The organism is Pseudomonas sp. P4_C1 (genome assembly GCF_056402155.1).
Genome location: NZ_JBFUHY010000004.1, coordinates 283,325 through 336,976, shown reverse-complemented (window position 1 = coordinate 336,976; position 53,652 = coordinate 283,325). Strand labels below are relative to the sequence as shown.

The window sequence follows — 53,652 nt, the reverse complement described above, 5'->3', positions numbered from 1 at the left end:
CTCCGGCAGCAGGCTGAGGATCGGCAGTCGGTCAAAATAGGGGCTCTTGCGAAAGATCTTCCGCGCTTCGGTCCAGGTCGCATCCAACAGAATGAACAGCGGGCGCTTCGTGCCATCGACGTCCACAGTGTTTGTCACGCGTTCAGGTTCGACGTACTCCCCCGGAAACACCAGATAAGGCTGCCATTGCGGGTCGGACAATAGCGCCAGCAACTTCGGATCGATCTCGGTACGGGACCAGATGAAGGCATGGTTGTCAGGTACCACGTCGGCGATCAGCCAACCGGTGTTGCTTGGTTTGAACACTTCCTTGTTGGTCATGATCAGACACACGCCGGAGCGGGTAGCGACCTGCGGACGCCATGCGCACAGGCAGTGACTCTCGATCACCCGGCAGTCACGGCAGCGCGTCGCGCGCCAGCCGCGGGCCTGAATCGGCTTGATGCCCTCCTCCTCGCGCTGATCGCGCAAACGGGCGACGGCATTCAACGCAAAGCGCGCGGGGGTATGGCTCATAGCGGGCAACGCCCACAGAGAAGGGAAATCGACACGAAAAACACTCGACAGGGTAAAAAGTGCCAGCAGTTTACCAGACCGCCCGGCGCAAGCCTGTACCGTCCAGCCCACCTCCCCTATAATCCGCCGCCACTGAACGCACAGTCACGTGACGGGTCAAAGCCCCATCACTGAACCAGGAGAGTTTCATGCTGCGCCTTATCGTTCCTACCGCGGCCATTTTGCTGGCGTCGTCCTTCAACGCCCAGGCTGCGTCCTTGAAAGACACGGAACTGAACAAAATGCTGCAAAACGTCGCCACCCAGAGCAGCGTCGGCACTCCGCGAGCGATCAACGAAGACATTCTCGATCAAGGCTACACCGTTGAAGGCAAACAGCTGATCAACCACCTGAGCGTGCAGAGCAGCCACGCCGACAAGATGCGTGCAGACCCGAAAGCCGTGTACTTCCAGTTGGGGGCTTCTGTCTGCCGAAACGAAGGGTTTCGCAAGCTGATGGCCAGGGGCGCAATCATGCGTTACGACTTCACCGAGGTGAAGACCAACCGCCCGGTCGGCTCCGCAAGCTTCCAGGAATCGGATTGCCTGCAACCGGCCAGGAAGAAAAAGTAATCACCTGGAATTGGCGCGCCGCTGTTCATCTTCGGCGCGCAGTTCTGCCAGCAGCGCCTGCAAGTAATGTGAACGGCGTTCGCCACCGCGCAAACGTCGGCAGCACTCCTCTTCGAGACTCAAATGATGGGTCTCGGCTGATGACTTCAGCAACCGATACAGCTGCGTATCGATCTCCAGAACGACTCTGGCCATGGTTTCCCGCCTCCCTGCACTTCACTCATGTTTGAGTGATAAATCCTTGAATCGCTTGTACCGTGCGCCCTGCCGTTGACGCAAAGTTGTCGTGTGACGCTTGTAACTTAGTAAATCAGAGCGCCGCACATGCGACGAACGTTCAGACGAGCGGTGAATACACCTTGCAAATCGTCAATAAGCGGTTGCCAGGAAAGACGTTGTAGCGCAATGATCAAGGCAGCGCAAATCACTGTGAAGGTCTAGATTTCAGGGTATCCACGTTCACTTTTTCAGGGCTGGAAAGGGGCTGGCCGTCGCTTGTCGTGCAGTGCGAACGTTTCTTTCATCCAAGGGAAAAACAGGGCCTGTTTGGATGATCCGATGTTTTCGGATCAAGTAGATCGCCCAGGCATGGGCCTGGGCAGACAGCGACACATGGAGTGTCGTGGCTCCGACGTACGTTGTCGGGCCGAAGGTTCTGTGCAGAAGGAGAAGTTGAATGCCTTACCAACCGAATGACCTCCTGAGCCGTCATTTTGAAGAAAGCGGCCACGACCTCATCAGCAAGGTCGAAGAACAACTCAAGCTGATTTCACCCAACAGCCCGAACATCCCGATCTACCGCGACATGATCCTGACCGTGCTGCGCATGGCTCAGGAAGACCACAATCGCTGGAATGCCAAAATCACCCTGCAAGCCCTGCGCGAGCTGGAACAGGCTTTCCGCGTGCTCGAACAGTTCAAGGGGCGACGCAAAGTCACTGTTTTCGGCTCGGCCCGTACCCCCATGGAACATCCGCTCTATAGCATGGCCCGGGAACTCGGCACCGCGCTGGCGCGCTCGGACCTGATGGTGATCACTGGCGCCGGTGGCGGCATCATGGCCGCCGCCCATGAAGGCGCCGGTCTGACACACAGCCTGGGGTTCAACATCACGCTGCCCTTCGAGCAACATGCCAACCCTACTGTCGACGGCACGACCAACCTGCTGCCCTTCCACTTCTTCTTCACTCGCAAGCTGTTCTTCGTCAAGGAAGCCGATGCCCTGGTGCTGTGCCCGGGCGGCTTCGGTACGCTGGATGAAGCGCTGGAAGTGCTGACGCTGATCCAGACCGGCAAGAGCCCATTGGTGCCAGTGGTGCTACTGGACATGCCGGGCGGCAAATTCTGGCAAGGCGCACTGGACTTCATTCACCAGCAACTGGAGGAAAACCACTACATCCTGCCCACTGACATGAAGCTGGTGAAACTGGTCTACAGCGTCGAAGAGGCGGTGGAGCAGATCAACCAGTTCTACAGCAACTTCCACTCCAGTCGCTGGCTCAAGCATCAGTTCCTGATTCGCATGAATCACACACTCAATGACCGGGCACTCGAGCATATGCAGGAAGCTTTCGCCGACCTGTGTCTGAGCGATCATTTCCATCAGCACGCTTACAACGGTGAAGTACACGACGAAGCCGAGTTCAGCCATCTGGCACGGCTGGTCTTCAACTTCAACGCCCGCAATCATGGCCGTCTGCGCGAGCTTGTGGACTACATCAACCTGCCGGAAAACTGGGCACAATCAACCCCCCAAGTGCAGCAACGCACGCGGGAGCCGTCAAAGGTTACGTGAGGCATAAAAAACGGCCCGTTATCGAAATAGCAGGCCGTTTCAGTTCAATCGTCCATCCCTCGACCGCTGAACAGGCGGTTGATCATCTCCATGGAATATCCCCGATACGCCAGGAACCGGCCTTGTTTGGCTCGCTCCCGGGCGTCTGCCGGCAATTGCCCGGAGAACTTGCGCCGCCAGGTATCGGCCAGCTGCTCCTGCCAGTCGATACCGCTCTCACGCAGGGCGAGCTCAATATCGGTGCGCTGCAGGCCGCGCTGGCTCAACTCTTCACGAATGCGTAAAGGGCCATAACCGGAACGGGCGCGGTAGGAAACGAAACTTTCGAGGTAACGGGTTTCGGACAACAACCCCTCTTCCGTCAACCGGTCGAGTGCTGTTTCGATCATTTCAGGGAGGGCGCCGCGCTGACGCAGTTTACGCGTCAGCTCGACACGACCGTGCTCGCGTCGTGCGAGCAGGTCCATTGCGGTTCGCCGCACCGCGACGAGTGTATCGAGTACGGCGATCATCGCTTCGATCAGATATCAGCGTCAGCCAGGTCGTCTTCGGTCTCTTTGACCGCAGAAGCTTTGGCGTCCGCAACCGATGCAGGCGACAGCAGCTTGTCACGCAGTTGCTTCTCCAGCTTTGCCGCGACTTCCGGGTTGTCTGCCAGGAACTTGGCCGAGTTGGCCTTGCCCTGACCGATCTTGGTGCCTTCATAGGCATACCAGGCACCGGACTTCTCGACGAAACCGTGCAGAACGCCCAGGTCGATCATCTCACCGTTGAGGTAGATGCCCTTGCCGTAAAGAATCTGGAACTCGGCCTGACGGAACGGCGAAGCCACCTTGTTCTTCACAACCTTGACGCGGGTTTCGCTACCAACGACTTCATCACCTTCTTTCACCGCGCCAGTACGACGGATGTCCAGACGAACCGATGCGTAGAACTTCAGTGCGTTACCACCGGTGGTGGTTTCCGGACTACCGAACATCACACCGATTTTCATACGGATCTGGTTGATGAAGATCACCAGGCAGTTGGCGTTCTTGATGTTGCCGGTGATTTTACGCAGCGCCTGGGACATCAGACGGGCTTGCAGGCCCACGTGCATGTCACCCATTTCGCCTTCGATTTCAGCCTTTGGCACCAGGGCGGCCACGGAGTCGACGATGATCACGTCAACCGCGTTGGAACGCACCAGCATGTCGGTGATTTCCAGAGCCTGCTCGCCGGTGTCCGGCTGGGAAACCAGCAGGTCGTCGACGTTGACGCCCAGCTTGCCGGCGTACTCAGGGTCGAGGGCGTGTTCGGCGTCGACGAATGCGCAGGTCGCACCGGCTTTTTGAGCCTGGGCGATCACGGACAAGGTCAGCGTGGTTTTACCGGAAGATTCAGGACCGTAGATTTCAACAATACGGCCTTTTGGCAGACCGCCGATGCCAAGAGCGATGTCCAGACCCAGAGAGCCAGTGGAGATGGCCGGGATTGCCTGACGGTCCTGATCGCCCATACGCATTACGGCACCCTTGCCGAATTGACGTTCGATCTGACCCAGGGCCGCAGCCAAGGCTTTCTTCTTGTTGTCGTCCATTAAAGTCCTCACGTAATCAATAAGGCCTGACGGCCAACACCTGTATAAGTAGCCAGTATTATTCCACAGCGATTCCGGATCGCCTACCCCTGATTTGAGATTTCTGCCGCGGCATACCGCAGCAGCCCCTCTAGCGCGGCCTTCACCGTTTGTCGGCGGACGTCGTCGCGATTACCCGGGAAGTGCTGCCGCTCACAGAACACCTGGTCTCCAACGCCCCAGGCCAGCCACACCGTGCCAACCGGCTTGCTCGCCGTTCCACCATCCGGCCCGGCGATGCCACTGACCGCCACGGAGAAATACGCGCTATTTTTCTTCTGCGCCCCCCGGACCATGGCCTCGACCACCTCGCGGCTGACCGCGCCCACGGTGGTGAACAACTCCACCGGGACATCCAGCTGCAGGGTTTTCTGCCGGTTGGAGTAGGTGACATAACCGGCCTCGAACCAGGCCGAACTCCCGGGGATACGGGTAATAGCCTCGGCGATGCCTCCGCCGGTGCAGGACTCCGCCGTGGTGACGTGGGCATTGAGAACCTGCAGGCGTCTGCCGAGTTCGGCGGCGAGCTGGGTGATTTCGTTCACGGTCATCTCCTGATCGGGCGGGATGAGGTTAACCGTACACGAGCAGACCGCACTTGCAAGCGACGGGACCGATCAAAATGTAAAGAACCAGAGGCTCTGGAAAAGGCCTGTCGGGGAATCAATCTTCGACGTCACCGGACGGAACATGTCCGCCCCCCATACGCTTGGCCACCCAACGCTCATACAACCCTAGAACTACGTCTGTCCCGGCCATCGCCGCTAAACAACCACCCGCACAAGCGGCCCAAATGGAAACATTGGCGGCGTGCAGCAGCATGATGACCGAGGCGCCGCAGATCATGCTGGAGCCAGACCGCAGGCTCAGGCGCCGGACAAGGAGCCAGCCACGAACGCCCTCTTTATCCGCACGCCACATTTCACCGGTAACGCCACCGAGTATTGGCAGACTGATGACCAGCCACAGAGGCATGTCCAGCAACGCATATTGCTCAGCGGTCATTTCATGCCTCCTTGAGTGAACGGTCACACCGCGTTCTTGAATAGACAGGCAAGCAGATTATGCATTGATGCATAATCAGTCAATGCATTAACGCATTGAAAGATGATTCAATGTTTTCAGCACGCGAAAAAAACCCGCTCGGGAAGCGGGTTTTATCTGAACGCCAGGAGTGTTAGCGGGCGTACATACCCCACCAGAAGACATGGCCGAGGATAACAATCGGCTCCTCCTGGATTTCCTGAAAGCTGTAGTCCTCGTCCGGATGCTCGTCGCGATTGAAGCTGCGCAAGCGAATCCCGGACGGCAGGCGATACAGCTGCTTCACCCGCAATTGGCCGTTGTGATTGATTGCATAAAGGTCGCCGTCAACGATATCGCCAATACCGCACTTGCCGGCATTGACCCCGACCGTGGCGCCGTCACGCAGTACCGGCAACATGCTGTTGCCCCGCACTGTCACACATTTTGCCTGGTCGAACTGCACGCCGTTATGGCGCAGGCTACGCTTTCCAAAGCGCAAACTAGAGCGCTCGCTTTCTTCGATGACGAATCTTCCTGATCCTGCAGCCAATTCAACCTCGCGAAGAAAGGGGACCGACACCTCATCGTCATCGACAGGAGTATCGTCGTCCCACAGACTTATATCCTTGAGTTCCGAATGCACGGGAGCGCGCCCGGCACTAGCGGAAGGCGCGACGTCCGCGCGGCCACGCAACTGGTCGGTGCTCACGGAAAAATAGTCGGCAATTTTCGAAATGTGCCTATCCGAAGGATCGACGATTTTCCCGCTGAGAATGCGCGAGAGCGTGGACTGAGGCACGCCGGTTCGACGGTGAAGCTCCGTGGGGGAGATTCCGTGCTGATCGAGCAATGCTCTTAATACGGTAGATACGTTGCGTTTTTGCATAACGCGCATAGTGCTTGCTCTTCTCGAAGAAGACAATGCCGATTTGCATAAGTCATGCATATCCAGACTTTAAATGGCAAAGGAGTCACCCGACCGTGATGCCTGCGTCGGGTAGACCGCCCATGGTAACCTTGCGCCCATCGCGGAAAAGCCCGGCCGTTGCCCCGCTTTTGCCCCATCTCTTTCAACGAGCTTCCTGACAATCCGATGAATAAAGCCGTCTCCGACCTGTCCTCCCACACCCCGATTGTGTTGGAGTACTAGCGCAAAAAAGCCCTACACCCCCAAAAACAAAGGGCTGTAGGGCTTTTTTGACAAATCGTATGCGCTGTTCGTTTGGCATTAAATGGCATTAGTTGGCGTCCGATTTGCCCCATTTTTGCCCCATAAAATTTTAGAGAACAGCACCTCGCCACCTTCCACTCGCTCGATGATCAAAGCCTAACAAGCATTGAGTACTACGCAATTGTCTAACTCTTTCCAGATCGTTCTGCCGATCTGCAAGCCCACGCTTCCTCTCAATTTCAGCTGCTACGCTGAAATCACCATGGAGGATTCCCGATGCCCAACTCTGACCTACTCCCTTCCCTGCTGTTCAAGATCAACGAAAATCAACTCGCTCTAGAAGCTGCCATCTTGGAACTCACGAACTGGGTCGAGCAGCGGGGAGCCACAGATGTCGCCGAAAACGTACGCAGCGCCCTGGATGCGATCGACCGCAACGAGGAATTCATCAAGATGACACTCGCGGTGATGATGACACCGGAGTAACTGCTGGCGGCCAAAAAGCGGTCGCTAGCCCCCACACGTTACGCCGATGATGGATTGGACTGAACGATGCCAAAAACCTTACTCTACAAAACCCTCGGAGCACTGTAGAAAGTTACGGACCAACTCCGTACAACTCAAGTTTTGCGGCGCGTTAGAATTTCCGCTCAAATAGGCAAAGCCTTTCAACTTTGACCGTCAGGTGACGCTAGAGATTGTCGCTTAGTAGCCGGCTTCCGAAGAGCCGGCTGATTTCGGTCACATTGCCGTCACTCGGCTCAGCCTATGGAAACCTTGGTAATTCAAGACTTGCGCAAAGCTGAGTACGCGGTTGGCTTGAACTCCCACCGATCAGGATCCCAGGGGGCGTCGACGGATAGATGTCCGCCGCTTGCGTAAGGCTTATCTCCATCCCGATGGAGATCGATGTCATAGACGATCACCAACACGGTTCGACCTTTGTGGTCTTGATGAAGGGACAGTTCATTGGCCGTGAGCAGGAACGAATCGGCATGAGCACTGGTCGTGCCTTTCACCTCGACAAACCAATCCATCCCATCCTTCTTCGCAGCAAAGTCATACGACTCCTTGGCGGACATGTCCTCAATTTCAGTGAAGCCACCTTTGGAAAGAGCCTCACGAGCTGTCGCCATGGCATGCAATTCGACGGCGATTTTCTCTGCCTGACTCAGGAATCGTCCTTGCCCCCGACCTGACTTGCGCTTTGGACGCACCATCTGTGAAAGTTGCGACTGGTATTCACGGACCTCTGGCGCTTCGGATAAGGGGGTCTTGCCGAGCCGCTCTGACTCGTAGATGGTTATCAACATGCCGCTCAACGCAGCGAGATCGTCCCAGAATCCCACCTCGTCAAAACCGTCCAGCCGGTAACGCTTCGCGAACGCGATCGCCCTCTCGAACTGTATGGAAAGGCGATTGCCGTGTAGCGCGATGGAGTCGGAGAAACGCGCCGAACGTTGCGGTTGATTTTCGAAGCAGTGTTGAGCCCACTGAATTTTGCCAGCAAGTTCCTTCGGATCGACGTCGGTGAGGCTACCGTCTTTGAAGATCGTCGCGCCACAGCCCAGCGTCAAATAGAAATAATCACCCTTGCTAGAAAAATGAATCACGATGTACCAGCCCTGCGTCGCCGATGGCGACATTTCAGGGTCATGGATACGTGTCCATGCCGACATTACCTTGCGGCCGATACCGTCGCTTCCCTCTATCGCACATTCATATCCACTTGCAGAGAACAACGGTTCGTATCGCTCCACATGCGAATAAAGTACATCCCTAAGCCCGATTCGTACTAGGAAGCCCCGCCGTTTCATGTCTTCGGTGTTTTCCGAGGTGTATTTGGTTTGCAACGAGAGGATTTCAGTGACTGTATCCTTGAGCGAAGCGATATGGCTTATGCTGCCCGCCTCGGCTTTAGGAACAATGGTGAAACCGCAGCGACGCAAAGCACGGAATGCGCTGGACTCCCCCCCGCCCTTGAAGTCGCCTGGACCGAACGCCCGCTGATAGGCATTCTCCAGGGCGAGCCCCGTCACTTCCTTGGGAGCGTAGCGCTTTCCTTTATAAACGACATCGAACTTAATGGACTCTGCGAAACGGGTCTTCGCACCTGCATCAAGCTGTTCAAGGGCCATGAGCACATGCTCACGCTCCAAAGTAGCAAGTAGTTCGGTGACAGATGGCATATCGGCGTAGTTGCTCTGGCTTGTGGCGAAGGAAATAACGGGGCGGCACATCATAACAGTGAGTCAACCGCTACTTCAGTAGATAAACGCCTCAGTCTACTTCGGCTGATCCTTTGCCGGGGAACAGGTACCCTCAGATCGGTGGTTCTGGGCCGACAGTGGGCAATGATGCAACGCGCCCTTTTTTAGCAACCAGCGCTCAAACGCATGATGGATTGGATCTAGCAATCCTCCAACGCCCCAGCCAGACTGGCTAATCTGCTACGACTTCTTCGCTTTGTAGCAAATTCTAAGCAAGTTGCAATTACTGTCCGACATGGGTTTCGCTACAGGACGTGCTGGAAAGGATCTGCGAAAACCAATTGGCTCTGGAGGTGGCCATCATGGAACTGAGCCTGTTGATTGAGGAGCAAGGGGCACAGGAGGTGGGTGGAAATATCCGCGGAGCACTGTGGACCATGAGTGAAAACGCGGGTCATATCAGACAAGGCCTGGCTCGTCTGGGGAAATTGAACATCGGTTAACGGCTTAAACATCAAAGGCCATCAACAGCCATAGTGAGGTGAGTTCGATGGATTGCGACTGGCAACAACCAGCCCAATGCGGAGATTGCTAAGCATGCAGGTATGAATACGCAGCGTGTATATTTGCTTTTAGGAGATTAACAGCATGCAGTTTCTGTTAACGCTCAGCCTCTATACACAATCGCATCATTCAACGCCTTCTCTACTGAAACTATGCTTTGCTTCTCATAGCCTTTTAATACCGACTGCTCACCGGACGAAGTTGTTAATATCAGACTGTATTCAAATTTATTCTTGATACGAGTACTTAAATACGCACAAGCAAAAACAATGACCACTAAGAATAAATAATAAAATGGGTTTGTACACCCGAATGCAATCAACCCAAAAAGCGTCATACTCGCCCCTGCGATAGATGCCGCCAAAAAAGAATTTAAAGAGGGCACATAAACAGTATTGACTTTTACTGAGTTCACTTTCGACAAGGCATAGGTTTGATTATTTATCACAAATCTAGCGTTGGTGATTTTTATGTTATTTCTCTCATAGAAAATTATTTCGTCCAAGAGCCCTCCTAATCTATAAGACTATTTCTCACCTGCTCATGCTATGGACAGTAAACTCTGGCTGTTCAAGGCAATTTAGTAGCAGTCCAAGTAACGCTAGTAAATGGCCATAGCCTTGTCAACTGACCGCTTCGAATGCCGTCATTTGCGCGGCCTTAGAATGGAGTACAGATAGGGATTCGAACCTCTTCTCCCGTCCTTGGAGACCGCTTAAGGCCATAAAAATACGGTGCTTCGTCATTTGCTTATGGCGTTTTGCGGTCTACAGCGCCCCTGAATTTGCCCTAATCTTTCCCTAAACTACTTCACCACTGCGGCTGCTGCTTGGTTTTTCCTCGAAAGAAGCGATCCCAATGGCAGACGATTACTCACTACCCGAGGTGCTGGAAAGGATCCACTACAATCAACTCGCCCTAGAGGCTGCCTTCATGGAGCTGACGTTGCTGGCAGAAGCCCAGGGTATGGCGGTAGCAGGAGGAAATATACACGGTGCACTAGAGACGATTGGTGAAAATGCTGGCCATATCAAACAGAGCCTTGCCCAGCCCCGGAGGGATAGTGCTCGCTAGTGATGCCTTGAGGCGTGGCTTTCCGGTGGCCGCCTTCAAAATAGATTCGGCCCCACTTAGCCAATTAATCATTCCGCAAACGCACTTGCACTCACCCAAACAACTAGATGTTTTTTTATTTGAGCGTGGAATATTCAAACAGGTATAGCATCAACTCAAACGAAAAAACTCTTAAAAATTTTTTACTGCGTCCAGTTCGCCTGCATATGTTTAGCCACTGTCTCGCTCAGATTATACCAATATGCATCTTTATTACTTGCATCGACGACTATCAGTCGATCATTCTCATCCATATGAGCAAATATATGTTTTGCAGCGCTCTCAGCCGTCATAGCCGCATTCACATACCAAACAGATTCCAGCACTTTTGCCCAAGGGCCTAGAGCTTTAATAGCCTCTATGACTCTTGCGTAGTCTTGACCAGGCGACTGAAGGTCGTAAGAAATGAATAGATTATTTGCCATTAGTCCCTCTCGTTAAAAACTCTTCCTATTTAGAAACCGACTCCAGAAATCGATAGGAAAGCAAATGATATAGGCCTAGGCACTACTTATCCCATTAACAGGGAAAAGTCAATAGCAAAGGGGTTAACTTTCAGCTCCTTCTGAAGAATTGGCTCAAGACGCGCACCATGGCATCATATGAAAATGATGTTGAAGCCGGGCCTGGCATTACTTAATATTAGCAAAAGGCGATTCGCCATCACGGCACGAAATTACCGCCGGCTAAACGGAGTTAGAATGAAATTTAGATTGGAGAAAATTCGCTTTATCGGCTTTCAGTCGAAGGACTTGGAAGCAACCGTCCGCTTCTCAAACAGTCAAACCTCAATTATTTATGGTGATAACGGTAGCGGTAAAACTACGCTATTGAAGCTTATCCACGCAGTACTTTCTAAAGACGAAGCTACCTTATTAAAAGAAAATGTAAAAGGCATCGAGATCTCTTTCGTCGATGAAATGGATGAACGTCATCATATAGAAATCACCAAGGAAGAAGATCTGATAGGTGGCGGAATCAACGCAACCCAAGCATTCAATTGGAAAGAATTCGATAATAGCGGCCTCTCTCGGACAAGGTCTTTATCTATGGGTGTCGACCGAGGCACAACGATACAGCCCGCCCAAGTAGAAGGAAGCGATATCTTTCGCTACTTAGTTGGTGCCAGCGAAGTCAAACTTGACCGTACCGCCTCTCAAACTCTCTCCGAAAATTTAGCATCCTTTTTGAACCGTGCTGGAGTTCTTCGTACGCGCACCCGCTCAATTATGCGAACCAAGAACAATGATCTGCAACTTCACCGTGAACATGCATTTCTACAAAGTGTTAACATGAGCAATATCGAAATGCTCTTGACGGAGCGTTATCGCATAGCGAGAGACTACGCTTCCGCACAGATACAGAATGCACTTTTTGACACTTTGGCCGTGGCAATTGATTCAGAAAACGAAAAACCACAAACCATCCAACTCCCTCTGGACCTTGCAACTCAAATTGCTGAAGGAAAGGAACGTATTATTGAAGCTTTGAAAGACGGGCCGGATAACGAATCAAAAAATAAAATCATCGGCATTTTAACCGAGTTACAAATTCAAGATGGGACTTTAACCAACAACCCCATCCTGGGCCAACTGCTGTGGAATATGACCAAGGAGTTGAAAATTGAAAAGCAACTTCTTAATGCAATCAATCAATTTGTAGAAACCTTCAGCTCCTTCCTTGGCGAGCAAAAGAAGATCGAAATAACCAAGCAAGGCGTTCAGTTAATCGTAAGGGGCAACAAGTTAAATATCGATGCCCTTTCCAGCGGCGAGAGACATCTTTTCACTTTTCTAGCACTGGTCGTAATAGATGCCAGAGAAAGAGACTTCTTAATTATCGATGAACCGGAAATTTCACTTAATGCTAACTGGCAGCGACAACTAATCCCACTACTCCAAGACCTAGCTTCCGATACCCAAATTATCGTCGCTTCGCACAGTCCGATCCTAGCTCACAAACGACCTTCAAGCTTGGTTGAACTGAAGCCAACGGAGTTGTAATATGAATGAGGATCCGGCAGAAGAAATGGCATTTGATGCTACAGATCTTTTAAGCCTTGCGATTATGTCAAAGCGACCGATATTAATCGTAGAAGGCATTGATGACGTGCCCATATACGAGCGCCTAGCCAAATCCGTGGGGGCCGTGTGCGATGTATATGCATCTGAAAGTCTCTGCAAATCTAGAGAAGGTTGTGATGGTGTAATCGCTAACGTTAAGGACATTCGCGAGATTGCAGAGGAAATACCAATTGAGAAATATGTTCTTGGGGTAATCGATCGTGATGCTAGATTTTACCGGAACGAGATACCTACAGACCCAGCTATATTTGCTCTAGAATATTATTCTATTGAGAGCTACTTCGTAAACAGTTGCTCGACAGCATATTTAATCCCTCGAGTTACCCGTGCTACTGATAAACTGGTTACCGATAGTTTTATCCAGAGCATTCACAACACTATAATTCCAAACTTGCAATTTCTATATTATGTTTCTCTTGAGGCCCTTAGAAATGCTTGCGAAAAAGAGTACAAAGCAGAGTTCGGGTACAAAAAATCTATAAAAGCTATTACCAATGCAAACTTACATGTAAAAGCACTTAAAAAGAAAGATGATTTAGACCAGTTCGCAAAACGCTTAAACCTAGAAAGCTCTATGGATACACTGCTTAAGATTTGCAAAGGAAAATGGATTTTCGAAACTTACGGGGACCGACTGCACGATGCAATAAAACAACTCCCCGAAGAATGTAAGCAGTCAAAAATCACTCAATGCCAATTCTGCGCAAAGGGAAATAATGACAGCAAAAAATGTCTATACCGTAATCCTGCTTTTATCAGCTCAGAAATCTTACAGACCCAAGCTTGGCTCAATACTGATGTCAAATCTCTAGGATATATCAAGGCCAAGCTTTCACACTTCTCATCGCAGATACACGGCTGAATAATGATTTAGATATGTTATCGACAACCAATCTTACTCAGCCGCCACAAAGAAAACCTGGGTAGTACCCTGGTTAAGGGCTAACTGCAGACCGCGCACAACGGGTGCTATGTGTAATAGCCCCCCCACACTTGCCAAGAGGGTGGGGGCCTTTTTATTTCCCCCGGAAACCACCACCCCTTAGACTGGATGAACAGACCCCGGACTTCTGGTTTTACGCACAGTCGGCCACTTACTAGAAAAGAATGCGCCCCCATGTACGAACCCTTGAACGACCCGCTGGCCGTGCTGAACCTGCCGCAGGCGGTGCACGCCCAACCGTTTCCATCCCTAGCACAACCCCCTCGGCCCAAACGTCAGCTTTCAGGGCCACGATCATTGAAGACTACCTTAATAATTTAACTCTTGGCCAATTTCCTGCTTGCGGGTCAACAGCTAAAATAATCCGCGCAAATGCCATTACAGCATCCAGAGAAAGCTCCCCTATTTTCACAGTTAGTTCTTCCTGCATTTTGGGTATTGATGGAATCTGCTCCGCAATCAACCCTCCAAGGCGAATAGCCGAATGGTAAGCTTTTAAAGTTGAGTCAAAAGGTTGTGGCGTTTTTTCATATCTAATGCTATTCGCATTACACATAACATCATCCAACAACTGAACCGGCAAAGGTTGCAAGCCTGCTTTTAACCACTCATCATACACTGCACCACGAATGTCATGCCCTTTCCCGCCAGTGATTTTTATTCCTAACGGAGTGAGCAGCTCTTTCATAGCCTTCTCGACGAAATGTAAAGACTCCCACCTTGAAAGCGCAAAATGAGCTGGCCCGCTGTAAATCTTTTGAGCCGACGCATCTAAATGAGTCACAACAGTAGTATGAAACTTAGGCATACCATAATAGCAATTATAAAAATCATTATAATCGCTTTCCAACTGTTCTAGCTGTTTGGCGCTTATTAGATCTGCGGCTGGCTGCGTAAGATCGTCCACAGCTTGAGTAAGCATAATCTCACTTACACGATTGACCGGCATTCTCAGCAAATAGACTGCGCCATTAATTTTATATGCAACGGCTGGAAAACAGTACGATATGTGCCCGCGCCCACCATAAAACTCTTCTACCCATTTCTCCACATTGACTGCCGCATCATCACGGAATGAACCAAGCTCAATGTTATACCCATCTCCTTTGATAATATCCACAATATTGAACAATGCCATCGCCGGCTCAAAATACTTCGAAGAAAGCCGTCGCTCGACATACTGCATATATTCCTGAAACTGACCATTACCTTGATCGAGCTCATTCTGACTGATTACTACTTTTTTCACTCCGCCCCCTTAAAATCCAACATTTATTCCGCATTATCCTTCAGACATTAACAACCTCGCAAGATCCATAATTCGACTTCCACTCCAATCCTGATCAATATAGTCGCCCCGCTATTTAGCATGTTGTCGACGTTATAAGGTGTAAGGGAATGTTATGTCAGCTGATTAAAATAGCCCCCCTAAAGCTGCCGGCTCCCAGTTCATGATCACCAGTTCGCCGCTGACTTCGGCCTTCCCCTGCCGCTGGTTGGTGTTGCAGTAGCGGATGTCCAGCGTTTCGAAATGGAAGCCTTCGAAAACGCAGCGGATGTCCGGATGGTCGTTAATGCTAACCATCACTTTGCCTTTGCAGCGGCGCATGAAGTTAGCCATCCGCTCATAGTTCTCGAATGGAAAGTCGACGCCATAACCGGCGGTCTGCCAGTAAGGCGGGTCCATGTAATGGAAGGTGTGGGCACGGTCGTAGCGTTCGGCGCATTCCAACCAGGGTAAGTTTTCGACGTAGGTGCCGGACAGGCGCTGCCAGGCGGCCGAGAGGTTTTCCTCGATCCGCAGCAGGTTGATGGCCGGGCCAGTGGTCGCGGTGCCGAACGTCTGCCCGGTCACCTTACCGGCGAAGGCATGGTGCTGCAGGTAGAAAAATCGGGCCGCGCGCTGGATGTCGGTAAGGGTTTCGGGGCGGGTCATCTTCTGCCACTCGAACACCTGGCGCGAGCTCAGCGCCCATTTGAATTGGCGCACGAACTCTTCGAGGTGGTTCTGCACCACGCGGTACAGCGTCACCAGCTCGCCATTGATGTCGTTGAGGACTTCCACCGGCGCAGCCTGGGGCCGCATGAAGTACAGCGCGGCACCGCCGGCAAAGACTTCGACGTAGCATTCGTGGGGTGGGAAGAGCGGAATGAGGCGGTCGGCCAGGCGGCGTTTGCCGCCCATCCAAGGAATGATGGGAGTAGACATAGAGAGCAAGACCTTTACTGTATGGATAAACAGGTGCTAGGCTCGCCGCGCTTCGTGCACGGAGTAAGAGCCTTGGCTGGACTTGCAGGGACGATCTGCAGGGACGGCGGCCGGGCTGGATGTTGACGCATCCAGACCGGTCGCTCTTTTTCACTTCGGTGTTGAGACTTCTTTGGCATAGGCCTGACAGGCCGCCAAGGCGATCAATCCTTGGTCGCCGGCATCGGTGATGCCGATAATTCGTTGAGCATGCGCTGGGTCAAGTTGGGCTCTTGTGGGGCCATGAACCACGCCGCCGGTAGCGGTGGTGGCTGACATTGCGCAGCCGCTGGCTGAATCGGCGGCGTCGAGTAGGACTGACAGGCGCACATCAGCAGTGGCAAGGCGGTCGCGCAGGCGACCTTGATCACGTTGGGCATCGCTCAAGGCTCGGTAATGGGTTTGTTCGCTGGCGGAAAGCCGCTGCTCCAGGGCCTGACGTTTGTCCTGTTCGGCACGCTGTTGCGTGGCCGCGGCCAGGGTCAGTTGATTGAGGGTGTCGGTGTGCAGCCGGGCCTGCTCAGCGAGTTGATTACCGTAGCGCCAAGCCTGGACCTGCCAGGCCAACGCGGCAGCACCACCCGCGACTGCGATCAGCAGCCCACCGACAGCGATCACTCGGTACGGCGCAGGAATCAGGTCGACGAGACGCATAACACCGCCCTCGCCCGCTCCCACAGCTGCAGTCGATCCGCCAGGCCATTGAGGCCGCCGTTGATCTTGCGAGTGATTGCCTCGAACTCGCCTCGATCGGCAAGCGCGTTCAGTTCACGTACCCACCAAAACCACGCCGCCGACTCGGCCGCCCATTGCGGCAGTTCGAGTAGCTCAGGGGTGCGCAGCAGGCGTTCATCACCGAACAGCGCCAGGCTGCAGCGCTGGTAGTTGCTGTGGCCGGTGATCTGGATCAGGCCGCGACCGCGATAGCGCTGACCATCACCATCCGCTTCCGGAGTGTTGCCCAGCCTCACCGCCAGATTGCCGGTGTCGTATTTGCTCAGGTACTGGTCACCGCCCAGTTCACGTACGTACTGCAATTGACCGGATTCGTGCCCGACCTGCGCGAGGAATGCGGCCTGGCGTTTCGGCGTGTTGATTTGCCGGTGGACCATGGCTGCGTTTAGCGCGGATACAAAAACGCCCGCTTGGCGGCGGGCGTTGGGCATGATGCGTTGGAGTTGTTGCTCAGTTAATGGCATTCGCTTGCTCCTGTTTCTGTGACGGAGGACGTCGCTATTGATTCAGCTGCACCACCTTCAGGTCTTGTGGTTGTTTTTTCTTCTTACCTTTGGCCTTGGCTTTGCCCTGCTTGCCGCCGTTGCACTCCACAGCGGTCGACCAGCCGGACTGGGTGTAAACCTGTTCGACCGAATCCGTCAGGTACTCACCGTCGAGCCCGTCCTTGAAGCCTTGGGCATTGATCGACCGCTCGGCGAAGATGTCCGTGCGGCCGGGCATCTCCAGACGCACGCCGGCACCGGAGCGATTGAACGCCGCCAGGCGGGCCTTGGCCGCCGCTTCAGCAGCGGTTTTGTTGGGGTAGATATGTCGGTCGGTGTGCACCGCCGGCAGGCCGTCGGGCACGTCGTCGTTGTCCAGGGAGACCACCACCAGCTTCCCGTTCTTCTTGTCCTGATGCTTGGTCGCCACCGCCTTATGTGCATTGCGATCCCCCAACCGAAACTGCCAACGGCTGACATCGCTGCGCGTCAGGGTGATGGCGCCGAAGGCCTTGCCGCTTGCGGTCTGGCCGCCTTGGCGTGGCATCACCAACAGCTTGCCCTCGGCCACCTTGGCGGTGCAGTCGTACTGCCTGGCCAGGCGAGTGAGGAAATTAAAATCGGACTCGTTGAGCTGGTCCGCCCGGACCACTTTGGTGGCGACCGAACACCCTGGCTGCCAGCCGTTGCGTGCAGCAATGTCGGTCACGATGGTCGACAGCGGCACGTTTTCCCAACTGCCACTGCGGATGGTCTTGCCCGTGCCGCGCATGTCACTGGCCTTGCCCTTGATCACCAACGTGTCCGGCGGTCCCGAGACCTCGACCTCGTCGACCACGTAACGCCCCATGCGCGCCAGCGACGTTTCGGCATAGCCGAGGTAGACCTCGATGGCACTGCCGCGGGACGGCAAGGTCACCTGGCCATCGCGATCATCGATGCGCAATTCGAACTCATCGGATTCCATCCCGGGCTTGTCCAGCGTGCGCAGCTGGATCAGCCGATCATTGATCAGGGCCGTGATGTCGGCGCCATTGGCGACGATGCGAAACCTAGGGGTCATGGATTTTTTCCAAAAAAAAACCCGCACAAGGCGGGTATGAAAGTAAGGAGCTTGAGTTATCAAGCGGCACGAGTGTAGACCATCAATCCCATAGCGTTACCTGTTCCTGTACCGGCATCGCCAGATCCGGCAGCGTGATCACCACGCCGGCGCGATAGGGTTGCGGCTCATCGGCCAAGCCCTGATTGGCATCCAGCACCGCTTCAACACTGCCCAGCAGATGGCCATAAAAGTTATGGCAGATGGTGTCCAGCAGATCTCCGTCAGACGTTCTGCATGTCGTCGCCATAGCGCACAAACTCCAGAGTGAACCCTTGTTTACGCGGAATCCCGCCGTGCATCAGTGCGCCCTGCTCTTCCGTGATGGTCTTCAGGCACCAGGTGCCCATGACATCGCCGTACCCTGTGGTCAGGGTTAACGGCTTCAGTTGAGCGCCAATGCTGCGCAAGGTGTCGAGCTGCCTCAGTCCGCCCTTGAAGCCCGGGTAAATCGTGCCCTTCAGGGTGATTTTCTCTTCACCGATCCCCACCGCCTGCTGTGCCGGTCGACGTGACAGGCGCTCTTGCGAGGCCCAGCGGAACTCGGTCGAGCGCGTCAGCTCGTCGAAGGCCGCCGTGTCCAGGTTGAAGTAGTACGGTTGCGCCTTGGGATCCTGCGGCTGAATGATCAGCAGGTGCGGAAACGGCTTCACCGCTTCCGGTGCCGGCGTGCCATCAGTAGCGAACACACTGGTAGGCACGATGTTGGCCAACGACGGGCTGACCTGGCCGGCGATCTTGTTGATCGCCGTCGTCGCCTTGCCTGCCTGTTCCTTCAGTGCCCCCATGCGTTCCTGCACCTCGGCGGCGGCCCGGGTGGCCCGCCCGTAAGTGGCCACCACCTGCCCCACCTTGGCCTGCGCCGCATCCACACCGCGCATCACCCGCTGCAGCTTGGCGCCGATTGCCGGCCCCACGAACGGGATGTTTTCCAGCTCGGACGCGGCGCCGGTAATCTCCCGGATCGCACCATTGACCGGGCCAAGCATGCCGTCCGCGCTGCGGCGTCCGGACTCCCCGGCTTCGACCAGGTACTTGAGGCCAGCCTGCAATTGCTCCATGTAACCCATGGGCTCTCCTTACAAGTGGGGTTCATCGAACAATTGGTTCGACGCATTCTGCTTCGCGGCGTCGGCCATCATCCGCTGCATGTACGGCATCAGGTCCTGGGCCAGGCGTTGCGGATCTTTGACGTCGCCTTGCACCGTCACCGGCATGCTCAGGGAGTACTGGAACTGCTGATCCACTTTGGTTGGTGCCGGTTTCTCTGGCTCTTTGGGCGGGATCATCACCGCCGCCGGTTTGACCGGTGCCTGTGTTGCCAGTGCGCGGGCGACATCACCCAACGCTGGGCTGGGAGGCGCGGAGTTGGTCGCCATCAGCAGCGCGCCGGACGCGTTCGGCCCATGGAAGGAACGCTCCATAGCAGCCAAGCTGGGCACCACCGGACCGGGCCGAGGCGCCATCAGCAACGGTGTTGCTGGAGCTGTTGGCTGTTCTTCCTCGCCACCAAACCACGACTTGCCCGCGGCCCCGCCCAATGCCGTACCGCCCATGCTGCCCAGGTACGCACCGACCATGCCGCCAATTGCGGTACCGATGATGGGCACCACCGAACCGATGGCCGCGCCGGCAGCGGCACCGGCCATGGTGCCTGCCAGCGAACCCGCTGCCGCACCGTAACCTTCGGCTTTTTGATCTTTCGTCTCGGCATTCAGGTAAGTGTCGACGGCCATGCTTCCCGCCTCCAACAGCGAGCCGCCCGGGATCACCTTGCCCACCTTGCCGACCTTCCCCACCGTTCCCGCCACAGCCGCCACCTTGGCCATTACTCCACCGGTTGGCGGCAGCGGAATGGGAGGACGCGGCACGGGAACAGCCGGCCGAGGCAACGGCATCGGCGCCGGTCGCACGGGCACTGGAGGTCGCGGTACCGGTGTTGCCGGTCGAGACGCGGGTACCGGTGAACGTGTCGGACCTCTCGGCCGTGGCGGCGTGGCAGTCCGACGCCGCCGCGAGGCATTGCGGGGAGTCCCTCGACCCCGGTGCCGATTCTCAAACGGCCCTTCGCCACCGCCGCCCATGGCCGCTGCGTTCACCACAAACACCTTCCGGATGCTGCCGTCTTCCAGACCGGCTTGCACCTCACCATCGCCGGTGGCTTCTTTGGCGAGCGACACCACCTTGAGCCCAGTCGCCACCAGATCGAAGCCACCGACTTTTTTGCCCTCCTGTCCGTCAGCGGTATCGCTGGCCTCGGGCGAGCCCTTGAGGGTCGCGACCGTCTTCAGCCCAGCTCCGACCAGGGCCAAGGCTTTACCCGTCTTGCCCTTGGGTTCTGCCCCTGTGCCGACCCGGTCCCCCTCCAACGAGTTGGTGACAAAGACCTTCTGCACCTCGCCGGACTTGCCCTTGCCCAGTGTCCCGCGCGCCAGGTTGAGCAATCCCTTGCCGATCTTGAACGAGCTAACCGCCGTCTGCAGAGCGAGTAAACCGCCTCCGACCGCCGCAATACCTGTGACCACACCGGGCGAACTGTCCGACAACGCGGTGATGCCCTTGGTAACTTTGGTCAACGCTTCCGCCACGGCATCCGTCACCGGCCGCAAGGCGTCGCCAACGCTGCGCATGGCGTCGTCCATCGACTGCGCCATTTCGGCCCACTTCTGTGACGACGATTCGCGCCGCTCGGCCAGGTTTTTGTCGAGAATGCCCGAGGCTTCGCGCGAGTCGTTTTTCAGCTGGCTGTACAACGCCTTGTTCTGCAGGTAGGCCGAAAGCGCGGCCTTGACCTGCATATCGGAAAACAGGTCACCGGTGCGCAAGGCCTCCTCCAGCGACGCCATCATGGCCTTGGCCTTTTCCGGATCCGCCTCCTGGCTGATCTTCGACGTGGCTTCGGCCATCAATGCCGCCCGTTTCGGGTCGGTGGCCTGGATATACTTCTGCGCCAACGCCATGCTCGATTCCAGCGTCGACAGGCCGTTCTGCAAACCGGTCTGCATCGAACCCTTGTAGTCGATGCCGGCTTTTTTGTAGGCCGCCACGGTGTCGGTCGAACCGATCTTGCCCATCCAGTTTTTGAGGTTGTTCGCCGCCTCGTCAGCACCGCCGGCGGTTTTCATCTGCACCTGCAGCATCGCGCCCAGCTGCGTCACCGCGTCCATGCCGGTGATGTTCAGGTTGCCCATGTTCGACAACAGCTCGGGGAACCAGCGAGCCATATCCACCGCCTCGAAGCTGCCGGCCTGTCCCTGAAAGGCAATCGCTTCGAGCGCCTGCTGCATCTGTTTGGCGTCGGTGATCTTGGCGTTCTGTCCAAGCGCATTGATCATCTTCGCCGTGTCGGCGCCGTTGGAGCCCTGGCCCACGGCAAACTTGGCCGCGACCGGCGCATACTCCAGTGCCTTGGCCAGGTCCATCCCGGCCCCCACCAGCTGGTTGACCACGTCGGCGACGTCATTGCGCGCCATGCCGGTGTCGCGCGAAGTCTCGATGATCTTCTGCGACATCTGCTTTTCTTTCGGATCGTTGGCAATCCCGGCCTTGATCGCGATGTCACGGACGATGGCCCCGAAGTCGGCGCTGACCTTGGTCGCAATGCCCACCGTCGCCACACCGGCCACGGCCTGACCGACCGTGCTTTTCATCCCGGCCTTGCCGGCATCGATCTGCTGGTAACCCTTAGCCTTGAGTTCCGCCTTGTTCGCGGTCTGGCCGAGGGATCGATACGCCTTGTCCAGCCGACCGACCTCGATTCCCTGTTTCTTCAAGCTGTCGAGGTTGGAATTCAGGCGACCCAGCAGTTTGGACGCTCCAGCGGCGCCGCTGTCGTGGGCCTTTTTCCATTCATCGCGCAGGCGAATGGTGTCGCCAATGGTGCGCTGTAGCACCCGTGCTTTGTTGCCTTCCGCTTCCAGGCGCTTGATGCGCCCGGTGACCTCATTGAACGCGGCGCCGACCGTAGGACTGACAGCCCCGCCGATCACCAACCCGAGGGAGAGTTTGTTCGCCATGTCATGGCTCCCCTGTGCAGAGCATTACCGGAAGCGGCTCAATCCGTGAGCCACCACACCATCTCGGAAAACGGCATCGACTGAATCTCGGCGGCGGAAAATCCGGTGTCCGCCGCGAGACGTTTCGCCACCCTCTTCATCACCCCCGGATCAAACCCCGTCGTCTTGCTCCAGGCGAAAATAGCCGGCCTGCAGGCGGTTGTAATCCACCACGTTCAGGCCCTCCAAGTCGGAGATAGCCGCGCCGGCCAGCTCCGCGAACAGCACCAGTTCGCGCTGCTCGTCGTCACCGCCTGCCGCCCGATCCGCGGCGCGCACCTCGCGCACCGTGGGCGAACGCAGGGTCAGTGTGTCGATCTGCACGCCGTTGATCTCGCTCGGGCGCGACAGGCTGACCACGGCGTTTTCGGCGGTGACCGACAACCAGGTCGGGAGCGATTTCGAATAGTCGGCGTGCGGCACCAGGTTCGAATAGGCCGCCTGCAGGCGGCGATAGTCCACGACCTTCAGGCCTTCCAGATCCTTGAGGCCAGCCTCGGCCAGACTGGCGAACAGCTGCAGCTCGCGCAGCTCGTCATCGTCACCGGCGGCGCGGTCAGCGGCACGGACTTCGCGCACCAGCGGCGCACGCAGCACCAACGAATCCACCTTCACGCCGTTGACTTCGCTCGGACGTGTGAGCGTGACGACGGCGTTGTCAGTGTTGAGCAACAGCCAGGCCGGCAGCTTGTTTGCAGTTTGCATGGTCATCCGGTTCTATTCCCTTAGAGGCCGAGTGCGGAGCGCACTTCGGCGAGCTGGTCTTTGCCATCGATCACCTGAACACCGGCGATCATGTCGATTTCGTACATCACGCGGCCGTCGATTTCGAGCTTGTAGTACACCGGCGCGATGGCGTGTTTGATCTCCGCCGGATCACCGGCTTTCCAGTCACCGAGGTCGACTTCTTTCAGCAGCCCGCGCAAGGTGGCCACGACCGCCGTGACCGTGCCCTTGTGACCACGGAAGGCGCCGCGGAACGATGCGTTGAACGCCGAGCCATCGGCCAGGCCGAAGTGCTTGAGCGACTCACGGCGCACGCCCTTGGTGACAAAGGACGCCTCCATCTTTTCCAGGCCCTGAGCCATCTCGATAGCCCCGGCCATACCGCCGCCTCGGTACTCATCTGTTTTGGTGGTCAGCTTGGGCAGGGTCAGGCTCGGCACGTCACCGGCAAAGTTGACGCCGTCGACGAACAGGTTGGTGTTGTACAAGGTTTGAGGAATCATCTAGCGCTCCTTAAGCGTCGAGGACTTCGGTCAGCCACTGGTTGGTGACTTCGATCAGGAAGTTCGGGTTTTCCGCCGGCGGCACGTCGGTGAAGCGGATGCGCCAATACACCTTGCCTTGCTCGATTTGGCTGGCAGTGTTGAGTTCGGTGTCGGCGAACACTTCAAAGTTGATGATTGCGCCGGCGTTTTTCTGATCGCGCATGAACGCGTCCAGGCCTTCAGTCACTTCCTTGACGTAGGTCTTGGTGATCGAACGGTCGACCGCCCACTTGTGCCCCGCCTGGATCGCATCCATCAGGATGTCGCAGGTCCGCACACGGGTGACAAAGGCCCACTTCGGATCGCTGGAACAGGTACGGTTACCCCACAGGCGATAGCCGCCGTCGCGGATGATCGTGGCGATGTTCGCGCCATTGAGCAGGTTGGCCCGGCAGGTCTCGTCGCCATCCAGGTACTCAATCGGGCGCGTGGTGCCGGTGATGCCGACGAACTCCTTGTTCGACGGCGACGCCCAATAGCCGTAGTTCGCATCGGTCCAGGCAAACAAACCGGCGGTCCAGGCCGAGCCCGGCGCGTCGACCGTGGCGCTTTCCACGGTGCTCCAGAACTGCACCCCCGGATCGACCAGGAAAATTCGCTTGCTGCCGAAGTTCTCGGCATAGGCCATCACCGCCTCATCGGTGGTGTTCGGTCCGTCGATGATGGCCATGGCGCGCAACTTGCCGGCCAGGCTGTCCATGGCGGTGGCCACGGCCTGGGTCGCCGAATGCCCCGGAGCAATCAGCAATTTCGGCTGGGCGTTGTGCACACTCTTGCCATCCAGCAGCGCCTGCAGGCCGGTCCGCTGTCCGGAGGCCAACACGCCACCGATGATGGCCGAGGTTTGCAGCGCCGGATCCTCCAGCTTGGGCACACCGACGGCGACGATCACCGCCTTCGCCCGCGCATAGATCGCCTGCGCCGCTCGGGTAATGGCCGAGTCTGCGCCGAATGCCGCGATGGCTTCGCGCTCGGTGGTGATCAACATCAACTCACCGGCCTTGGCAGTGCCACCGCCGAGCACGCCAGGGGTAAAGGTGTCGCACAGGCCGATGATCGACGATGACGGCAGCGCAATGGTCCGCGCGCCGTTGTCGATCAGCGAGGTCGTGACGCCATGGAAGAAACCACTCATAAAGGTCAATCTCCAGAAATGGAAAAGCCCCGCATTCGCGAGGCTGTTGGGTGTGGGTGTTGCGCACTGTGGAAATGAAAACGCCCCGTCAGTGCGGGGCGTTTATAGGTTTTGCTCGACTAGCCAGGGCGGCGCGATCGGGCGATGATCCACCAGGGGAAACTCGCCATTCTCCGGCCAGTCGCGTAAGGCCTGGCGGTAGCTCAGCAGCTCGGTGAACAGCTCATTAGTCAGCGTTGTGGGCCGCCCCATGTCGCGCTCATCGCGATGACGGGTGATGACTCCATCAGTCGCCACCAGCTCGCCATCGCGCCAGGCGCGCTCGGCCGTGGCCAGCTCCTCAAAGCTCGGTGGCGGCCGCTCGATTAGCGATGGCGGCTCCGTCGAAAAGTCGATCACTTTCCCGGCGAGCTCCCCCGCCTCGTAAGCCTGACGTTCTTCTTTTGTAATCGGGTAAGCGTCCGGCGGCAGCGGGCCAAATTCGTCATCCAGGAAATACTTCAGCGACGCGCTGGAATAAAGGGCCATGTTTAAAATCTCTCTGTGAAGCGCCTGGTGTGCAGGCGCTTAGTCGTCGTGGTTAGTAGCCGATGGCGATGTACTGATCGCCGTTGCCCGACGCGCTGCCCTTCCAGGTGAAGGTGCCCAGCGATGTCGGACCAGCAGAGGCGTAACCAATAGACGCCGAACCTGCCGTGTAACCTTGGCTAATCACCACCACGAGGAATGCGTTAGGGAATGCGATTGGCAGCGTCGTCACCATATCGCCGCTTGTATACGCCGCCGTCCCGCCCCACTGGATAATCAGACCGCTCGGCAGCCGCTGGTAGCCGCTCGTTCCCATTGAAGCGGAGAACAGACTGGTCTTGCCCATCACGCCGGTGCCAAACATCAGCCAAGTGCCCGACCCGATGAAAATGCAGTCGACATAGCTATCGGACGGGATCGTGCGGGCGGTCGCCGATGCGACGATGCCCGTGGCTTCCTGCATCTTGTCGGAACCCTGGGCGCCCACACTCATGGCGCTACCGCCCCAGTTATGGATGCGAACCGTTGCACCGACCGGAAGACCGAGCGTCACCGAGTTGGGCAGGCTGTAGGAGTTGCCAGACGCCCCAGAGAAATGCACAGCCCCGCCGACGTGCGCCAGCACACCGGTTAGCCCCGCGCCGTTGATGAACACAATGTCGTTGTACTGAGCCCCCACCGCATCAATGGCGGCCATGGTCGCAATTTTGGTGGTCGCGTCAAACCTCGCCGCCGTCGGCGCGGTCGGCGTGCCGGTCAAAGCTGGCGAGGCCAGCGGCGCCTTGGTCGCCAACAGGTTGGTCATGGTGGTGGCGAAGTTCGGGTCATTACCCAAGGCCACAGCCAGCTCATTCAGCGTGTCCAGTGCACCCGGCGCCGAGCTGATCAGGTTGTTGAGCGCCGCTTGCAGCGCGGCCATAGTGGCAATCTGCGTGGTGTTGGTGCCCAGTGCCGCAGTCGGTGCGGTGGGGACACCAGACAAAAGCACGTTGCTCAGCTCGGTGTGGGCAAACATCACCAGCGAGCCGTTGGCGTACAGCTCGGCGGTCTTCGACTGGGTCACGACCACCGAAGCCCCGGTCGGGTTGCGCACGGTGACGGTGAACGCGCCCGTGGTGCTGTTGAACACCAACCACCTGCCGGTGACGCCGGCCGGCAGGGTTACGGTGACGTTACCCGTCAGGGCGCCGGTAAGGCTCAAGATGCCGGCCCCGGCCTGGGCCACGGTTACCACGGTATCGCCGGTGGCGTTTAAGGCGATGCTGGCGACGCCCTTGACCGCGTACTGCACGAAGGCCGTGCTGGCGATGGACGTGTCGTTATCACCTGCCGTAGCTGTTGGCGCCGTCGGGTTTCCAGTGAAAGCAGGCGAGTTGAGGAAGGCAAATTCCAGCCACGGCTGGAACACCCCCACCGATTTCCGACGGTAAAACGCCCGGTCTGCTTGAACACCAAGCGACAACTGGACACCGTTGGACGCATCGACCGGCAACGCCAAGATTTTCGTCCACTGCGGCATCGGTGCATTGGCCGTGGTGCTGATGGTACTGCGCGCCTCTACCTGGGCCGCGCCGACGGTATCCGCGTCGTTGCCGCTGGGGCCACCCGAACTCTGCGTGTACAAACCGGCGGTGACCAGCCGCGCCAGGACGTGCGCAGTCGTCGCAATCTGCGTGCTGTTACTGGTATCGGGAGCCGTCGGCGCCAATGGCGTACCGGTGAAGGTTGGGGAATCCAGCTGCGCTGAACTTTCCCATGCCCCCCAAGTACCGTTGAACCGCTGGCGCCAGAACATCATGCGCTTGTTGGCCGCCACGGTAGAACGTGTTGTCGCGAGCTGGAACCCTTCGCTCGCTGCCCCTTGAGCGTGAATTACGATGTAACCGACTGCCGGGGAGGTCGGGTTACCCGTGGCACCGGTGGCCGTGTAATAGAGCCCACCCATCGAAAGCGCATCAAGGTCCGTTACCAGCGTGCCGGTGCTCGCCCCCAGCCCCAGCACCGCCAACGCATTCTGTATAAATACCTGAGTGCTGTTCTGGAACGTCAAGGCCGTGGTGCCCAGGACAATTGCGCCATCGGTGACCAATTGCCAAGTGGTGTCCGCCAGCGTAGTGCCTTGCTCGACCGACACTTGTAGCGCCGACGTGACCTCGGGACTGCCATCGGCATCGGCGGCGCGCGCCCAAGCACCGGCGGCCGCGACGTACAGGCCGTTGTCTTTGGCCAAGGTCTGGTTTTTCACCAGCACTCGATCACCCGCGACCAGGGCGATACCGTCAAGGGTCTGAAGACCGGTCAGCGCGATGTTGGCCGTGGTGGCCACCCGCACCGATTGCTTGCTGTCGAGCTTGTAGATTTCCTCCTGCACCTTGGTATCGACATAGGCTCGGGTGGCCAGCACCACGCTCGGATCGATCTTCAGTTCGACGTTGCTGGAGTTGCTGACAATCATGTTCATGCGTACGACTTGCGTACGGCCGGAGCCCTGAGTGAGCAGTGGCTTGAACGAGGGGGCGCAGTTGGCCACGGCGACCAGATCGTTGTCCGTGTCGTACAGGCCGATTTCGCGAATCCACCAACCGCCGACATCCTCAGGAATAACCTGCTCGGCGATGATGATCCCCGCGTTGACGGGATCGACCTTGAGCTGATTCAGCGGCGCACGACGGCGCTCGTTGATCAATGTCGTCTGCGCGGCAGACGGCTGAGGCTCGGTGCCATTGGCGTCACCGACGCCCATCTGAGTGATTTTCCACGGGATGCCTAGCGCGTCAGCGTTGGCCTGCTTGGCGACGCCCACGTTGGTCAGGATGGCTAAAAACTGCGAATTCTGGTCGATCATGAGAATACATCCAGGGTGTCAATGGTATGGTCGCGACCGCCTCGGCCGATAACGCCGCTGACTTCGATGTCACGTTGGACAGGCGGATACACGTCGATTACATCGCCCTCGTAGAGAGCGGCATGGAGCCTCAAAGCGCCCTGGCTTTCCAGGCTGATCGCCAGCCCTGTCAGGTGCCGGGTCACCGGCTTGGCGTCGTCGATCAGGCGTTCCAGCTCCTGATACATTTCCTCGGTGATCCCGGTGTCCAGCACGCCCACCTTGAGCGCGAAGGTGCCCGGCACCCCCTCCGGCACGGTGTTGAACCACTCGATAATCTCGATCAGGTAGCCCAGGGGCTCGACCACCCGGCGCAATGCGCCGATGGTGCCCTTGTGGGCATGGATGTAATACGACGCCTTGATGGCCGCGCGCTTGGTCGTCTCGCTCCACCGGTAATCCCAGCGATCGACCGACCAGGCCCACGCCAGGTGCGGCAGCAAATGCACCGGACAGGTATCGGCGTTGTAGAGCGTGCGCAGCGGGACAATGGTTTTTTCGTAAAACGACGCCTCCAGGGCGCGCTCCAGTTGTGTGCTGTTGAATGGCAGTAGGCTGTTCATGTCAGCCCGCCAGATTCACGGTGACTTCGGTGCAGAACGCCGCCTGCGCCTTGGTCGGGGCCAAGTCAACCCAACCGACCAGCTCAACCCGAGACACGCCAGCGATATGCAGTTGCGCGTCCACCGCCGAACGCGCCACTTCGACCCCGAGCCGCTTGCGTGGATTGATCCAGGCGTTAACGCGGTTTTTGGCCTCGGCCAGACTGGCGTCAGCCTCAGGCCCGACACTGCTCATATGCAAAATGGCATCAATGCGGTAGTCGATAATCTGCGCGCTTTGCACGGTCAGCCGATCCCCCACCGGCCTGACGTCCTCGTCATTCAGCGCCGCCTGGACCGTGGCCAGCAGTTCAGGACTGGCCACGCCATTGCCCTCGGAACTCAGCACCGTGACCGTAACGTTGCACGGTGCCGGGCTTTCCGCCGTGGCGTCCGCGACCAGGCCCGACGCATTGCGCGCGTGCAGGATGTAACTGTTACGCGGCCCGGCCGTGGTCAGCCCTTCGTAGGCCAACTGAATGCGCTCACGGAACGGATCGTCTTCCTCCCTAACCTCCGGTACCGGCGGCACCGCCAGCAGATCCTCGGCCTGAATGACCAGACGCTGGAGATTGACGTTGGCCCCCAAGTGATCGAGGTCATCGCGGATGGCGTGTGCCAGTAACAGCGCCTTGCCGGCGTCGTTGACCCGGGCACGGTTGCCGATCTTGATATAGGCCCCCACCTCCAGCACCTTGGTAACCGGATCGCTTTCCAGCGCGGCGTTCCAGTTGTCGCCCATATAGCCGCGGAAGACCCCCAGGCCTTCCTCATACACCGCTTCGAAATCCAATGGCTCCAGCACGCTCGGCGCAGGTAGCGACGACAGATCAACGATGCTCATACGCCCACCTCCAACAGCACGCCCTCGCCTTGATACTGGCCGGCGATTTTCAGATTGATTTGCCCGCCGATCACCGAAATGACCCGCACCTGGTCCAGCTTCAAACGCGGCTCCCAGCGCCCCAAGGCCCTGGCGGCTTCTGCCTGCACGGAGCTTTTCCAGCCATCGCTAACGGGCAGATCGACAAAACGCCGGAGCGTGCTGCCGTAGGCTGGTCGATGCCGACGACTGCCCAGTGGCGTACCCAAAATGTCCCCGATGGACTGCCGCAAATGCTCGATGCCGGAAATGGGCTGGCCGGTGTGGCGATCCATTCCGATCATCTGGGCTACTCCTTCAGCAGTTCGAATTCGTCATGGGCTTTCAGAAACTTGACCGCCTCGATGTCGGAGCCCGCGATCTCGACCAGGCCCTTCGCCACCGGCAGGCTGCGCTGGGTCTCCGGCAGGATCAGTTGCCGGGACGTGTAAACCTTGTCGCGAAACTTCATCAGCGTCGAAACCGGTACTGATGCCGGCTGCGGCAACGGATTAGGGCTCGCGGGTAAATCGGTGACAGGCGTATCGCTCTTGGCCATGCGTTTGCTCCAGGCATAAAAAAGCCCGCACATGGCGGGTCGTTGGGAGATTGAAAGTTAATGCGTGTGGTGGTTGCTGTTGCCGCCGGCGTCGATGATTGCGCCGGCACTGGTGATGTCCTGCGTGACGTGTAACGGACCGTCGATGTTCACCGCCCCTTCCAGATTGATGTTTCCGCTCGTCACGCTGACAGCGCTATCGGTGACCACGGCTTCGGTACCGCCGACCTTGATGGCCACCGTTCCTGTTGGCAACGTGATGGAGTAGCTCTTGGCCTGCCAGTCGTACACCAGCGAACCGCCATCCTCGAAACGCCAGACCTCCACGTGATCGCGGTTATCTGGCTGGCCACCGGCATCCCCGTAGAGCCCGGGAATGAAGGTGCCCATGCCGGCCTGGCCACTGGGGTTGAACAGCACCCCCTGTTCGTTCAGGCTCGGCGCCCGCCAGTGACGGGCTTTGCCGGCCGCCAGACTGTGCCAGCGCACCCACGCGCTGACCCAATCACCGGCCTGCACCCGAACAGTAGCTGCCGCCAAATCCACACCGACCACCACGCAAGGCATCAGCATGGCGGCAATCATGCGGTCATGCTCGGCAAGGGCGTAGCTCATGGCACGTCATCCGCTGGAAAGAACGCCTCTTTCGGGTCGTGGTTGAAGCCGAACCACAGCGAGCCCGGTTGCTCATCCGGCCATGGCCATTGCTGTGCACCGAGGTAGATCTGCTGATGCCACTCCACCAACCAGACGGTGTAGCCATCCAGTTCGGGCCGTGTCCAATCCTGCCCGGCCTGAATGAATACCGCCGGTTCAACCGCCAGCCCCCAGGTCTGGGCTCGCAGAATCACCGCGAGCTGGGTGGCCAGTTGCACGGCCTGCTGATGATGGTGCGGCTTGATCGGATCGACGACGATGCGTGCCTCGAACCTGCACACCAAGGTCGTTTCACCGGTGCCGATATCGACGCCCGGTTCAATCTCGGCCATCTCCAGAAACACCGCCGGCAGYGCCACACGATCTTTAATATTCGGCCAGGCCGTCACCGCACACACACCCGGCAACCCCGCCAGCAGTTGTTGCTCAATGACCCGGTAAAGCTGATCCAGGCTAAAAGGCTCTTCCGACACGGCCCTAACTCCTCAGGTACTTTTGCAGCTCGAAGTTGAGCTCCTGCTGCAGGATCTGCAGCAAGCGTTCGTCCGCCTTGCGCACCCAACTTTCGAAGTGGGGACGCGCCTGTTCCAAGGACACCTTGGCCTTGGCCAGGGGAAACCGACTGCCATTTTCAGCGACCCACCCCGAACTCGGCCCGCGCCCTGAGGACACCGTACTGTCGGGATAGTCGTCCGCATCGAAATGCTTGCTCGCCGTGCGGATCCAGATATCGGGCTTGTTGCCGTAGACCTGTTTGAGGAACGCACCCTGGTAACGACGCCCGGCCACCGACACGCCGCTGCCCGTCTGCCGTGCGCGGCCGATCCGACTGGACTCGATGGCATTCAAGCCAAACCACAGCTTGCCGCTCATGGCCCCGCCGGTGACCGGGTAGCTGCGCAACCGTTGACGCACCGCCGCGACGGCGATGCGTTCCTGTCGACTGACCGCCCGGGCGATGTGCGTGCGCAACCAGCCCAGCGTTTTGTTGATCGCGCGGCGATGCGCGGCTGCGGCCGCCTTGGGCACCACCTTGGCGAAGTCCTGGAACGCTTGCAGATCCGCCGACGACGACTGGATGGTGACCATCCCACCGCCGGCCGAGGACTTGTAATAGCTACCAACGCTCATGCACGCATCCTCAGGATCAAAGCGACCAAACCGTCACCGCTGGGCTCCAGCTGCAGCAGGTCGTAATCGCCACCGCCGTCCAGGGCAGGTAAATCGACACTGACCAACAGGCCCTGCTCCAGGCCGTGGGAATCGCTGACCCGAATCTCAAAGCGAGGCTCACGCAACCCGGTGTTGAGCTTGCCGAACTTCGGCTGCAGCCAGGGTGCCGCAAACATACCGAGCACCGGCTGTTCGCGCCCCTCGATCCGTGCACTGTCGCCCAGCGTTTCGAACACCACCGCGTCGACCTCGGCAATCAGGTCGCGAAAGGCCACGGTCAAAGCTCCAGGAGGATCTGCGCCCGCGGTCGCGTGCACAAGTGCAACGGGTTGGACTGGGCTTCACCGGCCACGCCTTTGTTGAAGGGCAGCGGCTCCAGCATGCTGTAGTACGGAATGCCCTGGGTGTTGACCGTTTCCATGTAATCGGCCGGCGCGAACACCGAGATGTACAGGTCCGGTACACCTTCGGGAATCAGCAACGCCTTGTCGTCGTGGACAAACGAGACACCGGCCACCTTGCCACGGTAGCGCTCCCAGATAATGCCGCCGAACTCGAAGCTCTCCCGGGCATCACCACGCAAAGCAGCAGCCTGCTGGCTGTTGAGGTAGGTCTCTTTGACCGACTTATGAACGATCAGCTTGTTCCAGAAGTTTTTGCCGCAGAAGGCACGGGAACTGGTGCTGGTGACGCTACCGAGCGCGTCCTCCTGCATGTCCAACGCTTCGCCGCACTTAACCCGCAGCTCGGTGTTCTGATCCGCCAAGCCCATGGGCAAGGTTTGACGCTGCACGCCGAAGCGATCGTAAAGGTTCAACAAGGGGGTGTGACCATCCGCATCGAGAATCAAACCGTTGAGTGCGCCCATGCGCTGGAATTCATGCGTGGCATCCAGCTGACGACGCGCTTTGGCCAGGCGGGCGTTGACCACGTCCTGTACCGCCTGCAACTCGGTGCGAGTACCGAAGGCACGAATGCCCTGGATCTCGTCGGCCTTGATGGTGAAGCGCTCCGGCAGGTGAACAGTGTTGAACGGGATCAGGTTGCGCTTGCTGGCCGCGACCACCAGACCAGAACCACCCCGCTCCCCCGCAGGCACGAGCGCCAAGGTGTCGCCGTCCTTTTCGATCTGTACGGTCAGGGTGGTGATGCCTTCCTCGCGGAACAGGCCCAGGGCACTGATGCGACCCGGCAGGTAGGGTTGGTCATTGAGTGCAGCGGTCAGCGCGGTAACGGTAAACGCTTCGTCGTCAAAAATGGCGATCTCGGCCATGGGTACTCTCCAGAAATGAAAAACCCCGCACAAAGCGGGGTACATGAAGTTGGGTGATCGACTTAGCGAACGATCAGAAAATGAGTGGCCAGCGCCTTTTCAGCGTCCAGATCCAACCCGGTCAGATGGGCTTCGCTGACTTCCGCCAACCGCACCACCGCACGCCCCCGGCGCACCACATCCGACTCACCCAGCGGACCGAAAAGAATGGCGACGGCGGTCTCGCTGCCGTCTTCTGCGTCTGGAGCGTACGGTGCGAACTCGCCGGTGGCCGTCACCAGACCGAGGATCTGGCCCGGTTCCAATGCGGGACCGGCGGCGACGTTGATCGCTTCACGCGAGATGTTCCCGGCCCCTTCGGACAGCAGAAACTCACCGGCGTGGATCGGTTCTTTTTTGATAGTCATGCTCTTGCTCCTTTCGCGCCGTGCGCAGTTCCAGATTGAGCGGCTTGTCGAGCGGCCCAGATCGAAGTGGGATCAGGTTGTTTAGCCTGCACCTGCGGTGCCGGGTCATTGTTCAGTGGCAAGCTGTTATCAATTTCGAAGCCCTTGCCGCTGCTGACGATCTTGTCGAATAGGCGCGCTCGAACCGCCGCAACGTCCAGGCCCGCCGCGACATACTCGACACTGAACTCGGGTAAGCGTGCGGCCACACAAAGGTCGTTCACGGCCTTGGCACGCGTCAGGCCAGCCTGGACGATCTCTTCGCTTTCAAGCCGGGTGGAACTGAGCAGTGGTTCGATCAGGTTACTGATGCCCGACTCGGCGCATCGCTGAGTGATCATCAGGGCCAACTTGGCCGAATCGATCACGGGCGGAGTCAGTGGTGGATCGTCCGGCTCTAACTCGGGATCCGGCTCGGGTGGCTCGTCGAATTGAGCCAGTAGTTCGGCCGGCGTGTGCTGGTAACGCTGCAACACGGCACCCTGCCCGAGACAAGCCTTCACCTTGACACCGTCACCGACTTCATCGGCCAGCCCCAGGGCCACCGCTTCACTGGCGGTCAACCAAGTTTCAGCGGCGACCAGACGCCGCAACTCCTCCTCATCGATGTCCGGCGCCTTGGCCTTGTAGGCCGCAATGATGGCCTCCATCGTCTGATCGAGGACATCGGCCACCTTGCGGAAGTCTTCGGCATCACCGGCGGCGTAGGTCCACGGGTTGTGGATCATCAGCATGGCGTTGGACGCGATCACGACGCGGTTTGCGCCGCACACCGCCACGCTGGCGGCACTGGCCGCCAACGCGTCGATGCGACCGGTACAGCGTTCACCCAAACGCGACAACGCGTTGTGCATCGCCAGCCCGTCGAACAGGTCGCCACCGATGCTGTTGAAGGCGGCGATCACCGGTGACACACCATCGTCCATGGCGCGCAAGTCCTGCACGAACTGGTTGGCAGTGATACCCCAGCCGCCGATCTCGCCATAGACAAACACTTCGATGACCCGCTCGGCAGCCTCGCCGCTGGCCTGCAGCGCGTACCAGGTCTTGTCCTGCACCGGCACGCGCTTGCCCGCCCGGTTATAAACGCGTGGCCGCGCCTTCTTGCTCATGGTTGCTCCTTTTCGTCGACGGGGACGAACGCTTCAAGAGTGGTGTAATTGAGGCCAAGGGTTGTGGCCCGGGCCAGATCGGCGGCGTTTTCCGCGTCGACCGTTTCAGCGTCATAGCCGGTACGCAGGACCATTTCACTGCGCGAGGCGAAGCCGGCCTGTACTTCCATCCGTCGCGCCTGCACGTCCTGCACCGGCTGGATGTAGGCCCAGCCTTGCGGTACCCAACGGGTGCGCAGGTATTCACGGCGCCGCAGGGCGTAGTCATCCAGCTGGAGGACACCTGACAGCACCGCCATGTCCATCCAGGCCGCCCGAACCGGACGGCACAGCTGGTGCACGTACACGCTGAACTGAAGTTGTTCCAGACGGCGCCGAAACTCGTTGAGTACCACTCGCAGCGCCCGGTCGTTGACCTCGCGCATGTCGCCGGTGAGGATCTCGTAAGGCGTCCCGGTCCCCGCTGCGGCCGCCATCAGCTGCTGCCGCATGAAGTCGGGATAGTTGTTGCCCGCATCCGGTGGCTTGGAAAACTCGACCTCTTCACCCGGCCCCAGCTCCTGCATGGTGCCGGGCTCCAGCGCGACCATCGGCGTGAAACCGTCGCGGTCCAGGCTCAGCGGTTGGCCGGTGACCGGATCCCTCGGTACGGGGCCGGAGTCCGGCGCTGGCCGGCTGATAAAGCCGGCAAACAGGTTGGCCACTTCTTGCCGGAACAGCACCGCGTCGTCGTAGTTATCGAGGCTGCGTAGGCGCTTGAGCACCGGCGACAAGCGCGGCACGCCGCGCAACTGGCCCGGTTCGACCGGCTCGAAGATGTGCAGTACCTGGGTGGCCGGCACTCGCACCAGCTGGTTGTAACCCGCATTCAGCGACGAGGCATCGCGTGGATGCGCCAGGTACATCCAGTACGCCACGCGCTTGCCGCCGGGGGTGAACTCGATGCCGGCGCGGATAAAGTTGCCATCACGGGTGGTCTCGAACTTGTCATGCGGGACAAACTCCGGGGCCAGGATTTGCAGCTGCAACGGCACCGCGAGGCCTTCGTCCAGGCCGCGCGGACGCAATCGAACAAAACATTCGCCCGAGGTTTCCACCGTGCGGGCCACCAGCGCCTGCTGGCCGTTGAAGTCGGTACGCTCATCGGCGTCCGACTCATCAACCCAGTCGTCCCAAAGTTCCTGCAGCAGTTTGCGCAGGGCTTCGTCGTCGGTTTTCGGTCGTGGTGTGATGCCGGTACCGATCAAGTTGCTGACGCGCTTGTCGATCACGTTATAGGCATAGGGGTCATTGCGAACCGCTGCCCGCGAGCGTGAGCGCAGATTGCGCAGCGCCGGGGTGTTGATGCTGTTGATCCCGTTGTCCGGAGCATCCCAGCCAGTGGATCGGCGGCCCTCCCCGGCGCCTTCGTAACTGGCCTTGATGTTCGACGGCAACACGAATCCGTTACGGGTGAGCGTCGGATAGCGGGCCATTAAAGTCCTTTGCCTCCGTGGCAAAGCCGAACGACGCGGGAGCGCGGTCCGGCCGAGTTCACCAGCGAGGTGCGGATTTCGTCGCGAGCTTTGAGCAGCTCGTCGACAGAGCGGTATTCCACGGTGCGGTCGGTGTAACGCACGGTTTTTTCACCGCGTGCGATGGCCGCCTCAACCGCGTCGAGGTGCTTTTGGGTAAATGACATATCAGCGTCTCTTCAGGTAACCGCTGCTGGAACTGCGGCGTTGAGGTGGCGGTGCTGCGGGTCGTGATGGCACGACGGGAGCAGCGGGTTGCGGAACCGGTTGTGGTACGACAGCGGGTGTAGCCTGCTCGGTATTGCTGATGCGCTTGCCTTGCACGGGCTTGATACCCAACGCTTCGTCGAACAATCCTGACTGCGCCAGAGACTGACGCACCCGCTCCCAGTCATGTTCCTTGTAGCGGTTGAGGCCCAGGTAATGCGCCATGGCCAGGCAGTACACCATCAGGTCGAGTGCTTCGTTGCGCTCGGCCTTGCCCTTGACCCATTCGATACGCTTGTGACCACGGATGTAGCGCGCCACCTTGCGCTCCGCGACGCACTGATCGAAAAAATCGTCGGGCAGGTCATTGGCGAAGTGCAATGCTCCCGGGCCGGCTTCGAATGGATAGCGGTTGTAGATCCAGTCCTTTGCCGTGTCGGTACCGACGAACCACAGCTCGGCGCCGTTGCGTTCGGTCTGGCCTTTCCAAGTCACGTCGACCATGGAGGGGCGCTGAGCTATGACCGGTTTACCGGGTTTGCTCGCCCCCTTGATGGCAAACACGTTGCGCCAGCGACGAACGCGGCAGAACTGGTACACCTCATCGGTGTGGTGACCACCAGAGTCGACCGCCACTGCAAGAATGCCGAGACCGACACCGCACGGATGGCGGTACTTGGCCTTGAGCAGTTCGTCCAGTGCGGCCCAGGTGCGCTCATCGGCAGGGTCGCCTGAGACAATCTGGTAATCGATGACCCAGCGCTCCATGCCGACGCCCCAGCCCATGGCCATGAACTCCAGGCGATTGGCCTGAACGTCGACGGCACCGGTGATCATCAGCACAGCAGCCGGCATCGAACCGAGGCCGAAGAGCTCCAACCGTGCCCGTTTGCGCAAGGTGTCGGCCTTGGTTTGCTCCTGCGCGCTGTCCCACACCTTGGCCAGACGAGTGTTGTAAAACACCTGCATGGGTTCCAGATCGCCTTTGGCCTGGGCCTTTTTCGCCTTTTCAAACTGTTTGGCCAGCGACTTCCAGTCCATCCAACCGAGGGGCGAATACAGCGCATTGAGATGAAAGCCGACCGTCTCGCCATCGCCTTCGGCGTGGGCACGCCACTCGCCGTTGGTGAGCATTTCGCCCTTGTGGAACTCCTCAATCAGCACATCGCAGTCAGGGCCAGCGCACTGGTAGTGCACGACGCTGTAATCCTTCGAGTAATGCAGGCGCTCCCATTCCAGGGTTTGCATGTGGCCGCAGCTCGGACACGGCACGTAGTAGTGACGCTGGTCACTGCCATCGAACAGGTCGGAAATTCGCGACGCACCCTTGATCGTGGGCGAGCTGGAAAAGTAGAACTTGGCGTTGCGGCCGAAGGTACTGCCACGCGTTTCTGCCAGCTCGATGGGATCACCCTCCTCGCCGATGTCCACTTCCCAGCGGTCGATCTCGTCGCCGTACACGTAGCGCGCCGACAACTCCGACAGGTTGGCCGCCGAGCCAGCAGTGGTGACGTACAACGTCCCACCCTCGAACTCCTTGGTGTCCATGGTATTACGCGAGTCCCGGGAGCGGTTAGCCGCGACACGCTCGCGCAATACCGGCGTTGCTTTGATGGTTTTGCCGATCCGCGACGACACCCGTTTGGCCAGGCCCAGACTGGGCAGCAGCGCCAGGATGTTCGACGGCGCCATGTGCATCAGGCCACCGATCCAGTTCAGACCAATCTGGGTTTTCATCAGCTGCGACGCGACCATAGTGATCACGCGCTTGCAGGGGTGAGCCGGCGACAGGCAACGCATGGGCTCGCGGGCATACGGTGTGCGCGAGGTCCGGTACTGGCCGGGCTCAGCGGCGCCGGTGTCGCGCGGGATGCGCATGTACTCGTCGGCCCACTGATCGATCCAGACATCCGGGTCGGGCCGCAGCCCACGGAAATACGCCTCACGGTACACCTCTGCACCGTCAGGAATGTCCGTGGGCATAGGTCAACTCGTAGTTAGTGCATGTTCAAGGTCCGCTGAGGACATGCGCTCGGCATCCTCCAGCGAGCGACGGATCGCCGCCGTCAGGTGCTTTTCGATTTCCCAAGGGTCTGTCATGGAGGCCAGTTCGGGAGCCAGCTGCGGCGGCATGCCCAGCAATTGATCGCGCAACATGCGGCCAGCGTTGTAAGCGCCCGTCTGGACCGCCGTTGCGAACACCAGCGAGCCTTTGGCCTTGTGCAACTCGATCTCGGCGAGCTGTGCCAGGTTGTGCTCGCGCAGTGCACGCGCTTTCTGGAAGTCCGGCAATTGCCCGGAAGAGGCAATCACTGGCGGCGGCGCAGCCAGGGACGTTGGTTCGACCTGGCTGGACAGCTGGCTGTACACGTCACGCTGCAGCCGATCTTGATGATGACGATCGGCAACAGCGGCCTTGCTGGGGTCAGCGGTGTCGCGAATCAACGCTTCGCTGGCCGTGACATCCACCTGCTTACCATCGGCGGTGAGCACCAGCCGGTTGTTGTTTTTCAACCAGGTGATGTAGCTGGGCGCCCTGCCGATCCGAGCCGCGAAGGCGCTCTTTGACAGGTACATTGGTTCTGTCATAAGCCCTCCTTTTCAACGGCTTTTCAATGCAAACCTTTCAATTTCAATGGATTGAATTTCAGTAAGCTGGCAACCCTGCCGCTAACACTTTCCCGCGGGTTTGCGACCCCGTACCCATCGAATAACCCCAGGGTCCCCGGCGATTTCATCACTGCCCGCCACCGCTCGGAGGGACCTCGCAGATCCCAGCCCGTTTCGCCAACCACCGAGCGTACAACCCGCTGGCCACATCGGCACCGAGACAAGCCACCACACTCCCAATCGCTGCAGCGGTCATCAGACTGCAACCCAGCGCCGTGGCGAGCAACACCGTTGCCAGACCAAATACCGCCGAAGCACCGAAGCGCAATAGCACCCGCTTGATCAACACCGGCACCGCCATCCCTGCCGCATCAGCGCGCCACATCTCCCCAGTTAAACCGGCAAGCGCCACTAGAATCAGCAGCCAGGTTGGAAGATTGGCCAGCGACTGCTGCATCTCCTGTTCAGTCGACATTCGTTGCCTCCTCGGCAATGGAAGAAATAAACCTATGTCTCGGGCGTAACTGGCGGCCCAAGCCAGGGCCGGCAGCAAGAATGAAAAACCCCGCCGAAGCGGGGTTAGGTGACCGGCTCAGGGAAGGCCGGGTGAAGCTGCACAGCACGTGCGAGGTCAGCGCCAAGGCGCAAATTCCATATCGTGGGGACTTTTTACCTGTCTCCGGAAAAACCGAAAAGGGGGCATTTTCGGTTGTTCAACTCGACACAACTTTGACGCAACTTTGACGCAGGTTTGAGGCAAACCACCCCGACGAATGGTAATCAGCAAACCCGCGTGCGCTTGCTCATTGATGCGCGCGTGTAGTTGGTTTCCACCGTACCACTGCGGCGCTCACGCCCACGTGTTGTTGCGCTGCGCACAGTCAGGATCAACAACACTTGCTGGTGCAAACGATGCAACCAATTCCGGTAGGTCCGGTCAGCATCCTCGGCCAACTGCAACAACCGAAGCTGCTCACGCACAGTCATGGGAGGCTGGGCCAAGTAGCGATTGCGAGCCAACAAAGCCAGCTGGGCGCCCTTCTTCGATTGCCGTTCGAGCTGCGCCACAGCAGCGGCAACCTCGGTACTGGCATGGTCCATACCGCCACCGGCCGACATCATCAGATCTCGCGATCCCGGAGTACCGCGGGGAGCGCAACCGCCATACTGCATGATCGTCGCCATCGGACTACCCAAACCACCACCGTCGCCAACCTGGCCGTGCTGAGCGCCCCAATGCTGCATCAATGCTTCCACTTCCTCGATCATCGCCCCACTCCCCTGAAAATCGAACCCGACACAAAAAACACGCTACTCGACACAAACCCAACACAATTAAAACCCTTTAAAATCAATAGCTTTAATCGACTTGTGTTTAGTGTGTTGGGTTTGTTGGGTATTCCTGTTCTCGCATGAAGAAAATAATCTGCCATCAGAAACCGACTATCTAACGACATGCATGCGCGCACGCGTAGCGAAACCCAACACACCCGACACAAAGCCCGCAAACGTCCGAAAAAGAAGGCTCCAATCTGTGTGGGGTATCTGAAATCAACCCAACACACACCCGACACACCCGACACACTTTTAGATGTAGTCATGCGGCAGCCGCCTTGATGTGGTCCCAGCTGTCCACATGCCAGCCCGCGAGCTTCGCCTTGGCCCGCCAATTTTCGACCTGCTTGCCCAGCTCGGCCGCCTTCAGTGATGGGGGCGGGGAAGCGTCCGGATCGACGGGAAAGAAGAACGCGCCAAAGCGCCGGTTGTTGCCGTCGGTCCAGGGAATGGCGCGAGTTTTATCGACCTCGGAACTGATGAACAGCGAGAACTTCGTCTGACTCATCACATGCTCTTTATTGCGCTGGCACCATTCGAGGAACAGGGAATAAAGGTCAGTTGACAGACACGGCCCCCAAAGCCCCTGGCCCAGCTCGCTGTACTTCCATAGATGCAAGAACGTCTGCCATCCGGCCCGACTCAAGGCCACCAGGCGCTCACGGGCATCGGTTGATGGTGGTCGTGTCCGCTGGTTGAAGTCACCCAGATCGACCGACAACAACCAACCGTACAGCGCTGCGACGCCACCCTGCTCCAGCTCCCGCCCGATTGCTTTTTGCCGCTCGACCGGCAAGGTTTCCATAGGCCACATCACCAGCATCCGCCGGTCACTGTCGCTGATCGGCCACGGCAAAATCTCGTTGCTCAGGAACACGGCATTCATATGGTTGGCCTCCTCCCAACCGTTGATGAACTTCGACTCCATGCGCACCGTCTTGCCGGTGATCAGGTGCTTGATCTTGCCCACCTGGTTGTATCGCTGATCGCGACTCACCACCTCTTCAAATACCGACCACAATTTGCGGCTTTGCCAGGCGTTGAAGTTGCTCTCCAGCTGCGTCTGACCGACCGTGGCCGCGTACTGGCCGTACAACATGCCCAGCGCATCTGCGAACAGCAGGCTTTTGCCTGAGCCCTCCATGATCGAGTGCATCAGCACCGCGGTATCCATTTTGGCGCCCAGGTGCTGCAACGGGTACGCCAACCAGCGGGTCAGCCATTGGTGCGCCGCTTCATCGTGGTTGCACAAAAACGAAATCAGCCAACGCAGGTTGGCGCAGGCTTCGTCATCCCTGACCGGCTCGAGCGGCAGGCCATCAAAGGTATTGATGTACACCGCAGGGTCCTTGCTCATGGTCGGATCAAACACAATATGTTCGACATCCACGGTGCGCCGCTCACTGCTGTTCAGCCACAGCGGATAAGTGTCGCCCAGCGCCATCTTTACCGCGCCCTCGGCAATACGCCGCTTCTTTTCCCGATCCCAGACATCCTTGGTACCGTCGATGTACACATATCGGTCAGTCGGTTGCATGCCGAACGCACCGCCCTTTTTACCCGCCATGCGCCGCGCTTGCTCGATGTCACGGACGTGATCATCCGCAATCAACCGTTTGCCCATGTCATCCAACCACGCCTTGGCGAGAGGCTTGCCCACCCGCGCCTCAAACGCGGCCTTCTTCATCACCCGAGACTGGTCGCAGTCCCACACTTGCGTAGTGCCCTCGACCAAAGCAAAACGCCGCAATAACTGGTCAAGCGTCAGCGACTCCCCCGCGCCCCCCTCAGGAGCCGGAGCGGCCTCGCTGACTTCGTCGGCGGCGGAGCCCGGCTCGCACTGGTCACCAGATGGGGTCGGGGGAAGATCACGCGGATCAGGACGCGAGGAATGCTGCATACCCATCATGCGAGCAGCGTCCTTCACCGCCTTCGACTGGTCACCACCGTGCTCGAGTAAACAGAACACCTCGAAAGCGTCATTCTGATGCCCGTTCGCAAGCGGATCGGCACCGTGGTGGGAGTAGACCTTGCCTTCACTGATCGTCACGCCGGGCAGCCCGGTGCTGCTCTGCGGGTAAAGCCACTTGCTGCCCCGCTTGATGTAACCGTGGCTACGCAGCAGCTCCTCGATATCGTGACACCGATTGAACTCATCGATCACCGATGGCTGCTTACCCGCAGCCGGCGCTGAACGCTTATTGACCTTCGCCGGCGCCACGGTTGCCTTGATCGCCCACGGGCACGCTGCCTCTGCATCACGCTTGAAAATGTCCCAGTTTTGCCAGATAGCCAGCAGGTCGACAGTCAGCGTCGGCAAACCGTCCGTGGCGCTGGGCGGCGTCCGCCAGGTGTAAGGCTTGCCGGTACCCGGATGAATCGAAGGCGGGAACACGTCCTGTACCAGGCCAGCACGCAGTTCGAACACCGTGAAGCGCTTGTACTCTTCGGCCTCCGTGCGCGCCGCAGTTTCCCCGACGGCATCGCCCTGCTCTTTCGCAGCCTTGGCTTTGTCCATCAGGCCTTTGTGAATCGAACCGTCAGGGTCTTTTTCATTCGACCATGAGAGAGAATGCCGGGTTAGCTCAATGCCTTCCGGCAGCTTGAACAGCACCCGGAAGCGCGCCGGGTTCCCGACAATGGTCGGGTACACCAACGCCATGGCATCCAGATCGACCCCCAGCAGCTCATACAACACATGACGCGTCCACTGAACGTCGTCGACGTCCAGCGAACAGACACGGCTCGGCCCAAGTACGACGCCGAGGTTGTGATTAGGGTTTCGTTGCCAGAATGCTTCAGCCGTGGCGGCATCGGTAAAGTAGCCGCCCGGTTTGTTCCACCCCATGCCCTTTGGGGCTTTTTCACCTGGCTCGATTGATACCAGGGCAAGATCGAAAGTGTTGATGTAACGTTTTGCCCAATTGGCGATGGCTATTCCTTTGGCCGGTTCAGTCATCGCCGGGCCTCCCGCAACCCCTGACAGTCAACACAGGTTTGGCAACCCTCAATCGACTGTTGTCGGCGTAACGGGATGGGTTCGTCACAATCTGCGCAAAACTGGGCGCTGACGCGGCTAGATGGCGCAAGGCGACTGCGCTGAAGCGCAACGTCGAGCAGGTATTGCGCCTGGTCGTTGGCGCGATCGATTTCGTCAGCCATGGTTGCGATCCTCCATCGCCTGACGAGCACCCGCCATGATGCCGAGGATTTCGCGAATCACGTCCATGCCACGCTGCTCTAGATCCACGACCTCGCGAAGCTCCCAGACGTTGTCGGCTGCACCGTCGTGCATCGCAGACACAAACTCCCCCGTCTCACCGAGCAACTTGCCAACGGCTTTCAAAGCATCCCGGGTTGCCGGGACTGGGACCGGGCGATACCACACCGCACCCGCTGGACGCATCAGCGCGTCAAGCAAACGTGAGTCACCGGTCAGCCGGATAACTTCCTCAAGCTCATCAGGGTTCAGCCAGCGGCGTTCTTCATCGAGTTTGAGTTTCTTCTGCAGGGTGTCGTTGTCCAACACCATGTCAAACGCAAGGGCGGTAATTCCGCCCTTGTAGTCACGACCAGCGCGATAAATCGCCTGGCGCAAAGGAAGGACCGGACCTGCGTCCGGCAATAGATCTGTGCGACTCATAACCGTAAATCCCCCGTTTACGGTGTAGCCATAAGACGGGGTAATCCCTATCCTACGACCACGACCGATGTACATGTGCTGTGTGTCGTCGTAGCTGGGTTGGGGGATCTTTGGTGAGAGGCCCCAACCCGGCACCCTTTAAGCAGCTTTGGAACCGCGAAGGTAAGCCCAGTCAATGTCTGCACGGAGTTGCTCGCAAGTGACTGAACCTGCCGACTCTCGCTCGATAGCGACCGCCAAAGCAGCGCCAGCCCGACGGTTGCCGTAAGCGACCTGCTTCAATTGGCCGACTGACGTACCGCAACGGCCCGCGAATGCATCCAGCGCGGCTTTATCAAGACTCTTCAAATACTCGTGCAAGGTCATATGCACCTCCTTTTGAACGCCGAGATTAGCAACTGCTAATGCTTTCAGCAATAGCAAACCGTAATTTACTGTTTGCTAACGGAAGGCGATGATTGGGGAATGGATATAAAGAAGATGCGAATTCAGGTGCTGCGTGACTTGATGGGCGAAAAAACCCAGAAAGAGTTCGCCGACCAATACAACCTAGACGCCTCATACCTGTCGCAATTGCTCAACGGGCATAGATCGCTTGGCGAGAAAGCGGCTGCAAATCTTGAAGCGAAAATTGGTCTTGTCGAGGGCACGCTAACAGCGCCGTCCGTCTCGATGCGTGCTCCCACATCTAGAGCGCCTCAAACACCAGAGAATGAAATCGTCCAAAGCAATGCCGAGTATCTCGGCCCCATTGATGTTTGGGACGATGCTACCCCCTTGGATGATGACGAGGTCTACGTGCCGTTTCTTAAGGAAGTCGAACTATCCGCGGGGAGCGGCCGAACCGCTGTACATCAGTCGCACAAGCAAAAACTTCGCTTCGGTAAAATGACCCTAAGGCGACAAAACGTCCAGGCAAATGAAGCGGTCTGCGTAACTGTTAACGGCAACAGCATGGAACCCGTTCTACCTCACGGAAGCACCGTAGGAGTTGACCAGGGCTGCACAACCATCACCGATGGAAAAATGTACGCGCTGAATCACGGAGGCCAGTTGCGAGTGAAAACGTTGTACCGGCTACCTGGTGGAGGCATCAGGATGCGTAGCTATAACCGGGAAGAGCATCCAGATGAAGAGTACAGTGCGACCGATCTGCTCAAAAACGAAATCATCGTGATCGGCAAAGTCTTCTGGTATTCCGTACTGCTGTAACCGATCGCCTCTTAAAGAACCCGCCACGTGCGGGTTTTTTTTTGCACATCGCAAAACTAAATTAGCATCCGCTATTGCATGTTTATTTAGCTATTGCTAATTTTGCACTCGTACCTACCTCTCACCAAAGAGTACGAGCCATGCAAACCCCACAGCACAGCAACACCCGCTGCCCCGTTTATCTACACCCAACAGCAGCAACCAACCGCGCAGCCATAATCGCCATTCAGCAAACGACTGGCCTGCTCGTCATCACCAATGTACGCAGCAAGGCTGCAGCACAGCTCATCGCTAGCGCCGACACTTCCCCATGGGGAGGTGACGCAGCATGAAGCAACTATTGATCGGGCTTGCTGGCCGCGCACGCACCGGAAAAACCACTGCCGCCAATCACCTGGCCAACGTTCACGGCTTCCAGACCTACGCATTCGCAGACCCACTCCGCGAAGGTCTGATGAACATCTTCAACCTGAGTCCGTGCGACTTTGACGATGATCGCAAAGAGCAACCCATCGGCTGGCTCGGTCGCTCCGCTCGCGAGTTGATGCAGTCCATGGGCACCGAATGGGGCCGCAACATGGTCCACCCAGAGCTATGGCTGCTACTGGCCGAACAGAACCTCGAATTCCTAGGCCAAGCGCACGACACCGCGACCGGTTTCGTCATTAGTGATCTGCGTTTTGAGAACGAAGCCGACTTTGTCCGCAAGCGTGGCGGCATCGTGATCCACGTCCTTCGACCTGACGCGACAGAGGTCAATCCGCACGTCAGCGAAACGGGCATCGGCATTCAGGACAACGACCTAGTGCTGCACAACGAAGGTGCGCTCGACGACCTTTTCGGACAGATCGACGAGTTCTTCGGCGCTCTGACAGCCCGCCCTGACAGCGCCGCAGCCTGAGGACCGCGCCATGAATCGCACCCTGGACGAAACGGCAGCCGTACTCGGCCTCAAGCCCCGCGCCTTCCGCACCAGGTTGCGGGAGCTGGGAATCCTCACCAACAACGGCGAGCTCGCCAGCAAACACCGCGATCGCGGTTACCTGTTCTCCGACCCACGTAGTACCTGGGTCCCTGCCATCAAGCAGCACCGCCACTACGCAGTGGTGATGGTGAAAGAAGCAGGCGTTGAGTGGGTCGCCAAGAAACTGAACATCACCATTACGCACAAGGACGCCGCAGCATGAGCCAGAACGCCATTACCCAAGCCATCGGCGCACTGAAGCTGGTTCCGATGTTTCTCAACCATCCGACCGTCATCAGTCGCGCCACGCTAATAGGCGCGTCAGCCGAAGCGGTACAGCTTCTAGAGTCGCTGCCACCAGTCAGCGCTGAGCTGGCCGAGGTATTTCGCTGTGTCGACGCAGTCATTGGCGAAGGGCAAATCGCCTACGTCACGCCGACTAAATCACCGGAGTACCCCTACGGCGCCGTCGTCGCCGACCAACGCGGCAACGTGTGCGCGGCAGCAATGGGCAAAAGCAAAGAAGGCCTCGCCGAACTGATCCGCCTCAAATTGCTGCCCCCATCGGAGGGGGTCGGGGAGGAAGCGGCATGAGCAACACCCTCGACCAACTTCGGCGCCAGTTCGCGACACCTTGCCCGACGCTGGCAGCCGTTCGCGAGCACTACTTCTCGCACATCCGCACCGATCGCTACCTGCTGGCCGAGATCAAAGCCGGCCGTATTGCGCTGGTTGTGAATCGGCTACACGGGTCCGCTCGCGCACAGCGAGTGGTGTACCTGCACGACCTGGCTGACTTTCTCGACGCGCAAGCAGCCTGATTCACGGTGGTCCCTGCCGTCCAGGGACAAACAACTCGTACTCAAGAAGGCACAGCACATGAAAGCCACGGACACGAATGACTTCTTTAACTCACTCAATGCAGGCGTCTTCGCCCAGCAAATCGGCCAAGCCCTTTCAAACGTCGCCGCCGGGGTCATCGACTATGGCAAAGCGGGCGAAGTGAAAATCACACTGAAGATGAAGCAAATCGGCCAGAGCAATCAGGTCGCAATCAGCCATACCCTGGACTTCGCCCAGCCCACCAAACGCGGCAAGTTGCGTGAGGACTCAACTCTGGACACTCCGCTGTACCTCACTCCTCAAGGGCTGACCCTGTTCCAGAACGACCCGACTTCGCAGCTCTTCAAGAGCGAAGACACCCCGGTAGTCCCTCGCTAAAAGCATCACCAAGACGCAGCACCAAAGTCCTCTCACCAAAAAGGAAGCATCAATGCCACTCGCTAAAGACACACTCGAACTGATCGTCGCCCAAGCACATGCCGCTAGYGCCCTTCCCGCAACGCTCCTTCCTGTAACCGCGCTGCCGGACAATGTTCAAATCCATAACCTTGAAAAGTACCAGGCGCTGCGCTCCCGTTTCCGCGGTGCGCTGCACACCAGCAGCTTGCGCGACTTTGCTGAGTACACGATCTTGCGCACCGGCCCCACCGCCAAAGGTTTCGTCGATCAGGACGACATGAGCTGCAAGATCTTTTTCAACCTCGGCGACGACACTGCACCGGGCCATGCAGATGACGTGGCAACACTGAAACTCAAGCCGACAGCAGCCTACAAAGCACTCCAGCAAATCGCCGGTAAGAAACTCAGCCAGCGCGACCTGGCAGAGTGGATCGAAGACTGGCACCTCAGCCTTGTGGCAAGCAAGGAAGGTGGCGGCACCATGCCCATCAGTGCAGCCATCGCAAGCGTGCGCAACATCACCATCGAAGCCCGCAGCTCGGCCACCAACAGCGAACACAACTTCGGCGCCTCCCGCAGCGCAATGGATAGCATCGAAGCCGCCAGCACCGAGAGCCGTATTGAAGCGCTGTTCTTCGAGCTGGTCCCGTACGAAGGCCTGGGGACCCGAGTCTTCACCCTGAAGCTCAGCATCCTAACCGGCGATGACAAACCAACCCTCAAACTCCGCTGGGCAGGCGAAGAACAGCAGGTCGAAGAAATCGCCCAGGAGTTCAAAACGACACTCGCCAAAGAAGTCGGCGGAGCCGCGACGCTGACCCTGGGCACCTTCAGCGCGTAACCAGTCAACCCAAGTAGCAACACCCCGCCGCCGGCCTCTCACCAACGATCCCGACGGCGGGTTCTGCCGAGGAACACAGCACATGCAAACAAACCACCTGATCATCGCCGCCTACTCAGCCCTTGGGCTGTTGCTGATGACCTATTTCATCCGCAGTGCAATCCAGCGAGCATTCGCGCGCGCCGCGGCACGTCATGCCATGGAGCTCAGGGAACACCGGGAACGCATTGCCGCGTTGACCAACGACATCATCCACCTCAGCCGCCTGCCCCAAACCGACCCGATGTTCACATGGGCCGACTATCAAACTCTTTTACAGGCTCAATCAACGCTGGTCCTTGCTCAACTGACCTGGCGCGCAATGCCGGGCACAGAGTCGACCCAGCTGAAGGCGGAGAAGCAAGCGCACAAAATCCTCGAACTAGCCAACCGCATCAGCAACACCGTTGAGCAAGGAGCTACCTCGTGACAGCCCTTCGCAGAACAGTCCATATCCGCAGCGGGCATATGCCGCCCCTCGATTTACAAACCATCTGCGACAAGTGCAACAAGTCGCGGGCACATGGAAACCATCAAAGATGCAGCAAACAGCGACAGGCCGAAGGCATCGCCCGTCGCGCTGGGGAGCAGGCGCCATGAGTCTTCCACGCTGGGTAATGATCAACCGAGCATCCGAACTCACCGGCTACAGCGAAGACGCCATACGCCACAAAGTGAAAAACGGGACCTGGGCACAGGGCCGAATCTGGCGCAAAACACCAGACGGCCGTATCGCAATCAACATGACGGAGTACGACAAGTGGGCCGAGAGCGCACCGCAGGAAGCGGCCTAGAAGCCGAGCTGGCCAAGCATAAAGGGCTGGAGATACACGGCGGCTATATACGCATTGTGTTTATGTGGCGGCGAATTCGCTGCCGCGAATCACTTGGCCTCCCTGTCACTAAAGCCAACATCAAACACGCTGCCCTACTTCGCGCGGCGATCACCCACGAAATCAAGACAGGCCGCTTTGATTACAGCCGCCACTTTCCCAACTCGAAGAATGCGATCAGCTACAGCAATGTAAAGGACGAGCGCCTTGCCGCACTAATGGCCCGCTACAAACCGTTGAAGGCTGTCGACCTCACGCCGATGACCGAAGAGAAGTACGGCTATGCGCTCGACATTTGTACCGAACTGCTTGGGCCAGACCGTTTGGCTGGAATTCTCCTGCCCGAAGACATTCAGCGGCTCAGGACACAACTGATCGCCACCCGGGCACCATCGACCGCAAATCATTACCTGGCTACGTTCGCTGGATTTTTGGGGTGGTGTGAAAACAACAGCTATTGCCGAAAAGGTCTATCCGCAGCATGCACACGATTTGCGATGACCGATCGCGAACCAGATCCATTGACCAAAACCGAGTTCGAACAACTACTCAGCAAGGGCTGCCTACACGCACAGGATTCCGCTGCGATCACACTCGCTGTCTACACCGGCCTTCGCCCAGGTGAGTTGTGCGCGTTAGCCGTTGAGGATGTAAATTTGAATGCTGGCCAGATTAACATCACTAGGGCGATCACGGCGGACGGAACATTCAAAGTTCCGAAAACTGGGAAGCCTCGGTCGGTCCTTCTAATGCCACCAGCAGTTGAAGCCTGCAAAACACTCATGGGCCTGGTGGCCGACCACACACCGCGAGCGGTCGAAGTGTTTATGAACCGCCACGAAAGCCGCATCGAAACTATAACCCCACTGCTATCTCCAACAACGCAAGCCCGAAAGAGAGTCATAAATCATTGGTATATTCCAACTTCTTGGAACACGAAGTGGTCAGCCATTCAAAAACGTTCGGGAATTCGCCCTCGCCGCCCGTACCAAACTAGACATACCTACGCCTGCTGGTGCCTAACAGCGCGCGGTAGTCTAGCGTTCATTGCGAAGCAGATGGGCCATATTGACTTCACCATGCTTGTCCAGGTCTATGCAAAATGGATGGATGACGAGTCGTCTATGGAGCTTTCACGCATATGGAAGATGTTGGATGTAGCCCCTCCGCCGTAAGCACACATCAGACCACACTATTTATTAGCCGTTGCGATTTCATTGCGGACTGTAGTCCGCCATGATCCTGTCTATCGTGCGCTCAAAGAAAGGTACAGACGGGACGGCGGCATAGAACCCATATTTCAAAGCCCCCCCAAACTCCGCCCATTCATTCCGCACAGCATTCATCATATCTTTCGCACCGCTATGTAGTTGCGCAACACGCGAAATCTCGGCGGCCCTTCTTTTCTTATTGACAGCCTCAAAGACCCTAACAAACGAATTAAACAAGTCGTGCCCACGCACAAACAGGTAAGCATTGCTTTCATCCACCAACTCGCCGGACACGGCATCTACAAAAATAGAATAAAGCTGCTCAACCCCACGCTCATAAATATTCAGCAGAAGCCCTGTGTTAATATCTGCAAGCGTGACTTTAAACTCAGAAAACACCTGTGAATCTTCAATGGTGGTCTCCAAATCCATGGCACCAACACGCGCAATCGACGCTAAAAACTCTCTTTTGAAATCACCAACAACATCAAAGCCAAAACTGTCCAGGCTAAACGCCAACAACAGTACAGTGTTATAAACAGCAGCACTCAGCTTGGCCAAAAGCTGAGAAGGACAATAGGTTAGATCTCGTATCGAGCAAGCGGCGACTGCTTCAAAAACTCGATCAGCATGCGCTCCGTGGAGAATTACATTCTCAATCGAATATACATTCGTATAATAGATATGCTCTTCCGCGAAAACCCCTCCGGCACGGTAAATCCCCGACAGAAAGCGCTCATCACTATCCAAACAAAAAATGAGATTAGGACCTAGAATCAAGTCACCAATGGCCCTAATGGATAGTAAACGAGTACACCCGTTGGCTTTTTTTCCATCCGACGCCGTGGCTTCGTCCGCAATTTTAACATCGAACTGAACACCTTCGATCTTGGGAAGGCATGCCCCCCAAAATCTCTTATCTTCCCGTGATTCAACCCACACCAAAACAGTGCTACGATCAGAACCATCGATATTGAAAAACTGTGCTTTTTGGATATCAATGGAGCTTACAACAAAGCCATACTCAGAGTCCGACAGCATTTCAAATCGCCTCCGCCACCAACTTTGCCATATTGATAACTTGCTCGGAACCGGTATTCATAACCAAGAAAGGCGAGTGAGTTGCAACAAGAAACTGGCAGGTTGGTGCTAACGCAAGCAGCCCCGGCAAAATCATCTTTTGCCATTCCATATGCAGCGAAAGATCAGGCTCATCCAGAACAAATATCGCACCATCGCGATTTAGAAACACGATAAGGAAAAGTGCTAAAAGTGTCTTCTCCCCTCTCGAAAGTGCCGGCCATGGGATTAGCTGCCCATCCTTCAACTCTACGTTTAGTGAACCTTCAACATAAACAAGCCTGCGCGAGGTAAGGGCAAATATCTTATTAATCTCAACAAACATTTGATGATGAGAGAAGATACTTGAGTCATCCTCAACCACTTGACTACCGTCCAACTTCGAAACAACGTACCGCCTAACATCCTTTATGTTACTTTCTTCCAATTTACTTATTTTTTTTGAAGACAAATATTCAGAAACGTACTTATCAATATCATCTTCAACCCCAGCCTTTACCGCCTGAGTAGAAACAAACTCTTTTATCAGCACATACAAGGTTTTATTTAAATCACCTTCCACATCGTCCTTTTCAAATACGGCCTCATCCTCCGACCTTTTAACTCCAAATACGACTTTCTCATTAATAAATCCAACAACTTTAACCGTATCTACGAATTTTTTAGAATCCCCCCCAGGCGGGGACTTTAAAAACAACGCACAATACACTCCCGTATCATCATCACTACTTTTAGATGAATACGAACTATTCGAGCGATTTGGTATTGCAGCCTTGATAAGCTTTTCATACATAACCTTTGCAGGCTGCTCACCCTTTAATAACTTTTCAACATTAGCCTCATAGCCCTTCTTCTTTGGCCGACCATTCGAATCTATCTTTGCACCACGAAATACATACCCGCCTTCGAACTCAAGCTGCATCAGCCAATCTTCAGAGCCATCGTTATAATCAACATCTCTTGCAAGCGTCAACAACTCAACAATCGCACCCAAAACACGTGACTTACCGACACCATTGAACCCTGTCAACACAAGAATATTGCAATCATCTTTTAGCGGAATGACAATTTCTCGCGCTGCAGTTGGCATATTAAATATCGAAATTTTTTGCAGACGGTTCAATTATCACCCCTATTTTCAAAACGTAGCCAACAATAGCAAGCTGTGACTGACGTTTAACACTAACGCAGCGGGAAAATATATCACCTAGCTGAAAAATACGTAAGAGTCTATAAATTTTCTTTGGCCTGCCTTTTGAGTAGGTCAACGGAGCGTGCTTCACGAAGAACTTTGCGTGATCACATCCATAACGCCCCCTATGACAAACCTCATGAACAGCCCCCGCCTGATCAGAAACGATTTTGACACGTCATTCTAGATAGATAGTGCCGGAGAAAAGTCTGCTGGACTCCGCATGAGCAATATTAGCAATCATGCTAGGCTTAACCACCGACGCTGTAGATCGTAGTGCAGCCTACACCTAGTGATCGCAGCACAAGGGTAAGATGGCTGCCTCGGCTCATTTCTGCGTAAGCCCAAAAGCAGAGAGTGAAACGCCCCATTTCTGCCCCAGCCATTTTGACGACACCATCTAACCTACTGATGAATAAAGCAATTTCAGACCTATCCTCCCACACCCCGATGATGCAGCAGTACTGGCGCCTGAAAAACCAGCACCCGGACCAGCTGATGTTCTACCGCATGGGCGACTTCTACGAGATCTTCTATGAAGACGCGAAGAAGGCCGCCAAGTTGCTGGACATCACCCTGACGGCCCGTGGGCAGTCGGCTGGCCAGGCGATTCCGATGTGCGGTATTCCTTACCACGCCGCCGAGGGTTACCTGGCGAAACTGGTGAAGCTTGGCGAATCGGTGGTGATCTGCGAGCAGGTCGGCGACCCGGCCACCAGCAAAGGGCCGGTGGAGCGGCAGGTGGTGCGCATCATCACGCCGGGGACGGTGAGTGACGAGGCGCTGCTGGACGAGCGTCGGGACAACCTGATCGCCGCCGTCCTGGGCGATGAGCGCCTGTTCGGCCTGGCGGTGCTGGACATCACCAGTGGCAACTTCAGCGTGCTGGAAATCAAGGGCTGGGAAAACCTGTTGGCGGAACTGGAGCGGGTCAACCCGGTGGAACTGCTG

Annotated in this window: 65 protein-coding genes and 1 pseudogene (2 of these 66 only partly in view); 19 read left to right on the top strand and 47 right to left on the bottom strand. The window is 57.5% G+C overall.

Annotated elements, in window-relative coordinates; all coding sequences use genetic code 11:
* Positions 1–516: the 5' portion of a tRNA-uridine aminocarboxypropyltransferase gene (locus tag AC1DU9_RS05210; protein ID WP_223458438.1), read on the bottom strand. The gene continues 243 nt to the left of window position 1, outside the view; 516 of the gene's 759 nt are visible here — the first part of the coding sequence; it begins with the start codon at positions 514–516; the stop codon falls past the left edge of the window.
* A 188-nt stretch (positions 517–704) separates the two neighbouring features.
* Here AC1DU9_RS05210 and AC1DU9_RS05205 point away from each other — a divergent pair, with 188 nt between their 5' ends.
* Positions 705–1,127: a PA3611 family quorum-sensing-regulated virulence factor gene (locus AC1DU9_RS05205; protein ID WP_223458436.1), complete on the top strand. Its 423-nt coding sequence runs from the start codon at positions 705–707 to the stop codon at positions 1,125–1,127.
* On the opposite strand, the gene AC1DU9_RS05200 is transcribed toward AC1DU9_RS05205, so the two are convergent.
* Complete coding sequence (locus tag AC1DU9_RS05200; protein WP_057716151.1) at positions 1,128–1,322, bottom strand: hypothetical protein; 195 nt, start codon at positions 1,320–1,322, stop codon at positions 1,128–1,130.
* A gap of 481 nt (positions 1,323–1,803) precedes the next feature.
* Here AC1DU9_RS05200 and AC1DU9_RS05195 point away from each other — a divergent pair, with 481 nt between their 5' ends.
* Complete coding sequence (locus tag AC1DU9_RS05195; protein WP_477809860.1) at positions 1,804–2,922, top strand: LOG family protein; 1,119 nt, start codon at positions 1,804–1,806, stop codon at positions 2,920–2,922.
* Positions 2,923–2,966: 44 nt separating this feature from the next.
* Here AC1DU9_RS05195 and recX read toward each other — a convergent pair whose 3' ends face one another.
* The 5 genes from recX to AC1DU9_RS05170 form a co-directional block, all read right to left on the bottom strand.
* Positions 2,967–3,434, bottom strand: coding sequence for a recombination regulator RecX (recX, locus tag AC1DU9_RS05190; RefSeq protein WP_223458430.1), 468 nt, complete (start codon positions 3,432–3,434; stop codon positions 2,967–2,969).
* An 8-nt stretch (positions 3,435–3,442) separates the two neighbouring features.
* Positions 3,443–4,501, bottom strand: a complete 1,059-nt coding sequence (gene recA / locus AC1DU9_RS05185) for a recombinase RecA (RefSeq protein WP_007996915.1) — start codon at positions 4,499–4,501, stop codon at positions 3,443–3,445.
* Positions 4,502–4,584: 83 nt separating this feature from the next.
* On the bottom strand, positions 4,585–5,085 hold the full coding sequence (locus AC1DU9_RS05180; protein ID WP_057400907.1) for a CinA family protein: 501 nt from the start codon (positions 5,083–5,085) through the stop codon (positions 4,585–4,587).
* 118 nt (positions 5,086–5,203) lie between these two features.
* Positions 5,204–5,545, bottom strand: coding sequence for a phage holin family protein (locus AC1DU9_RS05175; protein ID WP_223458428.1), 342 nt, complete (start codon positions 5,543–5,545; stop codon positions 5,204–5,206).
* 172 nt (positions 5,546–5,717) lie between these two features.
* Positions 5,718–6,461 carry a LexA family transcriptional regulator gene (locus AC1DU9_RS05170; protein ID WP_223458417.1) on the bottom strand — a complete coding sequence of 248 codons (744 nt, stop codon included), beginning with the start codon at positions 6,459–6,461 and terminating at the stop codon, positions 5,718–5,720.
* 552 nt (positions 6,462–7,013) lie between these two features.
* Between AC1DU9_RS05170 and AC1DU9_RS05165 the strand changes: the two genes are divergently transcribed.
* Complete coding sequence (locus AC1DU9_RS05165) at positions 7,014–7,223, top strand: hypothetical protein (protein ID WP_477809859.1); 210 nt, start codon at positions 7,014–7,016, stop codon at positions 7,221–7,223.
* Between the two features lie 299 nt (positions 7,224–7,522).
* Here AC1DU9_RS05165 and AC1DU9_RS05160 read toward each other — a convergent pair whose 3' ends face one another.
* A complete protein-coding gene (locus AC1DU9_RS05160) occupies positions 7,523–8,926 on the bottom strand; it encodes an MrcB family domain-containing protein (RefSeq protein WP_477809870.1) in 1,404 nt (467 codons plus the stop codon).
* Positions 8,927–9,261: 335 nt separating this feature from the next.
* Here AC1DU9_RS05160 and AC1DU9_RS05155 point away from each other — a divergent pair, with 335 nt between their 5' ends.
* Complete coding sequence (locus tag AC1DU9_RS05155) at positions 9,262–9,450, top strand: hypothetical protein (protein ID WP_477809858.1); 189 nt, start codon at positions 9,262–9,264, stop codon at positions 9,448–9,450.
* Between the two features lie 164 nt (positions 9,451–9,614).
* On the opposite strand, the gene AC1DU9_RS05150 is transcribed toward AC1DU9_RS05155, so the two are convergent.
* Entirely contained in the window at positions 9,615–10,016 is a 402-nt protein-coding gene (locus AC1DU9_RS05150; RefSeq protein ID WP_477809857.1) for a DUF6232 family protein, read from the bottom strand.
* Between the two features lie 353 nt (positions 10,017–10,369).
* Here AC1DU9_RS05150 and AC1DU9_RS05145 point away from each other — a divergent pair, with 353 nt between their 5' ends.
* Positions 10,370–10,585: a hypothetical protein gene (locus AC1DU9_RS05145; protein ID WP_477809856.1), complete on the top strand. Its 216-nt coding sequence runs from the start codon at positions 10,370–10,372 to the stop codon at positions 10,583–10,585.
* A 182-nt stretch (positions 10,586–10,767) separates the two neighbouring features.
* On the opposite strand, the gene AC1DU9_RS05140 is transcribed toward AC1DU9_RS05145, so the two are convergent.
* A complete protein-coding gene (locus AC1DU9_RS05140) occupies positions 10,768–11,049 on the bottom strand; it encodes a SinR-like protein (protein WP_477809855.1) in 282 nt (93 codons plus the stop codon).
* A gap of 276 nt (positions 11,050–11,325) precedes the next feature.
* Between AC1DU9_RS05140 and AC1DU9_RS05135 the strand changes: the two genes are divergently transcribed.
* Together AC1DU9_RS05135 and AC1DU9_RS05130 are read left to right on the top strand one after the other, a co-directional pair.
* A complete protein-coding gene (locus AC1DU9_RS05135; RefSeq protein WP_477809854.1) occupies positions 11,326–12,627 on the top strand; it encodes an AAA family ATPase in 1,302 nt (433 codons plus the stop codon).
* A 1-nt stretch (position 12,628) separates the two neighbouring features.
* On the top strand, positions 12,629–13,570 hold the full coding sequence (locus AC1DU9_RS05130) for a hypothetical protein (protein WP_477809853.1): 942 nt from the start codon (positions 12,629–12,631) through the stop codon (positions 13,568–13,570).
* A 385-nt stretch (positions 13,571–13,955) separates the two neighbouring features.
* On the opposite strand, the gene AC1DU9_RS05125 is transcribed toward AC1DU9_RS05130, so the two are convergent.
* The 30 genes and pseudogenes from AC1DU9_RS05125 to AC1DU9_RS04980 all read right to left on the bottom strand — a co-directional run bounded on the left by AC1DU9_RS05125 (position 13,956) and on the right by AC1DU9_RS04980 (position 39,584).
* Entirely contained in the window at positions 13,956–14,900 is a 945-nt protein-coding gene (locus tag AC1DU9_RS05125; RefSeq protein WP_477809852.1) for a hypothetical protein, read from the bottom strand.
* A 165-nt stretch (positions 14,901–15,065) separates the two neighbouring features.
* A complete protein-coding gene (locus tag AC1DU9_RS05120; RefSeq protein ID WP_477809851.1) occupies positions 15,066–15,860 on the bottom strand; it encodes a DNA adenine methylase in 795 nt (264 codons plus the stop codon).
* A 150-nt stretch (positions 15,861–16,010) separates the two neighbouring features.
* Positions 16,011–16,553, bottom strand: a complete 543-nt coding sequence (locus tag AC1DU9_RS05115) for a lysis system spanin subunit (protein WP_477809850.1) — start codon at positions 16,551–16,553, stop codon at positions 16,011–16,013.
* Positions 16,535–17,098, bottom strand: coding sequence for a glycoside hydrolase family 19 protein (locus AC1DU9_RS05110; protein WP_477809849.1), 564 nt, complete (start codon positions 17,096–17,098; stop codon positions 16,535–16,537). The genes AC1DU9_RS05115 and AC1DU9_RS05110 overlap by 19 nt, the downstream gene beginning before the upstream one ends.
* Positions 17,099–17,132: 34 nt before the next feature.
* The gene (locus AC1DU9_RS05105; RefSeq protein ID WP_477809848.1) at positions 17,133–18,182 is read right to left on the bottom strand and encodes a phage late control D family protein; all 1,050 of its coding nucleotides are present in this window, start codon (positions 18,180–18,182) and stop codon (positions 17,133–17,135) included.
* 82 nt (positions 18,183–18,264) lie between these two features.
* Positions 18,265–18,471, bottom strand: a complete 207-nt coding sequence (locus AC1DU9_RS05100; protein WP_477809847.1) for a tail protein X — start codon at positions 18,469–18,471, stop codon at positions 18,265–18,267.
* Positions 18,446–19,291 carry a phage tail protein gene (locus tag AC1DU9_RS05095; RefSeq protein WP_477809846.1) on the bottom strand — a complete coding sequence of 282 codons (846 nt, stop codon included), beginning with the start codon at positions 19,289–19,291 and terminating at the stop codon, positions 18,446–18,448. Before AC1DU9_RS05095 ends, AC1DU9_RS05100 begins: the two co-directional genes overlap by 26 nt.
* A 9-nt stretch (positions 19,292–19,300) precedes the next feature.
* A complete protein-coding gene (locus tag AC1DU9_RS05090) occupies positions 19,301–22,237 on the bottom strand; it encodes a phage tail tape measure protein (protein ID WP_477809845.1) in 2,937 nt (978 codons plus the stop codon).
* Between the two features lie 150 nt (positions 22,238–22,387).
* Positions 22,388–22,660, bottom strand: coding sequence for a phage tail assembly protein (locus AC1DU9_RS05085; protein WP_477809869.1), 273 nt, complete (start codon positions 22,658–22,660; stop codon positions 22,388–22,390).
* Between the two features lie 51 nt (positions 22,661–22,711).
* Positions 22,712–22,981, bottom strand: a pseudogene (locus tag AC1DU9_RS05080) (phage tail assembly protein); the annotation flags it as partial.
* 20 nt (positions 22,982–23,001) lie between these two features.
* Complete coding sequence (locus AC1DU9_RS05075) at positions 23,002–23,505, bottom strand: phage major tail tube protein (RefSeq protein WP_115947639.1); 504 nt, start codon at positions 23,503–23,505, stop codon at positions 23,002–23,004.
* Between the two features lie 10 nt (positions 23,506–23,515).
* Positions 23,516–24,682: a phage tail sheath subtilisin-like domain-containing protein gene (locus AC1DU9_RS05070; protein WP_477797808.1), complete on the bottom strand. Its 1,167-nt coding sequence runs from the start codon at positions 24,680–24,682 to the stop codon at positions 23,516–23,518.
* A gap of 102 nt (positions 24,683–24,784) precedes the next feature.
* Positions 24,785–25,210, bottom strand: a complete 426-nt coding sequence (locus tag AC1DU9_RS05065; protein ID WP_477809844.1) for a phage tail assembly chaperone — start codon at positions 25,208–25,210, stop codon at positions 24,785–24,787.
* A 52-nt stretch (positions 25,211–25,262) separates the two neighbouring features.
* Positions 25,263–28,055 carry a phage tail-collar fiber domain-containing protein gene (locus tag AC1DU9_RS05060; RefSeq protein ID WP_477809843.1) on the bottom strand — a complete coding sequence of 931 codons (2,793 nt, stop codon included), beginning with the start codon at positions 28,053–28,055 and terminating at the stop codon, positions 25,263–25,265.
* The gene (locus AC1DU9_RS05055) at positions 28,052–28,657 is read right to left on the bottom strand and encodes a phage tail protein I (RefSeq protein ID WP_477809842.1); all 606 of its coding nucleotides are present in this window, start codon (positions 28,655–28,657) and stop codon (positions 28,052–28,054) included. The genes AC1DU9_RS05060 and AC1DU9_RS05055 overlap by 4 nt, the downstream gene beginning before the upstream one ends.
* A 1-nt stretch (position 28,658) precedes the next feature.
* On the bottom strand, positions 28,659–29,540 hold the full coding sequence (locus AC1DU9_RS05050) for a baseplate assembly protein (protein WP_477797812.1): 882 nt from the start codon (positions 29,538–29,540) through the stop codon (positions 28,659–28,661).
* On the bottom strand, positions 29,537–29,863 hold the full coding sequence (locus AC1DU9_RS05045; RefSeq protein WP_477809841.1) for a GPW/gp25 family protein: 327 nt from the start codon (positions 29,861–29,863) through the stop codon (positions 29,537–29,539). Before AC1DU9_RS05045 ends, AC1DU9_RS05050 begins: the two co-directional genes overlap by 4 nt.
* Before the next feature lie 5 nt (positions 29,864–29,868).
* A complete protein-coding gene (locus AC1DU9_RS05040) occupies positions 29,869–30,117 on the bottom strand; it encodes a hypothetical protein (RefSeq protein ID WP_477809840.1) in 249 nt (82 codons plus the stop codon).
* Positions 30,118–30,174: 57 nt separating this feature from the next.
* Complete coding sequence (locus tag AC1DU9_RS05035) at positions 30,175–30,732, bottom strand: phage baseplate assembly protein V (RefSeq protein ID WP_477809839.1); 558 nt, start codon at positions 30,730–30,732, stop codon at positions 30,175–30,177.
* The gene (locus tag AC1DU9_RS05030) at positions 30,729–31,247 is read right to left on the bottom strand and encodes a hypothetical protein (RefSeq protein ID WP_477809838.1); all 519 of its coding nucleotides are present in this window, start codon (positions 31,245–31,247) and stop codon (positions 30,729–30,731) included. Before AC1DU9_RS05030 ends, AC1DU9_RS05035 begins: the two co-directional genes overlap by 4 nt.
* Positions 31,248–31,251: 4 nt before the next feature.
* A complete protein-coding gene (locus AC1DU9_RS05025; RefSeq protein WP_477809837.1) occupies positions 31,252–31,905 on the bottom strand; it encodes a hypothetical protein in 654 nt (217 codons plus the stop codon).
* A complete protein-coding gene (locus AC1DU9_RS05020) occupies positions 31,902–32,222 on the bottom strand; it encodes a head-tail joining protein (RefSeq protein WP_115947629.1) in 321 nt (106 codons plus the stop codon). Before AC1DU9_RS05020 ends, AC1DU9_RS05025 begins: the two co-directional genes overlap by 4 nt.
* A gap of 2 nt (positions 32,223–32,224) precedes the next feature.
* Positions 32,225–33,220 carry a major capsid protein gene (locus AC1DU9_RS05015; protein ID WP_477809836.1) on the bottom strand — a complete coding sequence of 332 codons (996 nt, stop codon included), beginning with the start codon at positions 33,218–33,220 and terminating at the stop codon, positions 32,225–32,227.
* A 62-nt stretch (positions 33,221–33,282) separates the two neighbouring features.
* Positions 33,283–33,627, bottom strand: a complete 345-nt coding sequence (locus AC1DU9_RS05010) for a head decoration protein (RefSeq protein ID WP_115947627.1) — start codon at positions 33,625–33,627, stop codon at positions 33,283–33,285.
* Positions 33,624–34,778, bottom strand: a complete 1,155-nt coding sequence (locus AC1DU9_RS05005; protein ID WP_477797820.1) for a head maturation protease, ClpP-related — start codon at positions 34,776–34,778, stop codon at positions 33,624–33,626. Before AC1DU9_RS05005 ends, AC1DU9_RS05010 begins: the two co-directional genes overlap by 4 nt.
* On the bottom strand, positions 34,775–36,253 hold the full coding sequence (locus AC1DU9_RS05000; protein ID WP_477809835.1) for a phage portal protein: 1,479 nt from the start codon (positions 36,251–36,253) through the stop codon (positions 34,775–34,777). Before AC1DU9_RS05000 ends, AC1DU9_RS05005 begins: the two co-directional genes overlap by 4 nt.
* Positions 36,253–36,459 (bottom strand): phage head-tail joining protein, encoded by a 207-nt coding sequence (locus AC1DU9_RS04995; protein WP_008048905.1) that lies wholly within the window; start codon positions 36,457–36,459, stop codon positions 36,253–36,255. The genes AC1DU9_RS05000 and AC1DU9_RS04995 overlap by 1 nt, the downstream gene beginning before the upstream one ends.
* 1 nt (position 36,460) lies before the next feature.
* Positions 36,461–38,482: a phage terminase large subunit family protein gene (locus AC1DU9_RS04990; protein WP_477809834.1), complete on the bottom strand. Its 2,022-nt coding sequence runs from the start codon at positions 38,480–38,482 to the stop codon at positions 36,461–36,463.
* A 3-nt stretch (positions 38,483–38,485) separates the two neighbouring features.
* Positions 38,486–39,088, bottom strand: coding sequence for a terminase small subunit (locus AC1DU9_RS04985; protein ID WP_477809833.1), 603 nt, complete (start codon positions 39,086–39,088; stop codon positions 38,486–38,488).
* Between the two features lie 148 nt (positions 39,089–39,236).
* Positions 39,237–39,584 carry a phage holin family protein gene (locus AC1DU9_RS04980; RefSeq protein WP_090453432.1) on the bottom strand — a complete coding sequence of 116 codons (348 nt, stop codon included), beginning with the start codon at positions 39,582–39,584 and terminating at the stop codon, positions 39,237–39,239.
* An 80-nt stretch (positions 39,585–39,664) separates the two neighbouring features.
* Here AC1DU9_RS04980 and AC1DU9_RS04975 point away from each other — a divergent pair, with 80 nt between their 5' ends.
* Entirely contained in the window at positions 39,665–39,853 is a 189-nt protein-coding gene (locus AC1DU9_RS04975; protein WP_477809832.1) for a hypothetical protein, read from the top strand.
* A 36-nt stretch (positions 39,854–39,889) separates the two neighbouring features.
* Here AC1DU9_RS04975 and AC1DU9_RS04970 read toward each other — a convergent pair whose 3' ends face one another.
* The 5 genes from AC1DU9_RS04970 to AC1DU9_RS04950 form a co-directional block, all read right to left on the bottom strand.
* On the bottom strand, positions 39,890–40,378 hold the full coding sequence (locus AC1DU9_RS04970; protein ID WP_477809831.1) for a hypothetical protein: 489 nt from the start codon (positions 40,376–40,378) through the stop codon (positions 39,890–39,892).
* Positions 40,379–40,706: 328 nt separating this feature from the next.
* Entirely contained in the window at positions 40,707–43,403 is a 2,697-nt protein-coding gene (locus tag AC1DU9_RS04965; protein WP_477809830.1) for a bifunctional DNA primase/polymerase, read from the bottom strand.
* The gene (locus AC1DU9_RS04960; protein WP_477809829.1) at positions 43,400–43,606 is read right to left on the bottom strand and encodes a TraR/DksA C4-type zinc finger protein; all 207 of its coding nucleotides are present in this window, start codon (positions 43,604–43,606) and stop codon (positions 43,400–43,402) included. The genes AC1DU9_RS04965 and AC1DU9_RS04960 overlap by 4 nt, the downstream gene beginning before the upstream one ends.
* Complete coding sequence (locus AC1DU9_RS04955) at positions 43,599–44,087, bottom strand: phage regulatory CII family protein (RefSeq protein WP_477809828.1); 489 nt, start codon at positions 44,085–44,087, stop codon at positions 43,599–43,601. The genes AC1DU9_RS04960 and AC1DU9_RS04955 overlap by 8 nt, the downstream gene beginning before the upstream one ends.
* 138 nt (positions 44,088–44,225) lie before the next feature.
* On the bottom strand, positions 44,226–44,453 hold the full coding sequence (locus AC1DU9_RS04950) for a transcriptional regulator (RefSeq protein WP_223546723.1): 228 nt from the start codon (positions 44,451–44,453) through the stop codon (positions 44,226–44,228).
* Between the two features lie 99 nt (positions 44,454–44,552).
* On the opposite strand from AC1DU9_RS04950, the gene AC1DU9_RS04945 reads away from it, so the two are divergent.
* The 10 genes from AC1DU9_RS04945 (at position 44,553) to AC1DU9_RS04900 (ending at position 50,393) form a co-directional block, all read left to right on the top strand.
* On the top strand, positions 44,553–45,299 hold the full coding sequence (locus tag AC1DU9_RS04945) for a LexA family transcriptional regulator (RefSeq protein WP_223546722.1): 747 nt from the start codon (positions 44,553–44,555) through the stop codon (positions 45,297–45,299).
* A 328-nt stretch (positions 45,300–45,627) separates the two neighbouring features.
* Positions 45,628–46,200: a deoxynucleotide monophosphate kinase family protein gene (locus AC1DU9_RS04940; protein ID WP_477809827.1), complete on the top strand. Its 573-nt coding sequence runs from the start codon at positions 45,628–45,630 to the stop codon at positions 46,198–46,200.
* Positions 46,201–46,210: 10 nt separating this feature from the next.
* Positions 46,211–46,486 (top strand): hypothetical protein, encoded by a 276-nt coding sequence (locus AC1DU9_RS04935; protein WP_477809826.1) that lies wholly within the window; start codon positions 46,211–46,213, stop codon positions 46,484–46,486.
* Positions 46,483–46,857: a hypothetical protein gene (locus AC1DU9_RS04930; protein WP_477809825.1), complete on the top strand. Its 375-nt coding sequence runs from the start codon at positions 46,483–46,485 to the stop codon at positions 46,855–46,857. Before AC1DU9_RS04935 ends, AC1DU9_RS04930 begins: the two co-directional genes overlap by 4 nt.
* On the top strand, positions 46,854–47,084 hold the full coding sequence (locus tag AC1DU9_RS04925) for a pyocin activator PrtN family protein (RefSeq protein WP_477809824.1): 231 nt from the start codon (positions 46,854–46,856) through the stop codon (positions 47,082–47,084). The genes AC1DU9_RS04930 and AC1DU9_RS04925 overlap by 4 nt, the downstream gene beginning before the upstream one ends.
* Positions 47,085–47,142: 58 nt before the next feature.
* Positions 47,143–47,484: a hypothetical protein gene (locus tag AC1DU9_RS04920; RefSeq protein ID WP_008048880.1), complete on the top strand. Its 342-nt coding sequence runs from the start codon at positions 47,143–47,145 to the stop codon at positions 47,482–47,484.
* A gap of 52 nt (positions 47,485–47,536) precedes the next feature.
* Positions 47,537–48,346 (top strand): DUF2303 family protein, encoded by an 810-nt coding sequence (locus tag AC1DU9_RS04915; RefSeq protein WP_477809823.1) that lies wholly within the window; start codon positions 47,537–47,539, stop codon positions 48,344–48,346.
* A gap of 82 nt (positions 48,347–48,428) precedes the next feature.
* Positions 48,429–48,815 carry a hypothetical protein gene (locus AC1DU9_RS04910; RefSeq protein WP_477809822.1) on the top strand — a complete coding sequence of 129 codons (387 nt, stop codon included), beginning with the start codon at positions 48,429–48,431 and terminating at the stop codon, positions 48,813–48,815.
* A 166-nt stretch (positions 48,816–48,981) separates the two neighbouring features.
* Positions 48,982–49,179 (top strand): hypothetical protein, encoded by a 198-nt coding sequence (locus AC1DU9_RS04905; RefSeq protein WP_056856218.1) that lies wholly within the window; start codon positions 48,982–48,984, stop codon positions 49,177–49,179.
* Positions 49,146–50,393, top strand: a complete 1,248-nt coding sequence (locus tag AC1DU9_RS04900) for an Arm DNA-binding domain-containing protein (RefSeq protein ID WP_477809821.1) — start codon at positions 49,146–49,148, stop codon at positions 50,391–50,393. The genes AC1DU9_RS04905 and AC1DU9_RS04900 overlap by 34 nt, the downstream gene beginning before the upstream one ends.
* A 39-nt stretch (positions 50,394–50,432) precedes the next feature.
* Here AC1DU9_RS04900 and AC1DU9_RS04895 read toward each other — a convergent pair whose 3' ends face one another.
* Together AC1DU9_RS04895 and AC1DU9_RS04890 are read right to left on the bottom strand one after the other, a co-directional pair.
* The gene (locus AC1DU9_RS04895) at positions 50,433–51,470 is read right to left on the bottom strand and encodes a DUF4435 domain-containing protein (protein WP_477809820.1); all 1,038 of its coding nucleotides are present in this window, start codon (positions 51,468–51,470) and stop codon (positions 50,433–50,435) included.
* Between the two features lies 1 nt (position 51,471).
* Complete coding sequence (locus AC1DU9_RS04890; protein ID WP_477809819.1) at positions 51,472–52,632, bottom strand: AAA family ATPase; 1,161 nt, start codon at positions 52,630–52,632, stop codon at positions 51,472–51,474.
* 492 nt (positions 52,633–53,124) lie between these two features.
* Here AC1DU9_RS04890 and mutS point away from each other — a divergent pair, with 492 nt between their 5' ends.
* Positions 53,125–53,652: the start of a DNA mismatch repair protein MutS gene (mutS, locus tag AC1DU9_RS04885; RefSeq protein WP_477809868.1), read on the top strand. It continues 2,040 nt past the right edge of the window; the window shows 528 of its 2,568 coding nt (coding positions 1–528); its start codon is at positions 53,125–53,127; its stop codon lies off the right edge, out of view.

What these genes read in the sequence shown, in the direction of transcription:
- AC1DU9_RS05105 (WP_477809848.1), bottom strand. Translation starts at nt 18,182, where the DNA reads ATGACCCCTAGGTTTCGCATCGTCGCCAATGGCGCCGACATCACGGCC.
- AC1DU9_RS05060 (WP_477809843.1), bottom strand. Translation starts at nt 28,055, where the DNA reads ATGATCGACCAGAATTCGCAGTTTTTAGCCATCCTGACCAACGTGGGC.
- AC1DU9_RS05200 (WP_057716151.1), bottom strand. Translation starts at nt 1,322, where the DNA reads ATGGCCAGAGTCGTTCTGGAGATCGATACGCAGCTGTATCGGTTGCTG.
- AC1DU9_RS05145 (WP_477809856.1), top strand. Translation starts at nt 10,370, where the DNA reads ATGGCAGACGATTACTCACTACCCGAGGTGCTGGAAAGGATCCACTAC.
- AC1DU9_RS04970 (WP_477809831.1), bottom strand. Translation starts at nt 40,378, where the DNA reads ATGATCGAGGAAGTGGAAGCATTGATGCAGCATTGGGGCGCTCAGCAC.
- AC1DU9_RS05130 (WP_477809853.1), top strand. Translation starts at nt 12,629, where the DNA reads ATGAATGAGGATCCGGCAGAAGAAATGGCATTTGATGCTACAGATCTT.
- AC1DU9_RS04985 (WP_477809833.1), bottom strand. Translation starts at nt 39,088, where the DNA reads ATGACAGAACCAATGTACCTGTCAAAGAGCGCCTTCGCGGCTCGGATC.
- AC1DU9_RS04930 (WP_477809825.1), top strand. Translation starts at nt 46,483, where the DNA reads ATGAGCCAGAACGCCATTACCCAAGCCATCGGCGCACTGAAGCTGGTT.
- AC1DU9_RS05135 (WP_477809854.1), top strand. Translation starts at nt 11,326, where the DNA reads ATGAAATTTAGATTGGAGAAAATTCGCTTTATCGGCTTTCAGTCGAAG.
- AC1DU9_RS05160 (WP_477809870.1), bottom strand. Translation starts at nt 8,926, where the DNA reads ATGCCATCTGTCACCGAACTACTTGCTACTTTGGAGCGTGAGCATGTG.
- AC1DU9_RS05140 (WP_477809855.1), bottom strand. Translation starts at nt 11,049, where the DNA reads ATGGCAAATAATCTATTCATTTCTTACGACCTTCAGTCGCCTGGTCAA.
- AC1DU9_RS04975 (WP_477809832.1), top strand. Translation starts at nt 39,665, where the DNA reads ATGAAAAACCCCGCCGAAGCGGGGTTAGGTGACCGGCTCAGGGAAGGC.
- AC1DU9_RS05065 (WP_477809844.1), bottom strand. Translation starts at nt 25,210, where the DNA reads ATGGCCCTTTATTCCAGCGCGTCGCTGAAGTATTTCCTGGATGACGAA.
- AC1DU9_RS04920 (WP_008048880.1), top strand. Translation starts at nt 47,143, where the DNA reads ATGAAAGCCACGGACACGAATGACTTCTTTAACTCACTCAATGCAGGC.
- AC1DU9_RS05045 (WP_477809841.1), bottom strand. Translation starts at nt 29,863, where the DNA reads ATGATCGGAATGGATCGCCACACCGGCCAGCCCATTTCCGGCATCGAG.
- AC1DU9_RS04990 (WP_477809834.1), bottom strand. Translation starts at nt 38,482, where the DNA reads ATGCCCACGGACATTCCTGACGGTGCAGAGGTGTACCGTGAGGCGTAT.
- AC1DU9_RS05040 (WP_477809840.1), bottom strand. Translation starts at nt 30,117, where the DNA reads ATGGCCAAGAGCGATACGCCTGTCACCGATTTACCCGCGAGCCCTAAT.
- AC1DU9_RS04935 (WP_477809826.1), top strand. Translation starts at nt 46,211, where the DNA reads ATGAATCGCACCCTGGACGAAACGGCAGCCGTACTCGGCCTCAAGCCC.
- AC1DU9_RS04910 (WP_477809822.1), top strand. Translation starts at nt 48,429, where the DNA reads ATGCAAACAAACCACCTGATCATCGCCGCCTACTCAGCCCTTGGGCTG.
- recX (WP_223458430.1), bottom strand. Translation starts at nt 3,434, where the DNA reads ATGATCGCCGTACTCGATACACTCGTCGCGGTGCGGCGAACCGCAATG.
- AC1DU9_RS05110 (WP_477809849.1), bottom strand. Translation starts at nt 17,098, where the DNA reads ATGCCATTAACTGAGCAACAACTCCAACGCATCATGCCCAACGCCCGC.
- AC1DU9_RS05005 (WP_477797820.1), bottom strand. Translation starts at nt 34,778, where the DNA reads ATGAGCAAGAAGGCGCGGCCACGCGTTTATAACCGGGCGGGCAAGCGC.
- AC1DU9_RS05165 (WP_477809859.1), top strand. Translation starts at nt 7,014, where the DNA reads ATGCCCAACTCTGACCTACTCCCTTCCCTGCTGTTCAAGATCAACGAA.
- AC1DU9_RS04895 (WP_477809820.1), bottom strand. Translation starts at nt 51,470, where the DNA reads ATGCTGTCGGACTCTGAGTATGGCTTTGTTGTAAGCTCCATTGATATC.
- AC1DU9_RS04940 (WP_477809827.1), top strand. Translation starts at nt 45,628, where the DNA reads ATGAAGCAACTATTGATCGGGCTTGCTGGCCGCGCACGCACCGGAAAA.
- AC1DU9_RS04960 (WP_477809829.1), bottom strand. Translation starts at nt 43,606, where the DNA reads ATGGCTGACGAAATCGATCGCGCCAACGACCAGGCGCAATACCTGCTC.
- AC1DU9_RS05100 (WP_477809847.1), bottom strand. Translation starts at nt 18,471, where the DNA reads ATGGCGACGACATGCAGAACGTCTGACGGAGATCTGCTGGACACCATC.
- AC1DU9_RS04955 (WP_477809828.1), bottom strand. Translation starts at nt 44,087, where the DNA reads ATGAGTCGCACAGATCTATTGCCGGACGCAGGTCCGGTCCTTCCTTTG.
- AC1DU9_RS05050 (WP_477797812.1), bottom strand. Translation starts at nt 29,540, where the DNA reads ATGAGCATCGTTGATCTGTCGTCGCTACCTGCGCCGAGCGTGCTGGAG.
- AC1DU9_RS05195 (WP_477809860.1), top strand. Translation starts at nt 1,804, where the DNA reads ATGCCTTACCAACCGAATGACCTCCTGAGCCGTCATTTTGAAGAAAGC.
- AC1DU9_RS04945 (WP_223546722.1), top strand. Translation starts at nt 44,553, where the DNA reads ATGGATATAAAGAAGATGCGAATTCAGGTGCTGCGTGACTTGATGGGC.
- AC1DU9_RS04965 (WP_477809830.1), bottom strand. Translation starts at nt 43,403, where the DNA reads ATGACTGAACCGGCCAAAGGAATAGCCATCGCCAATTGGGCAAAACGT.
- AC1DU9_RS04995 (WP_008048905.1), bottom strand. Translation starts at nt 36,459, where the DNA reads ATGTCATTTACCCAAAAGCACCTCGACGCGGTTGAGGCGGCCATCGCA.
- AC1DU9_RS05115 (WP_477809850.1), bottom strand. Translation starts at nt 16,553, where the DNA reads ATGCGTCTCGTCGACCTGATTCCTGCGCCGTACCGAGTGATCGCTGTC.
- AC1DU9_RS05000 (WP_477809835.1), bottom strand. Translation starts at nt 36,253, where the DNA reads ATGGCCCGCTATCCGACGCTCACCCGTAACGGATTCGTGTTGCCGTCG.
- AC1DU9_RS05095 (WP_477809846.1), bottom strand. Translation starts at nt 19,291, where the DNA reads ATGGGTTACATGGAGCAATTGCAGGCTGGCCTCAAGTACCTGGTCGAA.
- AC1DU9_RS05055 (WP_477809842.1), bottom strand. Translation starts at nt 28,657, where the DNA reads ATGAACAGCCTACTGCCATTCAACAGCACACAACTGGAGCGCGCCCTG.
- AC1DU9_RS05090 (WP_477809845.1), bottom strand. Translation starts at nt 22,237, where the DNA reads ATGGCGAACAAACTCTCCCTCGGGTTGGTGATCGGCGGGGCTGTCAGT.
- AC1DU9_RS04905 (WP_056856218.1), top strand. Translation starts at nt 48,982, where the DNA reads ATGAGTCTTCCACGCTGGGTAATGATCAACCGAGCATCCGAACTCACC.
- AC1DU9_RS04980 (WP_090453432.1), bottom strand. Translation starts at nt 39,584, where the DNA reads ATGTCGACTGAACAGGAGATGCAGCAGTCGCTGGCCAATCTTCCAACC.
- AC1DU9_RS05015 (WP_477809836.1), bottom strand. Translation starts at nt 33,220, where the DNA reads ATGGCCGAGATCGCCATTTTTGACGACGAAGCGTTTACCGTTACCGCG.
- AC1DU9_RS05175 (WP_223458428.1), bottom strand. Translation starts at nt 5,545, where the DNA reads ATGACCGCTGAGCAATATGCGTTGCTGGACATGCCTCTGTGGCTGGTC.
- recA (WP_007996915.1), bottom strand. Translation starts at nt 4,501, where the DNA reads ATGGACGACAACAAGAAGAAAGCCTTGGCTGCGGCCCTGGGTCAGATC.
- AC1DU9_RS05120 (WP_477809851.1), bottom strand. Translation starts at nt 15,860, where the DNA reads ATGTCTACTCCCATCATTCCTTGGATGGGCGGCAAACGCCGCCTGGCC.
- AC1DU9_RS05025 (WP_477809837.1), bottom strand. Translation starts at nt 31,905, where the DNA reads ATGAGCGTTGGTAGCTATTACAAGTCCTCGGCCGGCGGTGGGATGGTC.
- AC1DU9_RS04925 (WP_477809824.1), top strand. Translation starts at nt 46,854, where the DNA reads ATGAGCAACACCCTCGACCAACTTCGGCGCCAGTTCGCGACACCTTGC.
- AC1DU9_RS05070 (WP_477797808.1), bottom strand. Translation starts at nt 24,682, where the DNA reads ATGAGTGGTTTCTTCCATGGCGTCACGACCTCGCTGATCGACAACGGC.
- AC1DU9_RS05205 (WP_223458436.1), top strand. Translation starts at nt 705, where the DNA reads ATGCTGCGCCTTATCGTTCCTACCGCGGCCATTTTGCTGGCGTCGTCC.
- AC1DU9_RS05170 (WP_223458417.1), bottom strand. Translation starts at nt 6,461, where the DNA reads ATGCGCGTTATGCAAAAACGCAACGTATCTACCGTATTAAGAGCATTG.
- AC1DU9_RS05010 (WP_115947627.1), bottom strand. Translation starts at nt 33,627, where the DNA reads ATGACTATCAAAAAAGAACCGATCCACGCCGGTGAGTTTCTGCTGTCC.
- AC1DU9_RS05075 (WP_115947639.1), bottom strand. Translation starts at nt 23,505, where the DNA reads ATGATTCCTCAAACCTTGTACAACACCAACCTGTTCGTCGACGGCGTC.
- AC1DU9_RS05035 (WP_477809839.1), bottom strand. Translation starts at nt 30,732, where the DNA reads ATGAGCTACGCCCTTGCCGAGCATGACCGCATGATTGCCGCCATGCTG.
- AC1DU9_RS04950 (WP_223546723.1), bottom strand. Translation starts at nt 44,453, where the DNA reads ATGACCTTGCACGAGTATTTGAAGAGTCTTGATAAAGCCGCGCTGGAT.